Source organism: Novosphingobium rosa NBRC 15208 (assembly GCF_001598555.1).
In the GTDB taxonomy this organism is placed as follows: Bacteria; Pseudomonadota; Alphaproteobacteria; order Sphingomonadales; family Sphingomonadaceae; genus Novosphingobium; species Novosphingobium rosa.
In genome coordinates this window covers 1-45,594 of the sequence record NZ_BCZE01000066.1, presented here as the reverse complement: position 1 = coordinate 45,594, position 45,594 = coordinate 1, and the positions used below count along the sequence as shown (strand labels likewise).

Below are 45,594 nucleotides of genomic sequence, written 5' to 3'. Positions count from 1 at the left end.
GCACTGGCTGCCCGGACTGCCCGGCAGATGGTGCGTATGGGCCTCGATGGTCTCGGCATGCGGCCCGTTTTGCGTGTTGGGGCCGTGGCATGACAGGCAGACCTCGGTGACCGGCTTGCGCAGCATCGCTTCATTCTTGCTGCCATGCGGATCATGGCAGCTGAAGCAGGTGACGCCTCTGGTATACATCAGGCTCTGCACGAAATCATTGCCTTGCATGCGGTTCTTGTGCGCGGTTCCGTCGGGGAAATGGGTGAAGCTCAACTCGCCGAGCTTATGGTCCTCCAGCTTCCAGAAATCCGAGAGCTTGAGCCCGGCATGGTAGCCCACCGGCCAGTCATAATATTGCCCGGCGATGGGGTTCTTGAGTGGTTGTCCCTGCGAATGGCACTGAATGCAGGTGTCGTTGGCCTTCACATAGCCTTGCCGCGCAGGGTTGAGGATGTTGAGCATCACCGGATTGGCGACATGAGCGCTGCCCGCGCCATGGCACATCTCGCAGCCGACATTCCATTCGGCCACCGCTTTGGTGGCGATGTTGTAGTTCACCGAATGGCAGCCATCGCAGAGCGGGCCGGTGGGGCGATTGCTGTTATCGCCCTTGTCAGGATAGTGCGAAGCCCACCAGTCGCCGCCCTTGTCGGGCACATGATAGGGCATCCACTTCTTGTTGGTGATGTCCCACTGCACTGGGAAGGGGGTGTAGGTGTCGCTGGATTTCTTGAAATACCGCTGCTTCCAGTGGCTGCCATAGACCAGCGCGATATCGCTGATCTTGAACTTCACCAGCGCGTCGGGTTTGGTAAAGTCCGGGATGATGGCATCGGGGTGCTGCTTGGGATCGCGCACCACATTGGCCATGCGGGTCTTGGCCCAGCGCGCATAGATCTCCTGATGGCAGGTCTGACAGGTCGCGGACCCCACATAATGAGCATCGCGCACTGCCGCTTCCTGCTGCGGCGCGATGGGGCCGGAAACCTGCGAGGCAACAAGGGGCAGGCTGCGCAAATAAGCCACTAGGCGCCAGATCTGATCGTCCGGCATGTTCCATGCGGGCATGGCGGTGTTCCGGATGCCGTTGCGGATATGGTAGAAGACCTCGCCGTCGGTCAAGGAGGGCAGCAGGGCATGCAGGGCTGGCGGGCGGGGATATTCGCCAGCTCCCATCTCGGTTTTGCCACCGCCATCATAGGCATGGCAGGTTGAACACTTCTGCACGAACAGATCGTGCCCGGCGGCAATGGCTGCCGGATCGGGATGCAAGCCCAGCGGGTTCTTGGCAGCTTTCGCCGAGGCAGGAACGCTGTTGTGCAGCAGCCAGGTTGCGGTCACGACCTCAAGGCGGGGCGGCTCCTGCCGCGCGACCGAAAGCCCTGGGAGCACCCATTGAAAACAGAGAAGCGCAAGGAGCAACAGCAAGGTAGCGCTGACAAGCAGCCAGTGCTTGCGGGCAACAGACAATGGATTCCAAGGCATCAGACAACGCTCCGCAACCTGCTTTCGCAAGGTGGAGCGGGTCTTGGCTGAAAAGGTTCAGCTGATCGGGCGCCCCGCGTAAGCCCGAGATCGAGTTTATAGCACTCACGCGCCCCGGTCGCCAAGCGCTTGCCAGCTGCCTCAGCCATTTTGTTCACTCCAACCCCTGAGGATGAGACGGCAGAAGGTCAGACCTTCCGCTCGCCGTCAGAATGACTGCTCCACGCCCACGAAAACGCCGCGTCTGCCTCCCCATTGCGCCATCCCGCCAGCAAGGCTGGAGCCATCCTGCACGCGGCGCGGGGTATCGAGAGCATTGGTCACATCGACCCGAAGGTCGAGCGGGCGATGCCGCAGGCCCTTCACCCGATAGACCGCCGCCAGATTGAGCTGCACCCACGCCGGCATCCGCCCATCATCGAGCACGCTGTTGGAGGAACTGCGCGGCAGGCCACTGCCATAGGTCGCATCGGTGGAGAGGCGTAGCGGCCCGCTATGCCATGTCAGACCTGCCGATCCGCTCAATCGCTGGTCGCTGGCGGCGGCTACAGCATGGCTAGCCGTCCAGGTAATCTGTGAAGCCGAGAAGGGTGATTGCCCGCTGACGATGCCCTGTCCGTCCAGCCAGCTCACCGAAAGATTACCCCAGGCCGAGATGGGACCTTCGCTCCATGTCGCGCTGAACTCCACCCCGCGCCCATGTCCGCGTGCATAGTTGAAGGAGCGCGCCAGCAATCCGTCACTGGTCCATGCTTCATCCAGCAGGTTGGTGGCCCGGCGCCAGTAGGCATCCACGCCCAGCGTCAGCTCGTCGAGCTTCTGGGAGATGCCGATATCGACATAGTCGTCCTTTTCGGCACGGGCTGGGTCATCGCTTTGTGTCGGAAGTGCTTCGCTGGTGCCTGAAAACCGGCTCGGGTCAATCGCATCGTCGCGTTGCGGCGCGGGGACGAAATAGCGCGCATAGCCAGCATGTAGGGTTGTGCCCTGGATGGGCTCCCAGACGAGGTTTGCGCGCGGTCCCACCGCATTGCCACCGCCCTGACCCGTCACGCGGTCGAGCCTCAAGCCATAATTCAGCGTCAGCCGGTCGAGCGGCTTCCATTCGTCCTCAAGGTAGACCCCGGTTTCCAGCCGCTGGGCGGAAAATCGCCCGGCCAGCGCCAGCGTGCCTGTCGCCGGAGCCAAGGCCAGCACCGTCTCGACGGCATCGGTTTTGGTCTGGCGCCAGGTCGCCAGCAGGCCTGCACGCAAGTGATGCTGCTGGCCCAGCGCATAGACAGCTTCGGTCTGAAGACCGCTGGACAGCCCATTGGTCTGATATTGCCGGGCGATGCCGTTAAAGGCCAGATCCCCGGCCTGGTCGGGCTCCAGCCGCCGGGAGGCATGGTTGAGGAAGCCCGCCACCTGCAAGGTCAACCCATCTTCGCTGCGCTGATAGGAGAGCATGCCGTACTGGCTGCCCTTGCGCTGCTCGCCGCCCCATGCCTCGCTGGTCAGCCCGCTCGCCACCAGTCCGCGCGGGTGCGGTGTCTGCAAGGCATCGCCGGACACGCCGAGGATCAGTGCAACGCGTGAGGCACTGTCGATGATATGGTCGACATAGGCGAGCCCATCGCCCTGATCGGTGCGATCATGCAGCGGAATGGCGTTGCGGTCGGCGGGCGGCAGGCCGGCATCGGAATGCAGATAGGAGCCGGACAGGTAGTAATTGGTGTTGCCGCTCGATCCGGCCAGTTCGAAGGCCGGTTCGAAGCGGCCCTGCGTGCCGCCATACAGTTCCACCTCGCCGCCATGCTCATAGACGCCGCTCTTTGTGGTGATGTTGACCACGCCGCCCGTCTGCAATCCATATTGCGCGGGCAATGCGCCGGTCACCAGCTCGATCCGGTCGGCAAAGCGGGCGCGCAGCGTGTCGGCGGGATCTGACAGGCCTTCGGGCAGGATGATGTTGTTGATGCGATATTGCACATGGTTCTGGCCGCGCACCCGGATGGCGCTGTCACCGCCTTGCGTCACGCCCGGCATCTGCATCAGCACATTGACCAGATTGGCCGCCTCGCCGCTGGGGCGTTTTTCGATGGCATCGTTGGAGAGGGCATAGGTCGAAGCGCCAAGGCTGGCGCTGACACTGGCGCGGGCGCTGTCGAGTTTTCTTGCGGTGACCACGATTTCTCCCGATTGGACCGGGTGGCCGTCATCGTCGTCATCATCGTCGTCGTCATGATGCGCCGCTCGCACCGGCGGGGCATCATGCGCCTGTGCGGCATAAGCCTCACTGGCCATCACCATCGCCAACGCCGCCGTACCCAGCCACATCGTCTCTTTCACACGCACGTTGGAAGTCTCACCCTGCTTCATGTCCGGGCGCTTCCCTCTGGCCTCAACATTAAGGCAGTATTAGAGGGCGCGAGGGATCTGGAGCGCGGGGGACTCATGCGGCTGTTGGTGGTGGAAGATGAGCGGCGCATCGCCGAACTGGTGACGATCAGCCTTAAGGCTGCCGGCTTCACGGTGGATTGCTGTGCCAGTGTGGCCGATGCCTGCGCGGCGGTTGAACTGGTGCCCTATGATGCGATGGTGCTCGATCTCGGCCTGCCTGATGGCGATGGGCTGGAGGTTCTTAGCGCCGCCCGCCGTTGCCGGGAGGTCTTACCGGTGCTGATGCTGACGGCGCGCGACACGGTGGAGGACCGTGTAAGCGGGCTCGATGCAGGGGCGGACGACTATCTGGTTAAACCCTTCGCCACGCAGGAACTGATCTCGCGGATCAAGGCGTTGCTGCGTCGGCCCGGACTGGCGCTGGGGGTGACACTGGAAGCGGGCGATCTGTCGCTCGACACCGTGGGGCGCGAGGCATCGGTGGGCGGGCAGCCGCTGGGTCTACCGCGTCAGGAATTGGCCATTCTGGAGCATCTGCTGCGCCGTCTGGGTCGGGTGGTGCCGCGCGCCGTGCTGGAGGACAAGCTTTATGGCCATGGTGAGGAGATCGCCTCAAACGCCATTCCCGTTCACATCTCGCACCTGCGTCGGAAGCTGGCCGAGGCGGGGGCAGGCTGCGCCATCCAGACCGTGCGAGGCATCGGCTACTTTCTGATCGAGGCGGGCGCGGCATGAGAATGCCCTCTGTCGGTTCGCTCGAGCGCCAGTTGATCCTTCGGCTTGCGGGGGTCAATCTGCTGGCCTTAGGAACTGGCTTCGCCTGGCTCATCGTCAAGAGCTATCGCATCGCACATGGTCTCAACCACGACGGCCTTGCCGATCTTTTCGCGGCGGAGTTTTTGGAAGAGGCCGGTTGGACATTTCCGTTTTTTGTTATCGGGATGATCGCGTTGGTGGTCTTCACCGTGCGAAGCAGCTTAAGCAGTGTGGCCGCTGCATCGAGGCAGGCAGTAGCCATCGCGCCGGGCCAAACCGATGTCCGATTGGAAGATGAGGGGCTGCCGACCGAGATCAAGCCGTTCGTGCTGGCAGTCAACGGAGCGCTCGATCGTCTGGCGCACGGGTTTGAGGCTCAGCGCCGCTTCACCGCAGATGCGGCGCATGAACTGCGGACACCGCTTGCGATCCTGACTGCGGGGCTGGAAGCCCTGCCGGACACGCGCGAGGTGGTGGCCTTGCGCGCCGATGCCGCGAGGATGGGCCGATTGGTCGATCAGCTTCTGCGGGTGGCGCGGCTCGATGCAATGCCAGCGCCGGCGTTGGACAAGCTCGACCTCAACGAGCTTGCTGCGGATCTGGTCGCCCGTATGGCGCCATGGGTTCATGGCGAGGGGTGCATGCTCGCCTTTGAGAGCACTGGGGCTCCGGTCATGATCGAGGGCAATGCCGACATGCTGGAGGGGGCCCTGCGTAATTTGATCGAGAACGCGGTTGGCCATAGTCCGACAGGTTCCGAGGTGACGGTCCGCGTGGGGCGCGATGCCGAAATCGCTGTCATCGATCATGGGCCCGGTGTTCCCCTGGAGCAAAGGGATCGGCTCTTCGATCGCTTTTGGCGCGCTCCAGATGCCATGGGCAACGGGGCAGGGCTTGGTCTGGCCATCGTCGCGGCGGTCGTGTCCGTTCATGGCGGCACGGCCGAGGTCGTCGATACCCCTGGCGGCGGAGCGACGTTCGGGCTCAGGTTGGGTTAGGGCCGCTAGACTCGGCCTTCAGGCTATGAATGGATGACCGCTATCAGCGAGGGTTCAAAAGCCGTTGAAGGGCAGCTTTTCAGCGAAATGGCGCATTGCCTGTAAGCTTCTCCCAAGCGGAAACATCAGGCGGCGGGCTCGCTCCGGTGAGGCCGCCGTTTGGGTATCCGCTGATGCTATAAAAGGCGACAACAATCCGATTGGCAGGGTGATTGATGCGCTGCCCCTATCGGTGCAGACAAGGAGCGAGGGATCTGCAGATGGGAGTAAAAGGAATGGTTCGAGCAGGAAAACCGGGCAGCCTACCCAGGGCGGCGCGATGGCTGGCCGCCATGATGATGGCGCTGGCCGTGATGCTGGGGCTGGCGGCGCCCGTCCAGGCCGCACCCGGCTTGGTCGGAACGAACCCATTGCGCAGTTGCGAAAGCCTGAGCCAGTTCGATCTGTCTGCCGCCACGGGCGCCAAAACCTCCATCACCGCCACGCAGGTTGACGGCGATCATCCCTATTGCAAGCTGACCGGCACCATCGCCCCGGCCATCACCTATGAGGTGCGCTTGCCGCTTCAGGGCTGGAGCCAGCGCCTGCTGCAGACGGGCTGCGGCGGCCTGTGCGGCAATCTGCGCATCGATGTCTCCAAGGCCGAGGATTGCACCCCTGCTACCGATGGCACGCTGGCTCTGGCCAGCACCGACATGGGCCATCAGGGCAATGACACTGCCTGGGGCGACAGCCGGCAACAGCGCGAGGATTTTGCGTTTCGCGGCGTTCATGCCACCACGCTGGCGGCCAAGGCGCTGATCCGCGCCTTCTATGGCCAGCCCCAGAAATACGCCTATTTCGCCGGATGCAGCGATGGCGGGCGCGAGGCGCTGATTGCCGCTCAGCGTTATCCCGATGATTTCGATGGCATCACCGCCGGGGCTCCGGCGATGAATTTCCATATGCAGAACAGCTTCCATCACGCCTGGCTGGCCAGGGTGAACACCGGGCCTGATGGTCAGCCGCTGATCACCGCCGCCGATGTCGCGCCGCTGCATGCCGAGGTGCTGCGCCAGTGCGACAGGCTCGATGGTCTCGCCGATGGGCAGATCACCGATCCGCGCCTGTGCCGTTTCAACCCCGCGTCGCTGCTTTGCAAGGGTGGCTATGAGGCGGGCAAGTGCCTGACCGCTGCGCAGGTGCAGGCGGTGCGCCAGATCTTCGGCGGCGCGCGCGATGCCAAGGGCCGTCTGCTGGAGGTTGCCCCGCTGCAACCGGGCAGCGAACTTAACTGGGTGGGCGTCTTCGTGCCGCCGCGCCCCGGCATGCCGATCTTTTCGGGCCGCATCGCGCTCGATGCCATCAATCATGTGATGTTCACGCCCAATCCGGCCACGCCCTACACCATCGCGGATTTCCCTTTCGACGATGCGATGCTGGCGAAACTGCAACCGGCCCGCGCGCTGTATGATTCCACCAATCCCGATCTTTCGGCCTTTTTCGCCCATGGCGGCAAGCTGATCCTGTGGCACGGCTGGGCCGACCCGCATATCAGCCCGCTGGGCACCATCGACTATTTCGAGCATATCGGGCTGAACATGGGCAAGGCCCGCCGCGATGCTTCGGTGAAGCTGTTCCTCTTCCCTGGCATGAGCCACTGCTCGGGCGGCGATGGTCCCAGCGAATTCCCCATGCTGGCGGGCATCATGGATTGGGTGGAAGGCGGCGTTACGCCTCAAGTGATGCTGGCCCACCGCGCCAGCCAGACCCGCGAAGGCCAGCCCACCGCGCCCTCAGGCATGGGCAAGCCGCCTGCCGGAGCTGCCGCCGGGCCGCCCCCCGGCATGATGCCGCCCCAGCCCAAGCTGCCGCCACGCAGCCGCCCGGTCTATGCCTATCCCCAAGTCGCGGTCTACACTGGCAAGGGTTCTGTGGATGACGCGGCCAGCTTCGCTGCCAGCACCCCCGCGACCGTCGATGGCCTCTCGCACTGGCTGGGGGCGCGGTAATCCCTTGCCCGCTAAAAGCACCGGCGGGGATTACCTCGCCGGTGCTTGGCCTTCATCGGGTCATGTCCGGGAAAGGCATGCTGTCATGCTCACTTCCAGACAGGGTTCATCCGCCCGTTGCGCGCGCGGCGGCGCCACATCTGCCAGTACATGATCGGCCCAGAGACGCCGAGATACAGCAGCCCAAGCCCGCCCAATGTCACCAGCCATCGCCCGGTCATCCCGAAGAAATCGCCCCGGTGAAGTTGCTTCACCCGCTGATGCCATTCCCAGCCATAGGGAAATCCGGTATCGGGATAGCCTGCTTCCTGCATAGACATCGATGCGCCGCTCGCGGCATTGAAGACGCGCTGGCTGGTGTTGTCGTCGTCGGCGATGACGATGCCCTGTTTGTAATGGGCATAATAGCGCAGCCGCAGAACGCGCACGCCTGTGCCGGGTTCAACCCTGTCGAAGGCGCCGAGCGTGATCCTGGCCATGTCCGGCAATTCGTGGTCGGACAATGGCGAGGATTGATCGGGAGGACTGCCGCCTGCCGCTCGCGTGGATGTCCCCGCCAGCCGGTGGATGGAGCCGCCGATATCATCAATGGACATGACAATGCCGGTGCCCGCGATCCAGATCAGCGGCATGGAGAGGAATATCGCCGTTGCCCGGTGCAGATCGCGCCACGTGCCGCCCGCCTTCCAGACAAGGGCCTTGCGGCCCATGGCGCGGCGGCGCCTGAGCAGCTTGAAATAGTGCCACAGGCCGGTGAAGATCAGGCTGCCCAGCAGCAGGCCCGCTACACCGCTGAAGAAGGAGCCGACAGGACCGGCCCAGCGAAACTGGTGCAGCTTCTTGAAGGCATGGCGGGTGGAGCCTTTGACCTCATTGGCCACCGAACGGGGAACATCTGCATCCGGCAGGCGCGTGCCATCATCGAGGTAGAAGGCCATATCCTCCTCCCCGACCTTGGCATGACCGACGATCCTTCCGGCCAGCACGCGCACCTCGACGAAGGTGAGCGCCGCACCGGGCATTGCTGCGCGGCCGAGCGAGGCTGTTCGTTGCAGGGCCCTGGCATAGTCGAACCCTGCGGGCAGAGCCGAAGCAGTATAGTCTGACGGAGAGACGACCGCAAAGCCGGGTGTTCCCGAGATATGCTGGCGCATCATCAGCATGTCCGGGGACGTCGCCGGGGCATGCGTGACCAGGGCGCGCATGTCGGAAAGCTGGATACCAACGCCCGTGACGATGACATACAGGAGGATGATAAGCCCGAAAAATGCCGTCGCCCGATGCCAATAGAGCATGTCTGCCTCCCCATTCTGTTTTGGTGCATATCTCTCCATCACGGCGACATGCGGCAGTTTCGAAGCTGCATTTTCGCCGCAGTTAAGGCGCCCGCAGGCATGGAGGGGCATTCGTTTTTCACGCCTTCCGATTGTTTTTGGGCATGGTTGCGTGCCATGCGGTCGAACGGAAATCCGATCGCCAAGCCCTTTGGTGCGATCGCCCGCAAGGCGCATATCGGTGGTATGAAGGGCGCAAAGCATTGGAGGGGGCGGATGAAACGTATTGTGTTGTTGGGCTGCGCGCTGTTGTTGGGCGCGGCGGACCAGGCACCCGATCATATTGTGGCAACGCAAAGTGGCCTTGTGCAGGGCGTATCGAGCCTTCGCGATCCGGCGATCACGGTGTTCAAAGGCATTCCCTATGCGGCAGCGCCGGTGGGCGATCTGCGTTTTCGCGCGCCCAGGCCGGCTGCACCCTGGCAAGGCGTGCGCAAGGCCGAGCAATTCGGTGCGATCTGCCCACAGCCGCGCGAGCCTTTCGGTCCGCCTCCGCCAGCCATGAGCGAGGATTGTCTGTCGCTCAATGTTTGGACTGGCGCTGCAAGGCCAGGCGAGAAGCGGCCCGTGCTGGTCTGGATTTATGGGGGCGGCTTTCTTAACGGATCGGGAGCCGACCCCAACTTCGATGGCGAGGGGCTGGCAAGGAAGGGCGTCGTGGTCGTGACGTTCAATTACCGCAGTGGAGCGCTTGGCTTTCTGGCGACGCCGGAACTCAGCCGGGAATCGGGCCATGGCTCGGGCAATTACGGTCTGATGGACGATGTTGCCGCACTGACCTGGGTGCAGAAAAATATTGCTGCTTTCGGCGGCGATCCGGGGCGGGTGACCATCGCGGGGCAATCGGCAGGCGCCGGATCGGTCGGCTTTATGGCGATGTCGCCGCTGGCCAAGGGGCTGTTCCAGCGAGGCATTCAGGAAAGCCATGCCCGGACACCGCGTGATCCCGATCTGCGCTTCCTTTCGGTGTCGCACCGTACCCTGCCCAAGGCAGAGGCCACTGGCGAGGCCTATGCTCTCGCGCATGGCGCGCATAACGCGGCCGAATTGCGTGCCATGCCATGGGAAAAGCTGATCGAGGGCAGCGCCACGATCGATCGCGATGTCCAAACCGGCACCACGGCCAAACCGCCGCTGTTCCGCCCGGTGATCGATGGCTATGTTCTGCCGCGCAATTACAGCGGCACGATGGCCGCACGCTCGCAGAACAATGTTCTCATCGTGGCTGGCAACAATGCGGATGAAACCGGCGCTGTGCCCGAAACAGCCTTTGCCACTCTACGCGCAGCCAAGGGTCCGCCGCGGGCGGGCAGCCCGCAGGTCAACGTCCGCCTCGCCGATTTTCACGCCTATGCGCGCAGCAAATTCGGCCCGATGGCAGCAGAGTTCCTGAAGCTCTATCCCGCATCCACCGACGATGAGGCCGCCCGTGCCAGCAACGATGCCGCGCGTGACAGCAACCGCATCTCCACCTGGCTGTGGGCCAGTGAATGGACAAAGGGCACCCAAAAGGGCGTCTACACCTATTTCTGGACCCATGCGCCGCCCGGACCCGATGCCGCCCTTCGCGGCGCCTATCATGGTGCGGAGATCAATTATACGCTGGGCACGCTTTATGCTGCGAACCGGCCGTGGACAGAGCAGGACCGCGCGATTGCCGAGCGCATGTCATCCTATTGGGCCAACATCATCGCCAAGGGCGATCCCAATGGGCCGGGCTTACCCATCTGGCGCAAATATGACGCCAAGACATCGGAGGTGATGAGCCTGGGCGACCGCTGGGCACGGATACCCATCGCCACACCGCAGCGGATCGCCTTCTGGAAGCGCTTCTTTGCCACACAGGATGCGTGGTGATCAGGTCCCGCTTGCCGGTGCCTGTGGTTGCGCATTCCCCGCGTGTGGATACGCAGGGCAGGATGCCGGGTGGCAAGGTGCCGCGGGCAAGAGGCCATCGTCAAGGGTTTGACCGCCATGATCCGCAACCAGGGAACAAAGCCATGAAGACCATCCTGATCGCCGCTTTGGCCCTCTGCGCGGCAAGTCCCGCCATGGCTGGCAGCAATCCTTATTGGGAGGAGATGACCGGCGCCGATTTCGCGCGGGCGATCAAGGAGGCGCAAGGCGTCTGCGTCCTGCCCATGGGCAGCGTGGAGAAATTCGGACCCTCCGGCCCGATGGGCACCAATCTCTTCATGGCGAGAGCCGTTGCGGGCGAGGCGGCGAAGAAGGAGTTCTTCGTTATTTTTCCTGCCTATTATGTGGCGCAAACGACGGATGTGGCCAACCATCTGGGCACGATCAACTATAGCCCGAAACTGCAATATGACATGCTGGCCGAAACGGTCAGCGAGATGGGCCGCAATGGCTGCACGCGTATCGTGCTTTCCAACGGGCATTCAAGCAACATGGGGCTGATCCAGTGGTTCATTCAGTCCACCTTGCATGAACCGCACCCCTACAGCGTCTATGCGACCTATCCCGCGCCACCGCGCATGTCGCCGCCCACGCCGGAGAATGCGAAACTGCCTGCCGCCATGCAGCCTTCAAAGCCGGACGCCGATGGGCATGGGGGAGAGGAGCGCGTGGCCCTGATGATGGCGATCCGCCCGGATCTGGTTCATCCCGAGCGGGCCCATGACGACCCTGTCGTGCCTGAAGGCTCGATCCATTTGCCTTTGCCTGCCGGTGTTCTGGCCGCACCCACGCGCTTTATCGAGGCTCCGACGTCTTATCTGGGGGATGCCAGCGGTGCCTCGGCAGGACGTGGCAAGGCGTTGCTCGGCTATGCGGCGGATCGATTGGTGACGGTGATCCGGGCGATCAAGGCGGACCAGACGATCCCGGAGGCGGAAAAGGCGTTCGCCCAGCAACGCGCCCATCCAAAGTAAGGTTGGAGCCTGGGCACCGGGCGCTTGTTGCGGGAGGTGACATGCGCTCGATGTCAGGGGCCGACCGTGGGGCAATTCATCCAGCACATGGAAGATGTGCTTTTTGTCCAACGGTTAGGTGATCTGTGCCGGACCCGACCTCTATCGAAATTATGCCGCTGAACGGAAAATGAATGAGCGGTTCCAGCCGTTTGGCTGTAATTGCGAGGCTGAGAATAAAAGTCGTGTTGGGCATCTGAAAGCGCTTCCGGGCGAGCACAGATCATGTGCCACGGATGCTGAAACAGCCCTGGGGGCGATGCCGAAATCGGCATAGGGGAGGAATTGATGAAAAGATTGGTCGCTGCCTTTTTGGCAGGTGGAAGCATGCTCGCCGTTTCGGGCCTGGCTCAGGCCGGTGCAACGGCTGCGGCACAGGCCGATCAGCCCGTTGCTGCCGCAAATGTGAACAGCGTTCCTGACAAAGATATCATTGTGACCGGTTCGCGCACGGTGAAAAATGGCGATGCAAGCCCCACCCCGGTTACCGTCGTCACCACCGAGGCGCTGACGAACCTGCGCCCGACCAGCATTACGGAATCGATCAACACCCTTCCGGTCTTCTCGGGATCGCGCGGGGCCTTCAGCAATCCGGGCGCATCGGGCGGCGTTTCGGGCGGCAATGGCAATGCCGCGCAACTCAACCTGCGCAACCTTGGTGCGCAGCGCACTCTGGTTCTGCTCGATGGCAAGCGCGTTCCGCCCACCTCTTTCACCAACATCGTTGATGCCGATGTGATCCCGCAGTTGCTGGTCAAGCGGGTCGATACGGTCACGGGCGGTGTCTCGGCGGTCTATGGCTCGGATGCGGTCTCGGGCGTGGTGAACTTCATCACCGACACCAAGTTTGAGGGGCTCAAGTTGCAGGCCCAGGCCGGCATCTCGAAGTATGGCGACGGCGCCAGCCAGGAAGCGGCCATCGCCTTTGGCAAGAAATTCGCCGATGGGCGCGGCCATTTCGAGGCCAGCTACGAATTCCGCAATGATGCTGGCATCGACCGCCGCTCCTCGCGCGACTGGCTCAACCGTCCGGTCGTCACGGGTGCCGGTACGGCGGCCTCTCCCTACACGCTGACCACCAATGGCACGATTTCGACCAGCCCCTTTGGCGGGCGCATCCAGAGCTGCGGTACGTCTTGCGCGCTCAACGGTCAGTATTTTGCCAGCAATGGCGTGCTGAGCCCGTATGTGAATGGCACAGCCTCGAACAGCGCTGGTGTGCAGAGCGGCGGCGCGGGCGGCTATTATGACAATTCGCTCAAGGCCGCAACGCGCCAGCACCAGCTCTATGCCCGCTTCGATTATGACTTGAGCGACGATGTACACGCCTTCTTCGTGGGCAGCGGCAACTTCAAGCACAACGTTTCCTATGGCAGTTCCTACCAGCTTGCCACCAGCACGCGCCTTTCGACCAGCAATGCCTTCCTCTCGCCCGCCTATGCGGCTCAGATGGCCGGGACCAGCTTCACCTACAGCGAGATCCTGGCCCAGGCCGGGCGTCCGCGCTACGATGTTGACACGCGCCAGTTGATGTTCACCGCCGGCCTCGAAGGCAAGATTGGCGGAAAGTATGACTGGGCCCTGTCCTATGTGCGCGGCGATTCCCGCCTGACCACCGTCATCTCCAATGACCTCAACAACCAGAAGCTGGCCGCGGCGCTCGATGCGGTCAACGTCAACGGCGTGGCGACCTGCTATGCCGCGACGCAGGCATCGACCGCGGCGGCTTACGCCAATTGCTCCCCGCTCAACATCTTCGGCCCCTCGGCGGCCAGCGCCGCCTCGCTGTCCTACATCATGGACACCACGCGCTATGTGGCCAGCACTGGCCAGCATGACGTGAACGCGTCGATCTCGGGCAGCCCGTTTGCCACATGGGCGGGCGATGTCACCACGGCGATTTCGGGCGAATGGCGGATGCAGTCCTTCGCGGCCACCAGCACCTCGACGCCCACCATGTTCGCCGATTGCACCAATCTGCGCTACAACTGCACCACCGGCAGCACCACCTACAACAACATCACGCTGCCCGCGAACCCGCATGTTTCGCAATCGGTGTGGGAAGTGGCGGGTGAGGCCAACGTGCCGCTGGTCAGGGATGCGCGCTTCTTCCGCGATCTGAGTGTCAACCTGGCCGCACGCTACACCAAATACAACACCGTGGGCGCCTATTGGACGTGGAAGATCGGCGGCGACTGGAAGGTCAGCCACGAGCTGCGCTTCCGTGGCACGATCAGCCGCGACATCCGCGCGCCCACGCTCAACGACCTGTTCGCCAGTACCAGCGTTGTGCCGGTGGGCAATCAGGATCTCTATCCCGGCAACACGACCGGCACGCTGGTCAATTCGGTCAATGTATCCAACCCCAATCTGACGGCGGAAATCGGCAAGACCTGGACGGCGGGGGTGGTCTACAGGCCGGACTTCGTCCGGGGCTTCAGCCTGGCGGTCGACTATTACAACATCAAGATCAGCAACGCGATCACCACGGTTCAGGGCTTCCAGCCCAGCATCCAGACCGGCTGCTACACGGGCGGTCTCTCGCTCTATTGCAGCCTGATCCAGCGCGACGCCAACAATGCCGTGACGGCATGGTATGTGAAGCCGATCAACCTGTCGCAGATCAAGACCTACGGCGTGGACTTCGAGGCCAATTACAGCGGCCATCTGGGCAACCACGCGCTCAATCTGCGCGGTCTGGCGGCATGGCAGCCGCATATCCGCTATATCCAGCCGGGCGTCTATGATGTTGATCAGGGCGGCGTTGCCTTTGGCACCAACGGCCTGACGGCCAGCCCAAGCTGGCGCATCACCGGCACGGCCAGCTTCAACGTGACGCAGGCCTTCCGTCTGGATGCGATCTATCGCTGGCGCAATGCGATGAAGCTGTGGGGCGACACCAACCCTGCCGTGGTCTGGGCCGCCGGGCAGAACCATGTGGCCCCTTATGGCCAGCTTGGCCTGAATGCTTCGTGGAGCTTCGAGGCGATGAGCGCGGGCAAGGGCGAGTTCTTCGTCAACGTCCAGAACGTGTTCAATGCCATCCCGCCGGTGGCCAATGCGCCCGGCACCTCGACGGGCCCGGGCGGCTTTGGCGGCTGGGCGATGACCGATGATCCGGTCGGGCGCTACTTTACGGCAGGGATCCGCCTGAAGTTCTGATCCCCTATCGCATTGGATCAGGCATGCACCGGGACGCTACGGCCTTTCCAGTGCATGCCGGTCTGGCGCAGGGGCTGAGGCAAGTCATGGAAAGGCAAGAGTGTGAAACGCGGAATCGGGATGGGTTTGCTGGCAGGCTCTGCGGGCTTCGCTCTGGCTCTGGCTCTGGCGGCTCCGGCCGGGGCGCAGCCCAAGGTCAACCAACAGGGGGCGGGGCAAGGCGAAGACCCGCGTGCCGGTTTCCATCAGGCGCCGCCCGGGCCTGTTGTGGTTCCCGGCGTGAAGACCACCTTCATCCGCGTCAGCAATGGCGTTCCGGCGGTGCTGTATGAGCCCGAACAGATCGGGCCCAAGGCGCAGATCGCTGTTTTCGTTATGCATACGGGCAATGATTTCCTGACGCATACGGCCTGCACCGAGCTGTCAAAACGAGGCTATCGCGTCCTCTGCCAGAACAACAGCAATGGCAAATCAGGCACTTTCGACGATGGCCGCTTCGATGATGTGCTGCTGGAGGCCAAGCTGGGCGTGCAGTTCCTGCGCGAGTTGGGCGGGGTGAAGAAGGTCGTGCTGTGGGGGCACAGCGGCGGGGGCACGCTGATGACGGCCTATCAGATGATCGCCGAAAGCGGCGTGCAGGGCTGCCGGAGCGGCAACAAAATTCACCAGTGCCCCGATACGCTGGCGGGGCTGCCGCCTGCCGATGGTGTCATTCTGGGCGATACCAACATGGGGCTGGGGGAAATCACCCTGCTCAGCGTTGATCCGGCAGTGATCGATGGCAGCAGCGGGATCAGGCTCGATCCTTCGCTGGATATGTTCAATCCGGCCAATGGCTTCAATCCCAGGGGCTCGACTTACAGCGAAGTGTTCAAAAAGAGGTTTTTTGCGGCACAGGCCGCCAAGAACAATGCCATCGTCAAGATGGCGCAGGACCGTCTCGCCGCCATTGAGGCAGGCAAGGGCATGTTCAAGGATGACGAAATCTTTGTCTATCCCGGCGGCTACATCGGCGCCAATAAGCTTATGACTTCGGACGTCAGCCTGATGGCGGACACCAGGAGGGCCTGGCCGCTGGTCCATCCCGATGGTTCGATCACAACGCAGATCATCCATTCGGTGCGCGTGCCCGAAAGCAATCCCAGCCCGTCGCCTTTTCTGTTTCGTGGCGCGATCAAGACGACGGTAAAGGGTTTCCTTCAGACCTATGCGATCCGTGCCGATGCTGATTTCGGTTATGATCGCAACAGCATCCACGGCGTGCAATGGACCTCCAGCTATGTCAGCCCGCCGGGCAATGTCGAAGGGTTTTCCGCGCCTCTCCTGATCATCGGCATGACCGGCGGGCGGGAAGGCTGGGCTGCGGAGCTGGTCCATGATCATGCCCACAGCCCGGACAACACGCTGGTCTTTATCGAGGGCGCCACGCATGGCTACACGCCTTGCAAGCCCTGTGAGACAAAGCCCGGCCAGTTCGGCGACACGATCAGGAACACCTATGATTACGCCGACCAATGGTTGAGCAAGCCGGGCCGTTTCATGTAACCGGCCCGGGCTGTGGAGGGGAAGGACTGCATGACCATGGATGCCGAGCGCAGACAATGGTTCCGCGAGCGGGTTCTGCCGCTTGAACCCAGGCTTCTGTCCTTCGCGCTCCGCCTGTGCGCGGGCCAACAGTTGGATGCCGAGGATCTGGTGCATGAAACCTTCGCCCGGCTGATGGCCTATCCCCGTTGGGATGAGATCGACAATGTGGCGGCTTTCGCGACGCGCATCCTGAAAAATCTGGTGGTGCAGGAAGCGCGGCGGCGCAAGATCATGCCGATCCACATGATGGCGGATCTGGAACTGCTGGCCCTGGCCGATGACAGCCCCGGCACCCATCGCGTGGTGGAAGCGCGCGACGAGCTGAAAACGCTGATGCGGCTGATCGAGGATCTGCCCCCGCAGTGCCGCAAGGTGATGACGCTGTGCAAAATTTACGGGCTTTCCTATGCGCAGATAGCGGTTGAGCTTGGCTTGAGCGTCTCAACAGTGGAAAAGCACGTGATGAAGGGGCTGCGCCTGTGTGCGGAGCGGCTCGCCTGGGAGCCGGGCCCCGAAACGGATCGAGGACATGGTGGAACCGAGCGGTCAGACGAGCGAGAGGCAAAGGGCCAGCGAGGAGGCGGCGCGGTGGCTCGTCCGCCTTTCCGCTTCCCCTGGCGCTGAGGATCTCGCGGCGTTCGAGGCCTGGCGCGGCGCGAGCCTGGCCAATGAGATCGCCTATGCCCGCGCCGAGACGGCATGGAGCCGCCTTGACCGGCTGAGCGCCTTGCGCGACCCGGCCCTGAGCCCACAGGAGGCCGTGGCCGCGATCGAACCGGCACTGGAACGGGAACCGGTTATCGAGCCGGTCATCGTCCATCGCCGGCGCCTGCTGCCCCAGTGGGCCGGGCTGGCCGCCAGCCTGCTGCTGATCGTGTCGATCATCTCGGTCATGGCCTTTTTTCTCGGCGTGGCGCCGGCGCCGGCTTATGCCACCGGCATTGGTGAGCGGCGGGTGGTGATGCTGGCCGACGGAACACGGATCGAGCTGAACACAAACAGCAGCATCACCGTCCATTACGCGGCAGGCAGTCGCAGGGTGGATCTGGAGCGGGGTGAAGCGGTGTTTCGCATCGCGCGTGATGCCCGGCCTTTCGAGGTGATCGTAGGGCAGGTCCATTTGCGCTCCGATGGAGCGGAAGTGGGGGTCCGCCTGCTCGATCAGAGTGCCCGCGTCACGGTCACGCGGGGACAGGTCAGTGTGCAGGATTTTGCGGAGGAGGCCCGCAGCGCCATTCACAATCTCTCCTCCGGCTCGATGGCGACGGTCTCGGCCACGGTGTTCCGCATGACCAGCCTGTCGGATGAGGAGATCCGCCGCGATCTGGCCTGGCGGCAGGGCGGCATCGCGCTCAATGGCCAGACGCTGGCCGAAGCGGCGCTGGAGTTTAATCGTTATAACCGGCGGCAGATCCATGTCGCTGATCCGCTGGCGGGTAGCATGCATGTCGGCGGTTATTTCGACACGTCGGATATGGACGGTTTTCTCAAGGCGGTGGTCAGCACCTTCCCGGTGCGTGTTTCGGCAGAAGCCTCCGGTGATGTGTCAGTGACAGCTGACCGCATGCAGGGTGAGGCATCGGCACATTGATCGTGACGCGTTGAGGCAAATATTTTTCAGGCCGGAATGGAGGTCGGCTCTCCGACGCACGTCAAAGAAAAGAACCATGAGCGCCGCCAGAGCGTGAAAGGGAAGAGGACATTTCGTGAAGCGCAGGCATCTGGCACGGGCGTTGGCCTTGCAGCCGCTGCTGCTGGCCGCCGTGCTGCTGAACGTGGCCCCCGCGCAGGCTGGCCCTGCCGACGCGCGCCACAGCTTCGATATACCCGCCCAGGATGCCGCAAGTGCGTTGCAGAGCTTCGCGCGGCAGGCAGGCAAACAGGTGCTGTTCCCTTTTGACGCGGTGCGGGGGCGGACGGCACCGCGCATCACGGGCACATTGCCCGATGGCGAGGTACTGCGGCGACTGGCGGCGGCGGCTGGACTGGAGGTGTTTTCCCAGGATGGTCACACGATCGTTCTGCATGCCCCTTCTGCGCCTAAGGTGACTGCGCGGCCGCGCCCGGCACTCCGTTCGGAGCCGTCGGCGAGCGCGGTGATGGCGCTGCAAGAACGGGAGAGGTTGACCAGACCACCCTTGCGATCCCCGCCGCCCGCGCAGGACATCGTGGTCACCGGATCGCGCGTGATCGCCAGCGGCAGGGACAGTCCCACGCCGCTCACCGTCGTGAGCAGCCGGGAGCTGATGGAGATCCAGCCCGGTTCCCTGGTGGTGGCCCTTCAGAATTTGCCGGTCTTTCAGGGCTCTCTGGGACAGGGTACGGGCACGGGTGGCAGCACCGGAGGCCCGAATGGCGCGGCCAATGCCGTCAACCTGCGCAATATGGGCCTGTTTCGCACGCTGGTGCTGTTTGACGGCAACCGCATCCAGCCCACTGCCAATACAGGCCTCGTGACGCTCGATATTCTGCCGCAGATGCTGATGAAGCGGGTCGATGTCGTCACCGGGGGCGTTTCGGCGGTCTATGGTTCGGATGCGGTTTCCGGCGTGGTCAATTTCGTCACCGATCATGGCTTCAATGGGGTGAGGTTGAAGGCGCAGGTCGGCATCTCGCAACTGGGCGATGACCGTACCATCGATACCGGCGTGGCGGTCGGCACGCGCCTGCTGGACGGGCGCGGGCATTTTGAAGCCAGCTTCGAATATTTCGACGACCCGGGAATTTTCGACACCAGCAGCCGCGCGCTCGGCAATGGCTGGACGATCGAGGGGGCGGGCACTGCGGCCAACCCCTATCGGCTTTATTCCGGAGTGCGCGCGGCCACCACCAGCGCCGGAGGGCTGATCCGCAGCGGGCCACTGGCCGGCTTGAACTTCACCCAGAACAGCGTGCTTTCGGCCTTCCAGCACGGCACCTCCACCGCCACCACCGGCTTCGAGCAGGGCGGCGATGGGGGCTATTACGGCAACACCTCGCTCAAGGCCGCCTTGCGGGCCAAACGGGCCTTCGCGCGCTTCGATCTTGATGTGGGGGACAGCAGCCACGCTTTTGTCGAGGGTTTCGGCACGCTCAACACCAACAGCTACGCCAATCAGAGCCTGAGCTTCACCAATGTGGCGATCAGCGCTCAGAACGCCTTTCTGCCCGCGCAGTATCAATATGGCGTCCCAGCGACCACCTTCACCATGAGCCAGATCCCGCAGAACATCGGCCCCCATGTGAGCCTGTTCGACAATCGGGCCTATTGGCTCAATGCGGGCCTTGAGGGCAGGATCGGCGGCTGGCGCTGGCAGGTCAGCGCCGTGCATGGTTTCTCGCAGCAGATCTGGACCACGCTGCGCAACATCAATTACGCGAAGCTCTCCGCCGCGCTGGATGCGGTGAAAGATCCGGCAACGGGGCAGGTGGTCTGCAATGTCTCGCTGACCAATCCGGGGCTCTATCCCGGCTGTGTGCCATTGAACCTGTTCGGGCCCACGGCGGCCTCGGCGCAAGCTCTGGCCTATGTGACGGACACCACCCGCTCGGTGGCGACCAATGTGCTTGATGAGGAAGGCGCTTCACTGACGGGCCAGCCCTTTGCCCTTCCGGCGGGGCCGGTGCAACTGGCGGTGTCGGGCGAATGGCGGCGGGCGCGTTTCGATGCCAGCAGCCCCATTTCGCCCACCGATTATGCCGATTGTACCGGGCTGCGCTTCAACTGCGTGGCGGGCGCCACCAGGCTGCATCAGGTCACCTTCGCCTCCGTGCCCCCGGTGCGGCAGCGCGTGTGGGAACTGGCGGGCGAGGCGGATCTGCCGCTGGTGAAAGACAGGCCCTTGCTGCGGGCGCTGAACCTCAATCTGGCGGCGCGCCTCGCCCATTACGACAGTTTCGGCAGCGCCTGGACCTGGAAGGTGGGGCTGGACTGGAAGATCAGCGACGCATGGCGGCTGCGCGCCACCCGCTCGCGCGATTTCCGGGCGCCCAATCTCAATGACCTCTATGCCGCGCAGATGATCAGCCGCACCAATGTGGTCGATACGTTGACGGGGGCGACGCTGGTCAATGCGCCGTCGTCCTCGGCGGGCAATCCGGGGCTGAAGCCGGAGGAGGGCGACACGCTGACCGGCGGATTGGTCTACACGCCGCATTGGCTGCCCCATGCCAGCCTCTCGGTCGATGCCTATGACATCCGCATCGCCAATGCGATCACCACGCTTAATGGCTCCTCCGCCACGATCCAGAGCCTGTGCAATGCCAGCGGCGGCACGGCGAGCCTGTGCACGCTGATCCAGCGCCCCAATGGCTATGGCGATACCAGCACGGCGAACAATGCCACGCTGTTCTACAACATCCCGCTCAATGCCTCATGGCTGCACACGCGGGGGCTGGATGTCGAGGGCAATTATGCCGCGCGCCTGCTGGGCCGCCCGCTGTCCTTGCGGGTGATGGCGACATGGCAACCCGTGCTGCGTCAGACGACGCCGGGCCTGGCCAGTGATCTGGATATGGCCGGCTATGCCTATTCGCCCATCGCGGGCATGGGCAGCACGCCTGAATGGCGGGCGACGGGCGTACTGACCTGGGGCCCAACGGATCACTTTCGAATGACACTGATCCAGCGCTGGCGCTCCGGCCTCAAATGGAACGCCGATACCACGCTGGTCTATGCCATACCCGATATTCCGGCCTTCGGCTGGACCAATCTCAACCTGTCCTGGACCCCGCAAAGCGCCATGGGGCGGGCGGAGTTCTTCCTCAACATCCAGAACCTGCTGAACGCCAGCCCGCCTATTGCCACCAATTCGCAGGCCAATCCGGGCGTCTTTGGCGCCTATATCAGCAGCGACGATTACGTCGGGCGCTATGTCACCGCCGGTTTCCGGCTGAATTTCTGAACCTGCACCAAGGAGATTGCCCATGTTTCGTCTGCTTCCAGTCGTGGCTCTGTGCGCCATGCCCAAGCCGGTTCTTGCGCAGGTCGCGCCTGATGCCGCGCTGATCGCGCTGGAGGATGCCCGCTTCAAGGCGCAGGTCGATCAGGATCTGCCCGCGCTGACCAAGGCCATTGCGCCCGGCGCGATCTATATCCACGCCAATGGGGTGATCCAGACGGGCGGGCAATATCTGCATGATGTGCAGACCGGTGCCTCACGTTATCGCGCCATCGAGGCGAGCGAGCGTTCGACCGAGATTTTGGGCAATACCGCAATCACCCATGCGTTGGTGAAGCTGCATGTCGGCGCCGATGCGGTGGCGGACAAGACCATCGTGGCGCGTACCACCGGTGTTTATGTGAAAACGGGCGGACGCTGGCTGGTCAAGAGCTGGCAGTCGACCGTGGTGCCCTCCGCCCGATGAGGAACGGCGCCGGGCTTACTGGCCCGGCGCTTCCCCTTCGATCATGGCCAGAGCCCTGGCCACATAGCCTGTCGCCGCGCAGCCGCGCTTTGCCGTGGTGGCGGTGGCTTCATAGGTGCCCAGCGGGTAATCGCTGTCAGCCACCACATAATGCATCGGGCCATAGCTGGTTGCCACGAGGAAGGTGTTGGCCAGCGGCGAGGCGTTTTGCAGCCGCAGGCCCACCTGTCCGCTGATATCGGAATCCGAGGAGACCAGCGCCAGGTCACCCAGCTTCATCACACCCATGCGCAGATGGGCCGGCGGGGCATCGGTGTCGTGAAAGTCGCAGCGCGGCAGGGTGGCGCCGGGCGCATCGGAGCAGCGGTCGGGCAGGTTGAGCGGCGTGGTCGCCTTGCCGGGGCAGGCGAGATCGTCCAGCAGGGTGGAGATCGGCACATGGTCGGTGTGCCGGTCCATGGTCCGCGCCACGGCAATGGCTTCCTCGCCCAGCACTGTGCCCATGGCGTCGATCAGGGCACGCGGGTCGGCGCCTTGCCAGCCGCTGCCTGCCTGATCACCGGGGCGATAAAGCGGATTGCCCGCCGAACCGATGGTGAAGATCGCCACCGTGTCGCCGCCGCCACGCTGTTCCACATAGCGCTCGGCGGCACCGGGCACATCGCCGCTGATCTGGCCTGGCAGGGCCATGGCGATCACCGGATTGATGGCATAGTTCATCAGCAGGGCGATGGGTTTGCCTTGCGGCGTTTCGAAGCTCACCACGCCGAGCGCCTTGCTGACCTTGACATCATCGGAGCGGTCGATCTGCTCGATCCAGCGGCCCAGCGCGGTAGACCAGCCGTTCTTGCCGCCCACCAGCCAGGCCTTGCCTTGCCCCACGCCCATGCGGGCCGGTTGCAGCCTGCCTTCGGCCTGTGTGACGGCCTGAAGCGCGGCGGCTTTCACCTGATCGACATAGACGGGCGAGCCGGGCAGCAGAATGCCGCCCACCCTGCGGTCCACGCGTAGCGAATTATGCGTGTGGGTGGAGGCCAGCAGCACATGATCGGGCGCGATATGAGCGGCCTTGGCCACAGCGGCGGTGATCTCCGCCGAGGCATCGGGCGAGATCATCGGCACATCGGCCACCACGATCAGGGCGCGGCTGTTGTCTCCCTCGATCAACACAGCGCGTAGGAACAGGGGATCGCTCACCTTGGGGAAGACGGCCTGCCGGTCGGTCTGCGCAGGGATGATATCCACTTTCGCGGCCCCGACGCGTAAGGGAGCGGCGTTGGCTGTCATGGGCAGGGTGGCAAGGGCAAGAGCCAAACTCAAACGCATCAGTCAGTCTCCTCGGCCACCACACGGGGGGACCATTCGGGGCGCAGCAAAATGGCAGCCGCCGCCGCGCCCAGTCCCAGAAACAGCACGATCACCTTCATCGGCGCGTCATAGCTGCCCGTCACATGCAGCAACCAGCCGGAGAGGCTGGCGGCGACACCGCCCGACAGGCCCGCCGCCACATGCTGGACCCCCACGACCAGACCGATGGCCGGCGGCGGGATCAGCGTCACCTTGGTCAGGGCCAGATTGTTCGAACTGGCAAGGCCCAGGCAGGACAGGGAGAAGATGTTCCAGAACAGTGCCCAGTCTAGGCTGTTGGTGTAGGCCCCCAGCACCACCGTGCAGCCGCCCATGAAGCCTGCCACCACAAAAGCCTTGCGCGTGGTGACAGGATCGCCGCCGCGTTCGATGATGCGGTCTGCCGCCCAGCCGGCGGCCAGCGTTACGACGGCAATGCCGGCAAAGCTGAAGAAGGTGTAGACCCCGGACTGGTTGAGTGAGAGTCCGCGCTGCTCCACCAGATAGGAAGGCATCCAGGTCACGCAGTAGAAGGTGAAATAGCTGTAGCAGAAGTTGACGATGATCCCGCCCCACACCACCGGCGAGGCGATGATACACCGGAACGGCACCGAGGAGGCACGTTTGCGCGCCTCTGGCATGTCTTCGCGCCGGGGCAGATCGTTCCTGACCATCAGCAGCCACGGCACCAGCCAGATCAGGCCCAGCGCGCCTGTCACCAGAAACATCAGCCGCCAGTCATAAGCGACGATCAGCCATGCGGCCACCGGCGCGCCGATGGCGGTGCCGATCTTGTTGCCCATGGTGAAAATGCCGATGGCGCTGCCGATATGCCGTTCCGAGAGATTGTAGCGCATCCAGCGATAGGAGGCGGGCATCACCACCGCCTCCATCGCGCCCACGATCAGGCGGGTGAGGAACAGCGCCCAGAAAGCTGTCATCGCCCCCGCCATTGCAGTTGCCGCGCACCACAGGGCGAAGGCGATGGCATAGGGCATCTTCACGCCATAGCGATCGACGATCCAGCCCATGGGGATCTGGGCCAGCGCATAGGACCAGAACAAGGCCGATCCCAGCCAGCCGCGCCCCGCCGCGCTCATGGCGAAATGGCGGTTGAAGTCATGATTGGCAATGGCGGCGGACAGGCTGGCCCGGTCTGCGTAAGCGATCAGCACGCCAAAGCTGAGCAGGATCAGGATGGACCAGTTGAGTGCGCTGGTGTGCGCGGACCGGGCTGGCCCGGCGGAGCCGGGTGGCGGCGTGATGGTCTGGTTAAGCCCATGGGTGCCTTGGGTCATAGGATGTGTCTCCCGCAGGCGGGATCTTGCGCCCCGCCTGCCGTGTCATGCGCCTTCAGGCGGGCTGATCCTCCAGCAACATCACGGCGCCGCCGGTATGCGAGATCGGCGCGTGATAGAGGCTGGCGGCGACCTTGGGCGAAGCGCTTTCCAGTGCGCCGCGCATCACCAGCCAGGTCATCAGCTCCACCCCCTGCGCGCCCGCCAGATCCACGATCTGATCGTTGGTATGGGTGGCAAGCACCTCAGGTTCAGCGACGATCTTCTCCATGCAATGCCTGTCGAAGTCCTCGTTGATCTTGCCGAATTCACCCAGCTCATGGGAAAGGCCGCCGCTGCCGATCACCAGCACCCGCGCATCGCCGACATGCGAGCGCACCGCCCGCCCGATCGCCTGCCCAAAGGCAAGGCAGCGCGAAGGCTTGGGGAAGGGGGGCTGCACGGCGTTGATCACCACCGGGATGATCGTCACCGGCGGCACGCTGTTCGCGCCCCAGATCAGGTCCAGCGCGGTGGTGCAGGCATGATCCAGCTTCATGGCGCGGCAGGCGGAGATATCGAATTCGTCCTCGATCAGCCTGTTCACGATATGCCAGCCGAGATCCGGCGCGCCGGTGAAGACGCGCGGTTTGGGCGGCCCGAAGCCTTCATCGGCGGGGCGGTATTCATCGGCCAGACCGACGGCGAAGGTGGGCATGTTGTCGAGGAAGAAGTTGAGCCCGTGATCGTTGTAGATCACGATGGCGACGGTGGGCCTGGCCTCCTCGGCCCAGTCCCTGATCTCGTGAAACGTGTCGAAGAAGGGTTTGAAGGCGACCTCTTCCTGGCGCCCGGCGTTCAGCGTGCGCCCGATGATCGGCACATGCGATGTGCCCATGCCGGCAAGAACAGTGCTCATGGGATCAACCCTCCTTGGGGGCGCGGAAGGCCCGGTCGAGCTTGGCGAAGAAATACATGTTGCCACCGGCGTTCAGCAGCCGGGTCTTGTCCCGGCTGAGCGCGGCCTCGCGTTCTTCGGCGGAAAGCTGATAACGGTCGCAATAGGCGCCCGGATCGGCGGCATAGGCGGCACGGTTTTCCGCATCGTTGAGCGAGTAGCACATGGCGTTGAGGGCATAGCCCTTCCGTGCCGCCTCCTTGTGGAACTTGCCCACTTCGACATCGTTCATCGGATCATCCTTTCTTGCCTGCCTGCCGGATCAGCGCCTGCGCGCTATCGATAAAGCCCTGCGCCGCGCAGCCGCGCTGCGCCATGGAGGCGGTGACGCGATAGCTGTTGGAAGGATAGGCCGCGTCCTCCACCACATAATGCATCGGGCCATAAAGCAGCGAGATCAGCGCCGTGTCGCTGTCCGCCCCGCTTGCCTTGCGGAAGGCCTGCCACACCGGCTTGGTGATGTTGGCATCGGCCTGCACCAGATCGAGCCCGCCCAGCTTCACAACGCCGATCCGCAGCGGCACCGGGGCGGTGGGCTTGTCGGTAAAGATGCAGCGGGGCAGGCTGGCGCCCGGCGCATCCGAGCATTTGTCGGGCAGGTTGAGCGGCGTGGTTTCCTTGCCGGGGCACATCAGGATCTTGGCGGCGGCCCCCATCTCGATCACCGGCTCGGTCCTGGCCAGCGCGGCGGTTTCGATGATCTCCTCGCCCAGCAGCGTGCCGGTCGCCTGGATCAATGCGGACAGATCGGCCTGAGGCAGGCCTTTGCGCGGCCTTGCCGAATAGGGCAGGCTTTCAGCCGAGCCCACCGTGTACAGCACCACCGCCTTGTCACCATAGCGCTGCTCCACATAGCGTTCGGCAGCGCCTGCCAAATCGGCATTGACCTGCGTGAGATCGGAGAGGGCAAGCACTGGTTCGATGGGGGCATTGACCAGCATGGCGATGGGCTGGCCATCCATGCCTTCCACCTTCAGCACGCCGATATGGCGGTCGATGGGGCCGTTCTCCTCGGGCTGGCCCTGCCGTTGGGGGCGGGGACCGCGATCGGCCAGCAGATTGGTCTGGCCCATGGCATAGCCCGCCCGGGCTGGTCGCAGATTAGCCGCTGCCTGCTTCACCGTGGCCAGCATGGTGGCGATGGTTTTCTCGGTGATGACCGCTGACCCCGGCAGCATGATCCCCACCGGATTGGGATCGATGCGCACCGCATTGTGCATATGGGTAACGGCCAGGATGACATGGTCGGGCGTGGTGCCGCCCGCCTGCGCCACCTGTTCCACCAGCCTGGCATAGATGCCATTGCCGATGGTGGGCAGATCCCCCACCACGATCACGCTGCGTTGAGCGCCATTGTCCAGCACCAGCGCGCGGATATAGATGGGCGAGCCGATGGTCTTGAAGGGGGCGGGCAGTTCGCTGACCGCAGGTGTGATATCGGCCCGCGCTGCCCCCGCCCGCAGGGGGGCGGCGACGGCGTGGGATGCTCCGCCCAGCAACAGCGCGGCGGCGAGGAGAAGGCGCGCGCGCATCAGAACTTCATCCTCGCGCCCACGGTGAAGTAGCGGCCGATATAGTCGTCCGTGGCCACATAGGCGCCGAAGACGCCCGGATTGGCCTGGGAACTGGTAAAGATCGGCGCGGTCTGGTTGAACAGATTGGTGACGTTGACGTAGAATTCTGTCTCGGACGTCTTCGGCTTCCACGAAAGATTGAGGTTGGTCCAGCCAAAGGCTGGGATCTTGGGAATGGCATAAACCAGCGTGGGATCGGCATTCCACTTGAGCGAGGAGCGCCAGCGCTGGATGATGGTGGCGGTGAACGTATCGGTGGGGCTGAAGTTCAGGAAACCGGTTACCCGCCATGCGGGCGTGGCGCCGATGCCGATCGAGGAATAGGCAGCGCCTGACACTTCCATGTCGGACAGGCCCGGGGTCACCTGCCGCAAGGTCGGTTGCCAGGTGGCCATGGCCCGCAGCGAAATCGGGCGGTTGGCGATGGTGGTGGCGTAATTGGCCTCGAAATCGATGCCCTTGGTTTTCAGGGAGGAGGCATTGACCGGGATGTTGTAGAAGAAGGTGGCATTCTGCGCCACCCCATTGACCGCCGCCGGGCGCACGATCAGCGCGCAGAGGCTGGAGGTGCCGCCGCTGGCGTTGCACTGTTGCTGCACGCTGGCCGAGGTGCCGTTGATGGCGGTGATGGCATTGGTGATCTTGATGTCATAGGCATCGGCGGAGAAGCTGAAATGCGGCAGCCAATGCGGCGTATAGACCAGGCCCAGCGTCAGCGTGTTGCCCACCTCGGGCTTGAGGTTGGGGTTGCCAGCTGTTGAATATTGCTGGTTGATCAGTGTCGCGCCGGTCAGCTGGTCGACGACATTGCTGCGGCTGATGGTGTTGCCGGCATAAAGGTCGTTGAGGTTGGGCGCGCGGAAGTCACGCGAGCGCGTGGCGCGCAGCCGGATATCGTCCGAGACATGCCAGTCCACGCCGACCTTCCAGGTCCATGCGCCGCCGAAGGTGTTGTAATTGGCGTAGCGTGCGGCAAGGTTGAGATCGAGCGCTTTCAGGAAATGAACATCGCGCGCCAGCGGCACGTCACCTTCCAGCGCCACTTCGCCCACGATTTGATGGACCTGGGGCACGATGGCGAAGGTCACCTGATGCAGGCGCGTGCCGCCCACAGTGCAGTTGAAGCGCAGGCCGGTGCAATCGGCATAATCGGTGGGCGGCACCTGGCTGTTGGCGTTGAAGCCTGTCTTCCGGTATTCGCCCGAAAGGGCCATGTTGACCGGCCCGGCCCAGGTGCTGAAGGGCGCGCCGGTGATCGAACCCGTCAGTTCATCCAGCGTGGTGTTGGCCCAGCTTGTGGTCGTATCTGTGACGTAAGACAACGCCTGCGAGGACGCTGCGGTCGGCCCGAACAGATTGAGCGGAGTGCAGCCGGGATAGAGGCCGGGATTGGTCAGCGTCACCCGGCAGACGATGTTGCCGGTGGAGGGATCCTTCACGGCATCGAGCGCGGCGGAGAGCTTGGCATAGTTGATGTTGCGCAGCACGGTCTGCTTTTGCTGCGAAAAGCCATGGCTGGCACCCACCTGCCATTTGAAGCCACGGCCCAGATTGCCGCTCAATCCGCCATTGATCCAGTAACTGGTCGTGTCGAAATTGCTGACATGCGGCCCGATGTTGAGCGGGATCTGGCTCATGTTGAAGGTGGTGGCGGCGGTGCCATATTGATATTGCTCGGGTAGGAAGGCGTTCTGCGCGCTGATCGCCATATTGCTGAAGCCCAGCGACTGGTTGGCATAGCTGTTGCGATTGAAGGCGCCGAAGCCTTCCAGCCAGAATTTGGTGGTGTCGGTCACGTCATAGTCAAAGCGGCTGTAGACGCGCTTGGACCGCAGCGAGCCCTTGAGCGAGGTGTTGTTGTAATAGCCGCCATCGCCGCCGGTCTGGAAGCCGCTGGTGGCCGTGGCGCCGCCCGCCTGAAAGGGGGATAGCACGCCATTCTGGGTGAAATTCTGCCCGGCCAGCGGCCCGCTCGTGATCAGCCCACCAAAGCTGGTGCTGGCCACGCGAGTATTCGAGTAGAGTCGGTAGGGATTGGCCACGGTCCCCGCGCCCTGAATGGTCCATTGATTGCCATTGGTGCGCTGGCTCTGGTCGAAGATGCCGGGATCATTGAAATATTCGAAACTGGCTTCGAAATGGCCGCGTCCATCGAACAGCTTCTTGCCCACGGCGATGCCGGTATCCAGTGTGGGATCATCCCCCAGTTGCGAGATGCCATATTGCGCCTTCAGCTTCACCCCGTTGAACTTCTTGTCGGTGACGAAATTGACCACGCCGGAAATCGCATCCGAACCATAAACGGCTGAAACGCCCCCGGTGACGACATCGACCCGCTGCAAGAGCATTTGCGGGATCATGTCGATGGTGACGAGACCCGTGTTGGCCGAGGGTTGAACCCGGTTGCCATCAAAAAGCACCAGGGTACGAAACAGGCCCAGATTGCGCAGATTGACGGCATTGGCAGCACCGTTGGGGCCGCCGGTGCTGCCGCCCGTGCCCGTGCCCTGACCCAATGAGCCCTGGAATACGGGAAGATTTTGCAGGGCCTGCGCCACCGTGCCGGGCTGGGCCTTCAGCAGATCGTTGGCGCTGATGATGGTGGTGGGCGTGGGGCTGTTGTTGCCGTTGGAGATCACGCGTGAGCCCGTGACCACGATCTCCTGATCGGTGGGCTTGGCGGGGGACGGACTGTCGGGTGTGGCGACCGGTGCGCTGTCTTGCTGCGCAGCATTGCCGGCCGGGGTGCTGGCCGCATGAACCACGGTGGGCAAGGTCATGCCTGCCATCAGGGCCCACAGGGCCGGGCGCAGGGCAAGCGTCTTCTTTCTGGAAATCACGGGTGTCATCCTCCTCCGCGCGCTTTTGGGCGCTGTCATGCCTCTCGACGCTTGGAAGAGGATGGACCTCCACTCGGTCTGGATTTTATTCTGGAGGATTGAGGCATGCCCATGTTGAACAGGTTCTGGCCCATCAGACAGGCGTCGTTCTGATCGCATCGCGATAAATTTCAATCAGACCAACGCGCGCTTCTGATGGAAGAGTCAGAACCAAACATCGAGGGGACCCTTAAGCCAACAACGGCATCCGTACCGGGCAGGGGGCCTATGAGGCCGAGAGAAAATAGCGAGGATGCTGCCATGAAAATTCTCCTGGCCGAGGATGATGGTCCGCTCGCCACACGGCTGGTGCGCGTGCTGCATGGTGAGAATTTCGCCGTTGATGTGGCCGTCACCGGCCCTGACGCGCATCATCTGGGGGCAACCGCCGCTTATGATTGCTGCGTGCTGGACATCGGCCTGCCACAGATGGACGGGTTGGAGGTGCTGGCCGCATGGCGCGGGGCGGGGCGCGAGATGCCGGTGCTGATGCTGACGGTGCGCGATGCCTGGCTGGACAAGGCGGCGGCTTATCGGGCCGGGGCGGACGATTATCTCACCAAGCCCTTCCTGCCTCAGGAACTGGTCGCGCGGCTGCGGGCTCTGGTGCGCCGTGCCCATGGCCAGCGCTCGACAGCGGTATGCTGTGGAGATCTGACCTACAGCCCTACCACCGGCGATTTCCGTCTGGCCGGGGAACCCCTGCGGCTGACAGCCTATGAAAGCCGCATTCTGTCGCGGCTGATGCAGCATCCCGAAAGCATCGTGGGACGTGAGGCATTGTTTGAAAGCGTCTACGAATTCAACGCCGAAGTGCCGGTCAATTCGCTGGAGGTGCTGATCGGGCGGCTCCGGCGCAAGATCGGCGCGGAGCGGATCGAGACTCTGCGCGGTCACGGCTATCGCATCACCGCGACGGGCCCTTCGTGACACGTCTGCTTTCCCTGCATTGGCGGCTCGGGCTGATGTCGTTGCTGATGGTCTGTACCACGCTGGGGATCGCCACCTGGTTGCTGATCAATCTAGTCACCACGGTGCTGAGTGACAATATGGACATCCCGCTGGATGCGCAGATCCGCACCCTACAGCATGCTATCGGGCCGGGTGGCCGTCTCGAAACGGGGCGCCTGTCGTGGGATCTGCTGCATCCCGCGCGCGGCTGGGGCTGGGAGGTGGTGACGTCGCGCGGGCGTTGGGCACGCAGCATGCCGCTTCAGGCGCTGGAGTATCCCGTGCCGCTGATCCATCCGGTTGACGGCATCTACAGCGGGCGCGATGCGGCGACGCATGGTCTGGTGCTGCATGCGCGGCGGATGGACCGGCCCGGCGGCATGGCGGGGGCGCATGTGCTGGTGGTCTCGCCCGAGCAGCTGATCCAGCAGCCGCTGGATCGCGTGGCGCAGCAGACGCGCAGCTTTGCCGGGCTGGGGCTGGCGGTGTTGCTGCTGGCCTGCTGGGCGCAGATCGGTGTGGGGCTGCGGCCCTTGCGGCAGTTGGGGACGGCCATCGCCCGCATCCGCAGCGGCGAGGCCCAGTCGCTGCCCGTGCGCCAGCCTGCCGAGCTGGCGCCACTGGCTCAGGAGATCAACGCGCTGATCGCTCGTAATGAGCGGGGGTTGGAAACCGCGCGACGCAATGCCGCCAATCTGGCCCATGCGGTCAAGACCCCGCTCTCCACGCTGATGCTACAGCTTGAACAGGAGGATGCCAGCGCTGAGGCCCGCGCGCTGGTGGCTCATGTTTCGGAGCGCGTGGCCCATCATTTGCGGCGTGCGCGCAGCGCCGCGGTGGGGCTGGGCGGGCGGCCTCGCGCCGATGTGCATCAGGCCGTGGAGGCGCTGCGGCCCGTGCTGGCCTCGCTGGCCGGGCCAGATCGCCTGCTGCATATCGAGAACCGGGTGATGCCTCCATGCCCGGTTGCGGTGGATGCCGAGGATCTGAGCGAGATGCTCGGCAATCTGCTGGAGAATGCCTGCCGTTATGCCCGGTCCCATATCAGCGTAGAGGCCAGCGAGGATGGTCGCTGGCTGGTGCTTGGTGTGAGCGATGATGGGCCGGGCATTCCCCCCGCCGGGCTGGAAACCGTGCTGCAACCCGGCGTGCGGCTGGATGAGGTGAGCGAGGGCTATGGCCTAGGCCTGGCTATCACCCGCGAACTGGCGGAGATGTATGAGGGCACGCTCGCCCTCGGCCCGGCCTCGGCGCGGGGTGGGCTGAAGGCCAGTTTGACACTGCCTCGCTGAACACGGCCCTCCGCCCCCTTCACACGCCGGACTTATCGCACCCGCCACGAAACTGAGCACCTTCGTTTAGGCTGCATTTCGATTGCCCTTGCTAGTCGGCCTCCACCGGCGGTCCGCGAGAGGCGTCATGCGGCTCATCGGAATGGGGCGCGGGATGCGCGACCGCCCGGCGAAAACAGAACATGGAGGGGAAGACCGTGAAACGCATCTCTTGTCTTACGCTTGGGCTCGGCCCGGTGATCGCGGCGGCCATGGTGCCGGCGCTGGCGATGGCCCAGCAGGCCGCGCCGGGCGATGCTGCCGCAGCCAGCGGCGGCGATATTGTGGTGACGGCGCTGCGCCGTTCGGACTCGCTGCTCAAGACGCCGGCGGCGATCACTGCGCTGAAGGGCGACGATCTCAAGACGCAGGGTGTCAACAATCTGGCCGATGTGCAGAATGTGGCGCCGGGCCTGGCCGTGGCGGGCGGACGCGACGGGTTGCAGATCGCCATTCGCGGCGTGACCACCACCGACACCTCCTCCAAGGGCGAGCAGGACATTGCTTTCTCGGTCGACGGGATGAACATCGGGCGCGGCAAAGCCCGTGCGGGCGCCTTCTTCGACATCGACCGCGTGGAGGTGCTGCGCGGACCGCAGGGCACGCTTTATGGCCGCAGCTCGACCGGGGGCGCAGTGAACGTTATCACCAATAAGCCGACCTTTGACAAGATCGGCGGCTATGCCAAAGTGGAATATGGCAATTATGATGCCAAGCGGATCGAGGCGGCGCTCAATGTGCCGCTGTCAGACACGCTGGCGGTGCGTGTCTCGGGCGCGGCCAATGATCGCGACGGCTATTCCAAACCGATCCCTTACACCACCGCCTACAATGGCAAAAGCTACAGCTTTTATCCCGGTCAGGCGCGCGCCCGCAACGATCAGAAGGATGCGACAGGCCGCTTCTCCCTCCTCTATCAGCCCAGCGAGAATGGCAGCCTGCGGGTCACCGCCACCATTGGCCATCAGGGCGGGGCGGGTAGCGCTCCGGCCTTGCAGACGCAGCTTGCCGCCAATCACAGCAGCGGATCGGCGGGGCTGGGAATCCTGACCAATCCGGTGCCGGCCTCCCTCGACAACAATTTCCAGCTTTATGATGCGGCCCTGAACTGGACGTTCGGCGCGGTGCAGCTCGATGTGCTGGGCTCCTATCAGCATATGAACTTCCGCCAGCAGGCGCCCAGCGTGCAGGATGTGGGCGCCAATGGGGCGATGACGATCAACCCCGTCTTTGGCGCCAATTCCTTTGGGCCTGCCTTTCAATTCTATTACCAGCAGGACAAGGTCAAGACCGCGCAGGGCGAAGTGCGCCTTTCCAATGCCGAGGCGGGGCGCGTGGATTATGTCACGGGCGTCAACTACTACAAGGAGATCGCGGGCGAGAACGGCCAGAGCTGGAATGCGCTGATCGATCAGCCGCTCAACACCGGCAGCTATGTGTTTCAATCCGGCCCGGTCAATGTCACCACGCATAAGGCCTATGGCATCTTCGGCCAAGTGACGTTCCATGCCACCGACAGTCTCAGCGTCGTGGGCGGCCTGCGCTACACCCATGACGAGATCGACCGCATCGGCACCTTCACCCTGCCGTTCGATTTCAGCACCACGCCGCCCGGCACCATCGCCGACACCAATGGCAATCCGGTCTGCCATTATCCTGACGTGTGCAAAGGCCCCGCCGCCAATGGCAGCGCGCGCGACAACAAGGTCACCTGGCGCTTGGGCGTCAACTGGCAGGCCAGCCCGGCGCATCTGTTCTATGGCTCTGTTGCGACCGGCTTCAAGGCGGGCGGTTTCAACGATTACGATCCTTCCACCGGCGGCGTGGCGGGCTATCAGCCCGAGCAGTTGACCGCCTATGAGCTGGGCTACAAGGGCCGCCCGCTGGCGGGGTTGACCCTGTCCAGTTCCTTGTTCTTCTATGATTTCTCGAAGATGCAGGTGAACAGCGGGGCCGATTTCCCCAATGGCACCTATGCGCTCTACACCTCTGTGACCCCCACCGAGATCTACGGTTGGGAGAATGAGTTCGCGTATAGGCTGGCGCGGGAAACCACCCTGTCGGGCTCCTTCTCGCTGATGGGGTCGAAGTTCAAAAACTATCAGGCGGGCATGTATGCCTTCACCGGCCAGCCCATCGACTTTTCCGGCAAGCCGCTGGATCTGGCGCCGGGCGTGGTGATCACCGCTGCCCTGGCCCATGCCTTCGATCTGCCGAATGAGGCGAAGCTGCGCCTGCGCCTCGCCAGCAAATATTCAGGTGCCTATTACCTGTCCGACTATGCCGATGGCGTGCGCTATCGCCAGAGCGGCTACACCCGCAGCGATATGAGCCTGACCTACGAGCCGCGCGGCGCGGCATGGTCGGTGCAGGGCTTTGTCGAGAATCTGGAAAACAAGGTCCAGCGCACCAGCATGCTGGGCTATGCCAACAGTGGCGCAGCCTATGGTGGCACGAACACGATGATCCCGGCCAACATGCCGGCCAACAATCTGGCCTTCTACACCACGACCCCGCGCTTTTACGGCGTGCGTTTGAATGTGAAGTTCTGAAAAACCATGGGGTGGTCTGGCGCCTGATGGTGTCGCGCCGCCCTTTACCAGGGTGAAAGTCTCAACATCATGCAGCAATTGCGCTGGATCCACCGCATGGTGACCGTGCCGATCGTGCTTTTCACCCTGTTTCTGGCGGTGACGGGGATCGCTATTCAGGTGATCGATCTGGACGTGCTCCTGACCCATGCCCCGGCGGATAATGTCAACGTGCGTTCGATGCGCGAGGCCTTTGACGGGCCGGGGGCCTATCAGGTGCGCCATACGCAGGACTATCTGGCGCCTGCGTTGCCAGGTGGCTTCGATTATGGCGCCGTGCTGCGGCGTGTACTGCCGGTGCTGCGCAAGGCGGCGGCGGGCGGGCCTTTAACCTATCTCGATTTCCGTATGAGCGCTGGCCGCCCTGTCGTCGTCGCCGGTGTGGAGCAGGGTCATATCGCCGTGGATGCCGCTAGTGCGGCGGTGATGGCGCGGAGCAGCAAGGATGAGGTGGAATCGCAATCGCCTGATTCCGAACGCAACACCTGGAAACACCTCCATCGCATGACGAGTTTTGGCGACGGAGCGTTGGTCATCAATGTGCTGGTCTCGGCGGGGTTGCTGACGCTGATCGTTACCGGCCTCTGGATCTATGTGAAGCTGGCGAAGCAGCGCCGGAAGATCAAGAAACCGATCCTCTACTGGAGCGCTGGCGGCACCTGGCGCGCGCTGCATCGCACCGTCTCGCTTTTCGCGGCGGCATGGCTGGTGGTGGTGACGTTGAGCGGCGCATGGCTGGCGGTGGAGAGCCTTGGTCTGGCTATCACCATGCGGCTGCATGCGTCGAGCGCGTACCGATCGCCTCCTCCGCCCGCGCCGCTGACCGATGCAGAATTGCCCGCTATGCTTAAAGCCACTCTGGCAGCGGCCAACCGTGATGCCCGCGGCGAGGCAGTGAAGGTGCTGCGCCTGCGCCATTACGGCCCCTATGCTCAAGGCGTGGTGGTGACGGCGGGCGAGGAAAATTCGCGCCAGCTGGTCTACAACACGGCCAATGGCGAAGGCATGAGCGAGAGCGAGCCGGGCTATCCCTCTGTACCCTTTCCCTTCGGCTGGCAGGCCCATCAGACCGCCAAGAGCATCCATCGCGGCGACTGGTTCGGCATGACGGGCCGTTGGGCGGATCTGTTGGCGGGGCTGGCCATGGCCTATCTCTCGCTCTCCGGGATCGTGATGTATGCCACCATGTGGCGCAAGCGGGCAGAAGGCGGGCGCAAGGCCTTGTTCTGGAAATAAATATCAGGAGTTTTCCGATGCGTTGTCTGTTTCTGCCGCTGGCCTTGCTGGCCGCCCCCGTCATGGCCCAAACCTCGCCTGCCGAGCAAATTCTGCTCAAGGCCGAGGATGCCCGCTTCCATGCCGAGCTGACGCATGACGCCGCCACACTCGACGCGATGACCGCGCCCGAGGTCACCTATGCCCATTTCAACGGCGCGCTGGAAGACAAGGCGGGACTGATGAAAAGCTTCACCCATATCCCCTTCACCGCCATCGAGCCGACAGGCCGCCGGGCCCGCGTGCTGGGCGAAACCGGCGTGGTGCGCGGCGAGGTGACACGCCATCTGCCCGACCGCGTGCTGGATGATGCTTATCTGGCGGTCTATGTGCGCCGCGCAGGGCGCTGGCAGTTGCTCGACTGGGTCTCTTATGCTCTGCCACCGGCCGGACATGATGGAGGCAGGGCGCCCTGACTTCATCATCGCTCTGGCGATAGGAATTGCGTGCCGGCGATTGATTGGGCGTTCCTGGACCGCGCTCCGCATTGCCCGCGTGGGCAAAGGCGATAAGGCTCCATGCCGCGAAGCGCATGCGCGTCCCGGGGTGAGCGGGCGACGCGGAAAAAGGCGGCTAAAGGATACGGGCCGATGTTCGAGGATGCAGGAGCGGCACGGCGCATGCCCGAACAGGGCGGCCTGCTGGAACAGGTGGCTCTGCGTTACCGTGCGCCGCTCAACGCCTATTTCCGCCGCCGCGTGCCCTTGGCCCATGAATGCGAGGATCTCACGCAAGAGGTGCTGCTGCGTCTGGCCCGGCGCGGTTGCGATGCCAGCATCCAGAACGTCCAGCCCTATGTGTTCCAGATTGCGGCCAGCGTGCTGGTCGATCACTTCCGTCGCCGCAACCGCCATGGCGCCGATCTGACCGATTCCTACGAGGATGAGGATTTCCCCGCGATCGAAAGCTCGCCAGAGCAGGCGATGCTGGGCGATGAACGGCTCAGCCGCCTGCGCCAGGAAATCGCCGGCCTGCCCGAACGGGCGCGTCAGGCTTTCGTGCTGTTCCGCTTCGAGGGCATGAAACAGGCCGAGATTGCCGAGCGCATGGGGATTTCCGTCAGTGCCGTGGAAAAGCATATCAAACTGGGTATGATCCGCCTCGCCTCAGCCTTCGCCGGGGCGGACTAAGGCCATGCAGCCACCAGAGGGGCACCCCATGCAGAGGTCCGAGCAGATCATGGAGGACGCGGCCGACTGGCTGCTGCGCCGCCATACCGGGTTCGACGCTGCCGGGGAGCGGGATCTGGCGCGCTGGCTGGCACAGGATCCGGCTCATCGCGCCGCTTTTGAAAGTCTTGCCGGGCCGTGGCAGGCGCTGGATGGGCTGGCGCAGGATCCGCAGATCGATGCCCTGCGTGAGGATGCGCTGGCCTTGCCGCCCGAGGTGGCAGAGGCACCCCGGCGCCGCGCATGGCTCTGGCGGCGCGCCATGGCAGCCGGTCTGGCACTGCTGGCGGCTGGCGGCGGGGCATGGTGGGCGTTGCAGCGCAGCGCGGACACAGTCACGCGTGAGGTGCTCGAAACCGGCAAGGCCCAGCGGCAGGACTTTGTGCTGGCTGATGGATCGGTGGTGACGCTGGATGCGGCCTCGCGCGTGGAGGTGGCTTTGTCTGCCCATCGCCGCGCGCTCGATCTGGTGCGGGGGCAGGCCTATTTCCGCGTTGCCCATGACCGTTTTCGGCCTTTTGTGGTGGCAGCTGGCGCGCGTGAGGTGGTGGCGGTGGGCACCGAATTCGATGTCCGGCGGGGCGCCAGGCAGGTCACCGTGGCCCTCACCCAGGGGCGGGTTCGCGTGGAGCCCATCGGCACCTTCAGCCCCAGCCAGCCGATGGTCGAAGGCGGGACTGAACTCATGGTCGGGCAGGCGCTGACCTTTGACCGGGCCAGCCGGCGGACGCTGATCACCGCCATCGATCTGGCCGCCGTGCAGGGTTGGCGGCAGGGGCGCCTGCATTTCGACCATGCAACGCTGGCCAGTGCGGTCGAGGATTTCAACCGCTATGCGGACAAGCCCTTGCGGCTGGCCGATCCCTCTCTGGCCGGCCTGCCCGTCAGCGGTGTGTTCAGGGCGCAGGATGCCAGGGGATTTCTGGCCGCGCTCAGCCTTCTCTATCCGGTGCGTGTGCGGGAAAAGGATGATGAGATCCTGCTGATACAGGCACCCCGCTGATAGGCTTGGCGCACAGGCCATAATTTTTCCGCTTGCCACCTGCGGAATCCACCAGTCCCCGCGTCTCCCCCTCCGGAAAGACCGCCAGTCAGGGCGGCTGGATTCCAGAGGAGGATTTATGAGGCACCGGCTCAGCCTGTTCACCGCTTTAATGGCAAGCACGGCGCTGGGGGTTCCCATGGCGCATGCGGCTCAAGACGCCGCGCCGGCTTCGGCTGCGGTGCCCGCCAGCGAGGGCATCCGCGACATCATCGTCACCGCCGCCCGCCATGAGCAGAATTTGCAGAAGGTGTCCGCAGCGGTCTCGGTGATCGATGGCAGTGCGCTGAAGGAAAAGGCGCAGTCCGATATCGCGCAGGTGCTGGCCTCCACCCCCAGCGTGCAGACCACCGGCCAGCCCGGCGGCTTTAGCGTGGATGTGCGCGGCATGGGCGGCGATTTGCCCGCTGGCACGGCGCAGGGTTCGGCGGCGGTGGTCTTTGATGGCGTCTACAACATCAACTCGCAGGGCACGACGGTCGGCTTCTTCGACGTCAACCGCGTGGAGGTGCTCGCCGGGCCGCAGAGCACCCGCTATGGCCCCAATGCCGATGGCGGCTTGGTGAACGTCTACACCAACGATCCCAGGCTGGGGACGCTGGAGGCCTCGGGCGCCTTCACCTATGGCAATTACAATACTCTACGCGGCGAGGCGATGCTCAACATCCCCATCAGCGAGACGCTGGCGCTGCGTGTGGCGGGCGCCGTGGTCTCGCGTGACAGCTATTTCCATCCAGCCGAAGGTGAGCAGCGCGCCCAATCCTTGCGCGTGAAGCTGCTGTACCGCCCGGTCGATGCGCTGACCGTCAAGCTGAGCTACCAGCTCGATCATATCGGCGGCGCGGGCAATGGTTCGAACGTCTTTCCGGTGGGCACCAGCAAGGTGCCGATCTACTCCGGGGATTCGATCAACAAGACGGGCGATCCATGGGCCCAGTCGCCCTCCAACCCGGTCAACACCACCACGGCCAACATCTATCAGCACACCTTCGGCGGCACGGCGAGCTATGATGTTTCGCGCACCGTGGCGCTGGACGTGCAGGGATCCTACACCACGATCCATGGTGGTGAAGTGGCGGGGTTGAACACAGATCCGGGGCCATGGGGGACCGGGGCGACCACGCCCTTTTCCAGCGTGACGCTCGATGAATTCAACAAGTTCAACCAGTATACAGGTGAGCTTCGCCTGCACAATGGCGCGGGCAGCAAGGTGTTGTGGAACCTTGGCTTCTATCACTGGAACTATCAGTGGACCTATGCCGCGCACAACAATGATCCCACCGCCAATTTCGGCCCCGCATTGGCCAACAATGTCTATTCCGCTACGGCCACCAATGCGCTTTATGGCGAAGTGACCTATCCGCTGACGGACAGCCTGCGTATCATCGCCGGGTTGCGCAACAGCTGGGACACGCGCACCAATTCCTTCAACAACAATGGCGTGGCCACCCAGCGCTTCACCACCAGTCTGACCCATGCCGACTATCGCGCCGGGGTGGAGTATGATGTGGCGCCGCGCTCGATGCTCTATGGCACGGTGTCGACCGGCTATCGCCCCGGTGGGCAAAGCTCGTACAATCCCACGACTGACGTGCTCAACCGCTATCAGAGCGAGGTCAACACCGCTTTCGAAGTAGGGTCTAAGAACCGTTTTCTGGATAACCGGCTGCAAGTCAATGCCGATATGTTCTACTACCATATCAGCAACTATCAGAACCTCGATAAATACAATGGCTTTTATTATCAGGGTGTGATCTGCACATCGCAGGATACGCGCGCGGGCTGCACCACGCCAACCTTTGGCATGGGCGCGCATACGCTGGGCGCCGAGCTGTCGCTGGCCGCCAGCCTTTCCGCTGATGACAAGGTGAGCTTCAATGGCACCTGGCTGCATGCGCGCTTCAACAAAAAGCAGGGCATCTGCGCCACAGTCGGCCTCACCGCTGCCGCGGCGGCGATGACCTGCCCGGATGGCTACAACAACATGCAGACCGGCGCGCTGCAATTCTTCGATCTGGCCGGCGCCGTGCAGCCGCATTCGCCGACCATCTCCTTCACCTTCGGCTATGATCACACCTTCCATTTCAAGGACGGCGCCAGCCTGAAGCTGGGCGGTCAGGCCTTCCATACGTCCAGCTATTGGGTGAACCCGGTGCAGGATGCCGATCTCTACGGCTTCCAGCCCGGCTATTGGAACGGTGAACTCAACGCCCGCTTCCAGCCCGCGAATGAGCATCTCTCGGTCTCTGTCTATGTCCGCAATCTGGCGAATTACGCGGTGAAGACCTCGGTGTTGCCGATCACCCAGATTGGCGATCCGCGCACCTATGGCATCACCTTCGCCGCCAAATACTGACGGCGGATGCGGCGACCGTCTTGGCACCAGGGCGGCCGCCTGTGATCAGGGGAGAGCATGGGGGCAAGGCAATGGCCTCACTGTGCGGGAAGCGCGCTGATCCGCGCGGCGCTGTGATCATTTATGCGTCAGGGCTGAGCGGATCGGGTACATCCCGGCTCGCCCCTCTTGCGGTTTGCGCCAGACCATGTCCATCCTCCCGCCAGGAGCGGTCTAGACTCCGGTCAGGGAGAGCGAAGGACGATGAACACGCGCCGATCCGGTGTGTGGCCTGTGCTGGCGTGCAGCATGGTGACGGCGAGCGGTTGCCTGGCTGGCGCTGTCGGCGCGCTGGCGCAAACGCCAGTTCCGCTCGATTTGCCCGCCCAGCCGCTGGGGCAGGCGCTGTCACGCCTGGCCGATCTGGAGCGGGTGCAGATATTGTTCGACCCATCGCTCACCCAGGGGCAGCGCAGCATCCCGTTGAAAGGGGGCTATCCGGTTGAAGCAGCGCTGGGCCGGATGCTGGCGGGCACGGATCTGGAATGGTTGCGTATCAGGAACGACACGATCCTGATACGCCGCAGGCCTGCTCCTCCACCGGTGGCACGCCGGTCATCACCGATGAACCCCCAGCCTGCGCCGGTGCCCGCCATCGATCCGCCGCCCGGGGACATCATCGTCACGGCCGCCCGCTATCGCCAGCAGCTTCAGAAAGTCTCCGCCACGGTGCGGGTGGTGCCGGGCGGGCTGATTGCGGCCCAGGCCATGAGCTCGGTGAGCCAGATCCTTGATGCCATGCCCGGTGTCAGCACCAGCGGCCAGCCCGGGGGCTATTCGATCAACATTCGCGGTCTGGGCGCTGATATGCCCAGCGGCACCACGCAGGGATCGGTCGCGCTGGAGTTTGACGGGGTCTATTCGATCATCGCGCTGGGCACCACCACCGGCTTCTTCGATATCGACCGGGTCGAGGTGATCAAGGGGCCGCAAAGCACCCGTTATGGCCCCAATGCCGAGGGCGGAGTGGTCAATGTGATCGCGCATGATCCGCAATTGGGGGATCGCTCGGGCAGTGCCAGCCTGTCTGTCGGCCGCGCCGCCATGGCCCGGATCGAGGTGGCGCAGACCCTGCCGCTGGGCGACCATGCCGCCCTGCGTCTGGCGGCCAGCGCGGAGCGGCGCGATTCCTGGTTCCATCCGGCGCTTGCCAATCTGAGGAACCAGTCGCTGCGCGCGCGGCTGCTGGTCCAGCCCCAGGATCGGCTGACGGTCAGGCTGACCTATCAGATCGATCATATCGGTGGCACGGGCACCGGCTCGGAAGGCGGCTATCCGGTGATGATCGACAAGGTGGCGCCCTATGCCGGAGACAGCATCAACCGCGGCCGGGATCCCTGGGCGCAGGGCGACCGGGCTACGGGCAGCTATGATCCCGCGAGGAACCACGCCGATCTCTATCAGCAGACGATGATGGGCAATGCCTCGCTGGGGCTGGGGAGCAGGGCGCGGCTGGATCTGACGGCGGCGCATCTGGCGATCTCTGGCGCGCAGACCAGCTGTGTACACAGCCAGACACCATGGGCGGTGAGCGGCGAGGGCAGTTGCTACGGCGTGCATGAATATGCCCCCTTTCGCCAGACCTCAACCGAACTGCGCCTGCACAGCGCTGAAGGGGCGGCTTTGCAATGGACCATCGGCCATTATTTCTGGCAATTTAGCAAAACCAGCTGGTCTGAAGCGGGGCAGGCGGTGGTGGGCCCGGGGGGCGGGGCGCATGTCGGCACACGCACGCAGGCGCTTTTTACCGAGGCGACCGTGCCTGTGTTGCCCCGCCTGCGGCTGATCGTGGGTGGGCGGCAGAGCTGGGACCACCGCGTGCTGCGCCCCTCGGCCATTGCCACCACCTATACGCGCGATTTCACTCATACCGATTTCCGCTTTGGCGAGGAGGTCGATCTGGGGCGGAACATGCTGCACTATATCACGGTGGCCAGCGGTTATCGCCCTGGCGGTCTGGCCTATGATGGCAACACCGCCACCGCGCGCGCCTTCGCCAGCGAGACCACCACTGCCTATGAGACCGGCATCAAGGGGCAGTTGCTCGACCATCAGCTGACCTTCGATCTGGCCGCCTTTTACTACCGGCAGAGCCAGTATCAGGACATTCAGAATTACAACGGCTTTACCGTCACCTTGCCGGGCGGCACGGCCTATCTCTGCACCGGTTCCTCGGGGCAGCCGGCGGCCTGCGCGCTGCCCAGCTTCAACATCGCCAGTGCCTATAACATCGGTCTGGAATGGCAGACCCAGCTGCACATGACGCGCGCCGATACGCTGAGCATCAGCGGCGCTTTCACCCGGGCGCGCTTCGGTTCCCATCTGGGGAGCTGCGCCACGGTTGCCGCGCCCACCACGCCGGGCTGCTGGATCGGCTATAACGATCAACTGACCGGCGCGCTGCGTTTCTTCCGGCTTGATGGCACCACCCAGCCGCATTCACCCAGCTTCACCACCACCATCGCGCTGGAGCATCGCCTGATCGACCGGGCCGGGCTGCAACTGATGCTCAGGGGGCAGGCCTATCACAGTTCCAGCTATTGGGTGGGGCCGGTGCAGGATGCCGGACTGCTGGGGTTTCAGCCGGCCTATTGGCAGGAAGGCCTTTCGGCGCAGCTGAAACTGCCCCAAGATGGCCTGACGCTAACGGTATGGCTGCGAAACCTCACCAATTATGCGGTGAAGATGTCCACGCTGCCCGCCGTCACCATCGGCGAGCCGCGCAACCTCGGGCTGACGGCGATGATGGCATGGTGACGGGGCCGCAGCGGCTTGCCAGCCCCGTCGACCGCCTTACGCCTTCACCTGCCTGAACAGCCAGTCACGCGCGGATTTGATGTAGAAGAACTTGCGCGCCGATCCCATGTGGTCGACCCCCTGAAAGGTCAGGAAGGTGATGTTGCCGCCCTGGCCCAGATAGCCATCGACCTGCGCGGTCAACTTGCGCTGATCAGTCACCGGGAAGATCAGCGCGGGATCAAGCCTTTCGGCCGGGCGGGTCACCTTTGCGCCATGCTGCTGCCAGACGGGCACGCATCTCTCGTTCCAGGGGGTGGCCTTGCCATCCTCGGTGCCGGTGATGATCAGCAGCTTCTGATCGGCCAGCGTGGCGACATCCTCGGGCCGCTGCTGTCCGGCGATGATGAGGCCTGCAGCGAAAGTATCGGCATGTTTGGCCATCAGCCACAGCGAGGTCATCGCCCCCATCGACCAGCCGGTGCAATAGACGCGGCGGGGATCGATCTTCAGCACCTTGCCCGCGCGGTCGGGCAGGTTGGGGTTGCCATAGTTCCATGTGCCCGCCAGCAGCGATTGCACCAGCCGATATGTGTTCTCGACATCGGCGGTATGCTCCCAATAGTCGTTCATCGTGGTGCGTTCGTAGCGCGGGGTGATGACGACGCATTCGTGGCGCTCCTGCTCCTCGGGCAGGCTCCAGATGCTGGCGATGCACTGTTCGGTCAGCGTCTGGGCGCAGGTGCCGTCATAGCTGGTGCCCGAATGGGTGACGGCCAGCACCAGCGGATAGGCCTTGTTTTCACCGCCGGGCTTCAGGAAGCTCTTGGGCAGATAGATGCTGTATTCCAGCCAGGCCGAGCGCGTGTCATCCCACCACCAGTGGTTCTGCTCCCAGGCATCGACACCGCGAATGACCACGCTGTTGCCGCGCCGCCCGGCATTGCTCCACACCTTGTCGCTGGCGGCATAGGTGGCGCCGCCGGTGGTCTTTACCGCCTTGTTCTGCGAGAGGGCGACCTTGTCGCTGTCGGTGGTCAGCAGGCTGAGATCGGCCTCATGCGCGAAGTCGAGGATGACATAACGCCCGGTCACGCTCTTGCGGTCGGGGCGCAGGGCAGGCTGGTCGCTGGTGTAGATCGCCGCGATGGCGCGTGGGCGGGGGCCTTCGCTGGTGGCGTTCTTGTCGGGCGCCTGAGGCATGCCGGGGAAATAGCCCTTGGCGGCCGGCACTACGCCGGCGGCGAAGCTCTCCAGCGTCAGGCTGGCCGGATCGATGGGAACATCATAGGCGACCGCGATGCCATAGACCTTCTCACCGCCGCCGGTCACATCGCAGAGCGCGGAGATGCCCTGAAGGCCGGGGATCTTCGGGGCCTGCGCGCCCGGCCCATTGCCATCGGCGCCCGGACCGCCGGGAGCGCCCGAGGCGACGTTGAAACCGCCGGGCTGCGCGCGCGCCGGTGCCGTGCCCAGGCCCAGGGCCGAAAGGGCTGCGCCTGCCGCCACAAAATTTCGTCTCGATACATCGCTCATGCGTCAGGTCTCCAGCTCAGGCGGGATCTGTTTGAAAGGTTGGTGGTTCATCAGCGATGCCTGCGCGGGGCAAGCGAGGCCAGATGCGCGACGATGGCCCTGGCGAAGATCTCGCCCGATCCCGGGGCGTAGGAGGAGTTCATCGCCTGATAGGTGATATCCTTGTAGCCCTGCGCATCGGGCAGATATTTCGCCGCGCCATTGACCATGGTGGCGACAATCGTGTGAGCGAACGGTGAATGCGCCCTGATCCAGGCCCCGGTGGCCGCGTTCAGCTCCACCTGCACGCCCACGATGGCCACATTGCCCAGCGTTAGGATCGTATAGGGCGCATCGGCCTTGCCGTTGATGGTGTAGTGATAGCTGCGCGTCGGCCTGATCTGGGTGAGTTGGTGGGGGCGTTCCTGTGTCTGAAGCGAGACTTGCCCGGAATCGACCCGAAGGCCGCTACCCGCTACACCTCGCGCGGAGTAGGCCGCATGCATGGCGGCCGAGCCAAGCCGCTCGCCTTGCAAGGTCACCAGCGGGGCGCCCGCCCGCCCCAGATTGACCGACACCGGCTTGCCCGCCG

Annotated in this window: 31 protein-coding genes; 20 read left to right on the top strand and 11 right to left on the bottom strand. The window is 63.8% G+C overall.

From position 1 onward, the window contains the following. Together SR3_RS22330 and SR3_RS22325 are read right to left on the bottom strand one after the other, a co-directional pair. Nucleotides 1-1,332: c-type cytochrome (locus SR3_RS22330; RefSeq protein ID WP_218018870.1), on the bottom strand; the 1,332-nt coding region annotated here is incomplete at its 3' end. A gap of 351 nt (nucleotides 1,333-1,683) precedes the next feature. Beyond that, entirely contained in the window at nucleotides 1,684-3,837 is a 2,154-nt protein-coding gene (locus SR3_RS22325; RefSeq protein ID WP_068090862.1) for a TonB-dependent receptor, read from the bottom strand. Between the two features lie 75 nt (nucleotides 3,838-3,912). Between SR3_RS22325 and SR3_RS22320 the strand changes: the two genes are divergently transcribed. The 3 genes from SR3_RS22320 to SR3_RS22310 all read left to right on the top strand — a co-directional run bounded on the left by SR3_RS22320 (nucleotide 3,913) and on the right by SR3_RS22310 (nucleotide 7,603). Continuing rightward, nucleotides 3,913-4,593, top strand: a complete 681-nt coding sequence (locus SR3_RS22320; protein WP_068090860.1) for a response regulator — start codon at nucleotides 3,913-3,915, stop codon at nucleotides 4,591-4,593. Next, nucleotides 4,590-5,612 (top strand): sensor histidine kinase, encoded by a 1,023-nt coding sequence (locus SR3_RS22315; RefSeq protein ID WP_084455836.1) that lies wholly within the window; start codon nucleotides 4,590-4,592, stop codon nucleotides 5,610-5,612. Before SR3_RS22320 ends, SR3_RS22315 begins: the two co-directional genes overlap by 4 nt. Before the next feature lie 275 nt (nucleotides 5,613-5,887). After that, nucleotides 5,888-7,603, top strand: a complete 1,716-nt coding sequence (locus SR3_RS22310; protein ID WP_169805693.1) for a tannase/feruloyl esterase family alpha/beta hydrolase — start codon at nucleotides 5,888-5,890, stop codon at nucleotides 7,601-7,603. 89 nt (nucleotides 7,604-7,692) lie between these two features. On the opposite strand, the gene SR3_RS22305 is transcribed toward SR3_RS22310, so the two are convergent. Then, the gene (locus SR3_RS22305; protein WP_245654056.1) at nucleotides 7,693-9,009 is read right to left on the bottom strand and encodes a PepSY-associated TM helix domain-containing protein; all 1,317 of its coding nucleotides are present in this window, start codon (nucleotides 9,007-9,009) and stop codon (nucleotides 7,693-7,695) included. A gap of 144 nt (nucleotides 9,010-9,153) precedes the next feature. Here SR3_RS22305 and SR3_RS22300 point away from each other — a divergent pair, with 144 nt between their 5' ends. The 8 genes from SR3_RS22300 (at nucleotide 9,154) to SR3_RS22265 (ending at nucleotide 21,962) form a co-directional block, all read left to right on the top strand. Further along, nucleotides 9,154-10,794 (top strand): carboxylesterase/lipase family protein, encoded by a 1,641-nt coding sequence (locus SR3_RS22300; RefSeq protein WP_245654055.1) that lies wholly within the window; start codon nucleotides 9,154-9,156, stop codon nucleotides 10,792-10,794. A gap of 143 nt (nucleotides 10,795-10,937) precedes the next feature. Further along, complete coding sequence (locus tag SR3_RS22295; RefSeq protein ID WP_068090853.1) at nucleotides 10,938-11,828, top strand: creatininase family protein; 891 nt, start codon at nucleotides 10,938-10,940, stop codon at nucleotides 11,826-11,828. Nucleotides 11,829-12,302: 474 nt separating this feature from the next. Beyond that, nucleotides 12,303-15,029 (top strand): TonB-dependent receptor domain-containing protein, encoded by a 2,727-nt coding sequence (locus tag SR3_RS22290; protein ID WP_169805691.1) that lies wholly within the window; start codon nucleotides 12,303-12,305, stop codon nucleotides 15,027-15,029. Between the two features lie 120 nt (nucleotides 15,030-15,149). Beyond that, a complete protein-coding gene (locus tag SR3_RS22285) occupies nucleotides 15,150-16,574 on the top strand; it encodes a hypothetical protein (protein ID WP_068090848.1) in 1,425 nt (474 codons plus the stop codon). Between the two features lie 30 nt (nucleotides 16,575-16,604). Then, nucleotides 16,605-17,240, top strand: a complete 636-nt coding sequence (locus SR3_RS22280; RefSeq protein WP_068090846.1) for an RNA polymerase sigma factor — start codon at nucleotides 16,605-16,607, stop codon at nucleotides 17,238-17,240. Then, complete coding sequence (locus tag SR3_RS22275; protein WP_068090844.1) at nucleotides 17,146-18,207, top strand: FecR family protein; 1,062 nt, start codon at nucleotides 17,146-17,148, stop codon at nucleotides 18,205-18,207. The genes SR3_RS22280 and SR3_RS22275 overlap by 95 nt, the downstream gene beginning before the upstream one ends. 115 nt (nucleotides 18,208-18,322) lie before the next feature. After that, entirely contained in the window at nucleotides 18,323-21,499 is a 3,177-nt protein-coding gene (locus SR3_RS22270) for a TonB-dependent receptor (protein ID WP_157099031.1), read from the top strand. A gap of 22 nt (nucleotides 21,500-21,521) precedes the next feature. Further along, a complete protein-coding gene (locus SR3_RS22265; RefSeq protein ID WP_068090840.1) occupies nucleotides 21,522-21,962 on the top strand; it encodes a nuclear transport factor 2 family protein in 441 nt (146 codons plus the stop codon). Nucleotides 21,963-21,977: 15 nt separating this feature from the next. On the opposite strand, the gene SR3_RS22260 is transcribed toward SR3_RS22265, so the two are convergent. The 6 genes from SR3_RS22260 to SR3_RS22235 are packed head-to-tail and all read right to left on the bottom strand — an operon-like array spanning nucleotide 21,978 to nucleotide 29,958. Continuing rightward, entirely contained in the window at nucleotides 21,978-23,288 is a 1,311-nt protein-coding gene (locus SR3_RS22260; protein ID WP_068090838.1) for a hypothetical protein, read from the bottom strand. After that, nucleotides 23,288-24,607: an MFS transporter gene (locus tag SR3_RS22255; RefSeq protein ID WP_084455831.1), complete on the bottom strand. Its 1,320-nt coding sequence runs from the start codon at nucleotides 24,605-24,607 to the stop codon at nucleotides 23,288-23,290. The genes SR3_RS22260 and SR3_RS22255 overlap by 1 nt, the downstream gene beginning before the upstream one ends. Before the next feature lie 55 nt (nucleotides 24,608-24,662). Continuing rightward, nucleotides 24,663-25,505, bottom strand: a complete 843-nt coding sequence (locus SR3_RS22250; RefSeq protein WP_068090835.1) for a class III extradiol dioxygenase family protein — start codon at nucleotides 25,503-25,505, stop codon at nucleotides 24,663-24,665. A gap of 4 nt (nucleotides 25,506-25,509) precedes the next feature. Beyond that, a complete protein-coding gene (locus SR3_RS22245) occupies nucleotides 25,510-25,776 on the bottom strand; it encodes a hypothetical protein (protein WP_068090833.1) in 267 nt (88 codons plus the stop codon). 4 nt (nucleotides 25,777-25,780) lie between these two features. Continuing rightward, complete coding sequence (locus tag SR3_RS22240; RefSeq protein WP_068090832.1) at nucleotides 25,781-27,076, bottom strand: hypothetical protein; 1,296 nt, start codon at nucleotides 27,074-27,076, stop codon at nucleotides 25,781-25,783. Beyond that, on the bottom strand, nucleotides 27,076-29,958 hold the full coding sequence (locus tag SR3_RS22235; protein WP_169805690.1) for a TonB-dependent receptor domain-containing protein: 2,883 nt from the start codon (nucleotides 29,956-29,958) through the stop codon (nucleotides 27,076-27,078). Before SR3_RS22235 ends, SR3_RS22240 begins: the two co-directional genes overlap by 1 nt. Before the next feature lie 300 nt (nucleotides 29,959-30,258). On the opposite strand from SR3_RS22235, the gene SR3_RS22225 reads away from it, so the two are divergent. The 9 genes from SR3_RS22225 to SR3_RS22185 all read left to right on the top strand — a co-directional run bounded on the left by SR3_RS22225 (nucleotide 30,259) and on the right by SR3_RS22185 (nucleotide 43,508). After that, the gene (locus tag SR3_RS22225; protein WP_068090827.1) at nucleotides 30,259-30,927 is read left to right on the top strand and encodes a response regulator; all 669 of its coding nucleotides are present in this window, start codon (nucleotides 30,259-30,261) and stop codon (nucleotides 30,925-30,927) included. Further along, on the top strand, nucleotides 30,924-32,240 hold the full coding sequence (locus SR3_RS22220) for a sensor histidine kinase (RefSeq protein ID WP_068090825.1): 1,317 nt from the start codon (nucleotides 30,924-30,926) through the stop codon (nucleotides 32,238-32,240). Before SR3_RS22225 ends, SR3_RS22220 begins: the two co-directional genes overlap by 4 nt. Nucleotides 32,241-32,437: 197 nt before the next feature. Further along, nucleotides 32,438-34,831: a TonB-dependent receptor gene (locus SR3_RS22215; RefSeq protein ID WP_169805689.1), complete on the top strand. Its 2,394-nt coding sequence runs from the start codon at nucleotides 32,438-32,440 to the stop codon at nucleotides 34,829-34,831. A gap of 69 nt (nucleotides 34,832-34,900) precedes the next feature. After that, nucleotides 34,901-36,106: a PepSY-associated TM helix domain-containing protein gene (locus SR3_RS22210; RefSeq protein WP_068090821.1), complete on the top strand. Its 1,206-nt coding sequence runs from the start codon at nucleotides 34,901-34,903 to the stop codon at nucleotides 36,104-36,106. A 17-nt stretch (nucleotides 36,107-36,123) separates the two neighbouring features. Next, nucleotides 36,124-36,561 carry a nuclear transport factor 2 family protein gene (locus SR3_RS22205; protein ID WP_068090819.1) on the top strand — a complete coding sequence of 146 codons (438 nt, stop codon included), beginning with the start codon at nucleotides 36,124-36,126 and terminating at the stop codon, nucleotides 36,559-36,561. 174 nt (nucleotides 36,562-36,735) lie between these two features. Then, nucleotides 36,736-37,275: an RNA polymerase sigma factor gene (locus SR3_RS22200; protein ID WP_068090816.1), complete on the top strand. Its 540-nt coding sequence runs from the start codon at nucleotides 36,736-36,738 to the stop codon at nucleotides 37,273-37,275. Nucleotides 37,276-37,303: 28 nt separating this feature from the next. After that, nucleotides 37,304-38,317: a FecR family protein gene (locus tag SR3_RS22195; RefSeq protein ID WP_068090813.1), complete on the top strand. Its 1,014-nt coding sequence runs from the start codon at nucleotides 37,304-37,306 to the stop codon at nucleotides 38,315-38,317. Nucleotides 38,318-38,435: 118 nt separating this feature from the next. Next, complete coding sequence (locus SR3_RS22190; protein ID WP_084455827.1) at nucleotides 38,436-40,712, top strand: TonB-dependent receptor; 2,277 nt, start codon at nucleotides 38,436-38,438, stop codon at nucleotides 40,710-40,712. A gap of 243 nt (nucleotides 40,713-40,955) precedes the next feature. Continuing rightward, entirely contained in the window at nucleotides 40,956-43,508 is a 2,553-nt protein-coding gene (locus SR3_RS22185; protein WP_068090808.1) for a TonB-dependent receptor domain-containing protein, read from the top strand. Nucleotides 43,509-43,544: 36 nt separating this feature from the next. Here the strand turns inward: SR3_RS22185 and SR3_RS22180 are convergent, their stop codons facing one another. Both SR3_RS22180 and SR3_RS31930 read right to left on the bottom strand, forming a co-directional pair. Then, the gene (locus SR3_RS22180; RefSeq protein ID WP_068090806.1) at nucleotides 43,545-45,023 is read right to left on the bottom strand and encodes a prolyl oligopeptidase family serine peptidase; all 1,479 of its coding nucleotides are present in this window, start codon (nucleotides 45,021-45,023) and stop codon (nucleotides 43,545-43,547) included. Nucleotides 45,024-45,073: 50 nt separating this feature from the next. Continuing rightward, a partial coding sequence (locus tag SR3_RS31930; RefSeq protein ID WP_218018869.1) for a hypothetical protein occupies nucleotides 45,074-45,594 on the bottom strand: 521 nt, incomplete at its 5' end.

Coding starts and splice junctions, on each gene's coding strand:
- SR3_RS22325 (WP_068090862.1), bottom strand. CDS start 3,837: ATGAAGCAGGGTGAGACTTCCAACGTGCGTGTGAAAGAGACGATGTGG.
- SR3_RS22280 (WP_068090846.1), top strand. CDS start 16,605: ATGACCATGGATGCCGAGCGCAGACAATGGTTCCGCGAGCGGGTTCTG.
- SR3_RS22180 (WP_068090806.1), bottom strand. CDS start 45,023: ATGAGCGATGTATCGAGACGAAATTTTGTGGCGGCAGGCGCAGCCCTT.
- SR3_RS22315 (WP_084455836.1), top strand. CDS start 4,590: ATGAGAATGCCCTCTGTCGGTTCGCTCGAGCGCCAGTTGATCCTTCGG.
- SR3_RS22310 (WP_169805693.1), top strand. CDS start 5,888: ATGGTTCGAGCAGGAAAACCGGGCAGCCTACCCAGGGCGGCGCGATGG.
- SR3_RS22305 (WP_245654056.1), bottom strand. CDS start 9,009: ATGCCCCTCCATGCCTGCGGGCGCCTTAACTGCGGCGAAAATGCAGCT.
- SR3_RS22210 (WP_068090821.1), top strand. CDS start 34,901: ATGCAGCAATTGCGCTGGATCCACCGCATGGTGACCGTGCCGATCGTG.
- SR3_RS22195 (WP_068090813.1), top strand. CDS start 37,304: ATGCAGAGGTCCGAGCAGATCATGGAGGACGCGGCCGACTGGCTGCTG.
- SR3_RS22275 (WP_068090844.1), top strand. CDS start 17,146: ATGGTGGAACCGAGCGGTCAGACGAGCGAGAGGCAAAGGGCCAGCGAG.
- SR3_RS22285 (WP_068090848.1), top strand. CDS start 15,150: ATGGGTTTGCTGGCAGGCTCTGCGGGCTTCGCTCTGGCTCTGGCTCTG.
- SR3_RS22200 (WP_068090816.1), top strand. CDS start 36,736: ATGTTCGAGGATGCAGGAGCGGCACGGCGCATGCCCGAACAGGGCGGC.
- SR3_RS22245 (WP_068090833.1), bottom strand. CDS start 25,776: ATGAACGATGTCGAAGTGGGCAAGTTCCACAAGGAGGCGGCACGGAAG.
- SR3_RS22265 (WP_068090840.1), top strand. CDS start 21,522: ATGTTTCGTCTGCTTCCAGTCGTGGCTCTGTGCGCCATGCCCAAGCCG.
- SR3_RS22185 (WP_068090808.1), top strand. CDS start 40,956: ATGAACACGCGCCGATCCGGTGTGTGGCCTGTGCTGGCGTGCAGCATG.
- SR3_RS22260 (WP_068090838.1), bottom strand. CDS start 23,288: ATGCGTTTGAGTTTGGCTCTTGCCCTTGCCACCCTGCCCATGACAGCC.
- SR3_RS22190 (WP_084455827.1), top strand. CDS start 38,436: ATGAGGCACCGGCTCAGCCTGTTCACCGCTTTAATGGCAAGCACGGCG.
- SR3_RS22295 (WP_068090853.1), top strand. CDS start 10,938: ATGAAGACCATCCTGATCGCCGCTTTGGCCCTCTGCGCGGCAAGTCCC.
- SR3_RS22250 (WP_068090835.1), bottom strand. CDS start 25,505: ATGAGCACTGTTCTTGCCGGCATGGGCACATCGCATGTGCCGATCATC.
- SR3_RS22320 (WP_068090860.1), top strand. CDS start 3,913: ATGCGGCTGTTGGTGGTGGAAGATGAGCGGCGCATCGCCGAACTGGTG.
- SR3_RS22205 (WP_068090819.1), top strand. CDS start 36,124: ATGCGTTGTCTGTTTCTGCCGCTGGCCTTGCTGGCCGCCCCCGTCATG.
- SR3_RS22300 (WP_245654055.1), top strand. CDS start 9,154: ATGAAACGTATTGTGTTGTTGGGCTGCGCGCTGTTGTTGGGCGCGGCG.
- SR3_RS22240 (WP_068090832.1), bottom strand. CDS start 27,076: ATGCGCGCGCGCCTTCTCCTCGCCGCCGCGCTGTTGCTGGGCGGAGCA.
- SR3_RS22255 (WP_084455831.1), bottom strand. CDS start 24,607: ATGACCCAAGGCACCCATGGGCTTAACCAGACCATCACGCCGCCACCC.
- SR3_RS22225 (WP_068090827.1), top strand. CDS start 30,259: ATGAAAATTCTCCTGGCCGAGGATGATGGTCCGCTCGCCACACGGCTG.